Origin of the sequence: Microvirga sp. 3-52 (assembly GCF_018383585.1) — a bacterium.
Taxonomy (GTDB): domain Bacteria; phylum Pseudomonadota; class Alphaproteobacteria; order Rhizobiales; family Beijerinckiaceae; genus Microvirga.
On the sequence record NZ_JAHAMK010000010.1, the window covers coordinates 52,802 to 109,081 of the forward strand.

At 64.4% G+C, this 56,280-nt stretch carries 54 protein-coding genes and 1 other RNA gene (2 of these 55 only partly in view); 26 read left to right on the forward strand and 29 right to left on the reverse strand.

What is annotated here, in order from left to right; all coding sequences use genetic code 11:
• From dapE to ffs, 6 genes are all read right to left on the reverse strand, one after another.
• On the reverse strand, positions 1-1,052 hold the 5' portion of the coding sequence (gene dapE / locus KHP60_RS10205; RefSeq protein ID WP_213563791.1) for a succinyl-diaminopimelate desuccinylase. 106 nt of this gene lie to the left of the window's left edge; 1,052 of the gene's 1,158 nt are visible here — the first part of the coding sequence; it begins with the start codon at positions 1,050-1,052; the stop codon falls past the left edge of the window.
• A 4-nt stretch (positions 1,053-1,056) separates the two neighbouring features.
• Entirely contained in the window at positions 1,057-1,899 is an 843-nt protein-coding gene (dapD, locus tag KHP60_RS10210) for a 2,3,4,5-tetrahydropyridine-2,6-dicarboxylate N-succinyltransferase (protein WP_213563792.1), read from the reverse strand.
• Between the two features lie 313 nt (positions 1,900-2,212).
• Positions 2,213-2,818 (reverse strand): recombination mediator RecR, encoded by a 606-nt coding sequence (gene recR / locus KHP60_RS10215; RefSeq protein ID WP_213563793.1) that lies wholly within the window; start codon positions 2,816-2,818, stop codon positions 2,213-2,215.
• A 69-nt stretch (positions 2,819-2,887) separates the two neighbouring features.
• Positions 2,888-3,208, reverse strand: coding sequence for a YbaB/EbfC family nucleoid-associated protein (locus KHP60_RS10220; protein ID WP_213563794.1), 321 nt, complete (start codon positions 3,206-3,208; stop codon positions 2,888-2,890).
• A gap of 15 nt (positions 3,209-3,223) precedes the next feature.
• The gene (locus tag KHP60_RS10225; RefSeq protein WP_213563795.1) at positions 3,224-5,044 is read right to left on the reverse strand and encodes a DNA polymerase III subunit gamma/tau; all 1,821 of its coding nucleotides are present in this window, start codon (positions 5,042-5,044) and stop codon (positions 3,224-3,226) included.
• 26 nt (positions 5,045-5,070) lie between these two features.
• An RNA gene (gene ffs / locus KHP60_RS10230) (signal recognition particle sRNA small type) lies at positions 5,071-5,169 on the reverse strand.
• Positions 5,170-5,541: 372 nt separating this feature from the next.
• On the opposite strand from ffs, the gene KHP60_RS10235 reads away from it, so the two are divergent.
• Together KHP60_RS10235 and nudC are read left to right on the forward strand one after the other, a co-directional pair.
• A complete protein-coding gene (locus KHP60_RS10235; protein ID WP_213563796.1) occupies positions 5,542-5,952 on the forward strand; it encodes an HIT domain-containing protein in 411 nt (136 codons plus the stop codon).
• A gap of 4 nt (positions 5,953-5,956) precedes the next feature.
• Positions 5,957-6,859, forward strand: a complete 903-nt coding sequence (gene nudC / locus KHP60_RS10240; protein ID WP_213563797.1) for an NAD(+) diphosphatase — start codon at positions 5,957-5,959, stop codon at positions 6,857-6,859.
• A 1,035-nt stretch (positions 6,860-7,894) separates the two neighbouring features.
• On the opposite strand, the gene KHP60_RS10245 is transcribed toward nudC, so the two are convergent.
• The 3 genes from KHP60_RS10245 to KHP60_RS10255 form a co-directional block, all read right to left on the reverse strand.
• A complete protein-coding gene (locus KHP60_RS10245) occupies positions 7,895-8,422 on the reverse strand; it encodes a GNAT family N-acetyltransferase (RefSeq protein ID WP_213563798.1) in 528 nt (175 codons plus the stop codon).
• The gene (locus KHP60_RS10250) at positions 8,419-9,273 is read right to left on the reverse strand and encodes a prephenate dehydratase (RefSeq protein WP_249688674.1); all 855 of its coding nucleotides are present in this window, start codon (positions 9,271-9,273) and stop codon (positions 8,419-8,421) included. Before KHP60_RS10250 ends, KHP60_RS10245 begins: the two co-directional genes overlap by 4 nt.
• Before the next feature lie 64 nt (positions 9,274-9,337).
• Entirely contained in the window at positions 9,338-10,126 is a 789-nt protein-coding gene (locus tag KHP60_RS10255) for a 3-deoxy-manno-octulosonate cytidylyltransferase (RefSeq protein WP_213563799.1), read from the reverse strand.
• A gap of 276 nt (positions 10,127-10,402) precedes the next feature.
• On the opposite strand from KHP60_RS10255, the gene KHP60_RS10260 reads away from it, so the two are divergent.
• The 16 genes from KHP60_RS10260 (at position 10,403) to KHP60_RS10335 (ending at position 29,378) form a co-directional block, all read left to right on the forward strand.
• Positions 10,403-10,945 carry a cytochrome c family protein gene (locus tag KHP60_RS10260; protein WP_311924855.1) on the forward strand — a complete coding sequence of 181 codons (543 nt, stop codon included), beginning with the start codon at positions 10,403-10,405 and terminating at the stop codon, positions 10,943-10,945.
• Between the two features lie 153 nt (positions 10,946-11,098).
• Positions 11,099-12,943, forward strand: coding sequence for an extracellular solute-binding protein (locus KHP60_RS10265; RefSeq protein ID WP_213563800.1), 1,845 nt, complete (start codon positions 11,099-11,101; stop codon positions 12,941-12,943).
• Entirely contained in the window at positions 12,940-14,802 is a 1,863-nt protein-coding gene (locus tag KHP60_RS10270; protein WP_213563801.1) for an extracellular solute-binding protein, read from the forward strand. The genes KHP60_RS10265 and KHP60_RS10270 overlap by 4 nt, the downstream gene beginning before the upstream one ends.
• Positions 14,803-14,841: 39 nt before the next feature.
• Positions 14,842-15,210 carry a DUF4260 domain-containing protein gene (locus KHP60_RS10275; RefSeq protein ID WP_213563802.1) on the forward strand — a complete coding sequence of 123 codons (369 nt, stop codon included), beginning with the start codon at positions 14,842-14,844 and terminating at the stop codon, positions 15,208-15,210.
• On the forward strand, positions 15,210-16,319 hold the full coding sequence (locus KHP60_RS10280; RefSeq protein ID WP_213563803.1) for a microcin C ABC transporter permease YejB: 1,110 nt from the start codon (positions 15,210-15,212) through the stop codon (positions 16,317-16,319). The genes KHP60_RS10275 and KHP60_RS10280 overlap by 1 nt, the downstream gene beginning before the upstream one ends.
• A 1-nt stretch (position 16,320) precedes the next feature.
• Positions 16,321-17,484 (forward strand): ABC transporter permease, encoded by a 1,164-nt coding sequence (locus KHP60_RS10285; protein WP_213563804.1) that lies wholly within the window; start codon positions 16,321-16,323, stop codon positions 17,482-17,484.
• Positions 17,481-19,109, forward strand: a complete 1,629-nt coding sequence (locus tag KHP60_RS10290; protein WP_213563805.1) for an ABC transporter ATP-binding protein — start codon at positions 17,481-17,483, stop codon at positions 19,107-19,109. The genes KHP60_RS10285 and KHP60_RS10290 overlap by 4 nt, the downstream gene beginning before the upstream one ends.
• 17 nt (positions 19,110-19,126) lie before the next feature.
• Entirely contained in the window at positions 19,127-20,164 is a 1,038-nt protein-coding gene (locus KHP60_RS10295) for a cation diffusion facilitator family transporter (protein WP_213563856.1), read from the forward strand.
• Between the two features lie 13 nt (positions 20,165-20,177).
• Positions 20,178-21,398, forward strand: a complete 1,221-nt coding sequence (locus tag KHP60_RS10300; RefSeq protein ID WP_213563806.1) for a phosphopentomutase — start codon at positions 20,178-20,180, stop codon at positions 21,396-21,398.
• A 259-nt stretch (positions 21,399-21,657) separates the two neighbouring features.
• Entirely contained in the window at positions 21,658-22,920 is a 1,263-nt protein-coding gene (locus KHP60_RS10305; protein WP_213563807.1) for a GTP cyclohydrolase II, read from the forward strand.
• A gap of 213 nt (positions 22,921-23,133) precedes the next feature.
• A complete protein-coding gene (locus KHP60_RS10310; protein ID WP_213563808.1) occupies positions 23,134-24,408 on the forward strand; it encodes a URC4/urg3 family protein in 1,275 nt (424 codons plus the stop codon).
• Positions 24,409-24,444: 36 nt separating this feature from the next.
• Positions 24,445-25,074 carry a uracil phosphoribosyltransferase gene (gene upp / locus KHP60_RS10315; protein ID WP_213563809.1) on the forward strand — a complete coding sequence of 210 codons (630 nt, stop codon included), beginning with the start codon at positions 24,445-24,447 and terminating at the stop codon, positions 25,072-25,074.
• 47 nt (positions 25,075-25,121) lie between these two features.
• Positions 25,122-26,024 (forward strand): 2-dehydro-3-deoxygalactonokinase, encoded by a 903-nt coding sequence (locus tag KHP60_RS10320; protein ID WP_213563810.1) that lies wholly within the window; start codon positions 25,122-25,124, stop codon positions 26,022-26,024.
• A 296-nt stretch (positions 26,025-26,320) separates the two neighbouring features.
• Positions 26,321-27,703: a M17 family metallopeptidase gene (locus tag KHP60_RS10325; RefSeq protein ID WP_213563811.1), complete on the forward strand. Its 1,383-nt coding sequence runs from the start codon at positions 26,321-26,323 to the stop codon at positions 27,701-27,703.
• A 62-nt stretch (positions 27,704-27,765) separates the two neighbouring features.
• The gene (locus tag KHP60_RS10330) at positions 27,766-28,614 is read left to right on the forward strand and encodes a C40 family peptidase (protein ID WP_213563812.1); all 849 of its coding nucleotides are present in this window, start codon (positions 27,766-27,768) and stop codon (positions 28,612-28,614) included.
• The gene (locus tag KHP60_RS10335) at positions 28,614-29,378 is read left to right on the forward strand and encodes a sulfite exporter TauE/SafE family protein (RefSeq protein WP_213563813.1); all 765 of its coding nucleotides are present in this window, start codon (positions 28,614-28,616) and stop codon (positions 29,376-29,378) included. The genes KHP60_RS10330 and KHP60_RS10335 overlap by 1 nt, the downstream gene beginning before the upstream one ends.
• Positions 29,379-29,389: 11 nt before the next feature.
• Here the strand turns inward: KHP60_RS10335 and KHP60_RS10340 are convergent, their stop codons facing one another.
• From KHP60_RS10340 to KHP60_RS10385, 10 genes are all read right to left on the reverse strand, one after another.
• Positions 29,390-30,331, reverse strand: a complete 942-nt coding sequence (locus KHP60_RS10340) for a glyoxylate/hydroxypyruvate reductase A (protein ID WP_213563814.1) — start codon at positions 30,329-30,331, stop codon at positions 29,390-29,392.
• Positions 30,328-31,650 carry a thymidine phosphorylase gene (gene deoA, locus KHP60_RS10345; protein ID WP_213563815.1) on the reverse strand — a complete coding sequence of 441 codons (1,323 nt, stop codon included), beginning with the start codon at positions 31,648-31,650 and terminating at the stop codon, positions 30,328-30,330. Before deoA ends, KHP60_RS10340 begins: the two co-directional genes overlap by 4 nt.
• Before the next feature lies 1 nt (position 31,651).
• Positions 31,652-32,413, reverse strand: coding sequence for a deoxyribose-phosphate aldolase (gene deoC, locus KHP60_RS10350; RefSeq protein ID WP_213563816.1), 762 nt, complete (start codon positions 32,411-32,413; stop codon positions 31,652-31,654).
• Positions 32,406-33,227 carry a purine-nucleoside phosphorylase gene (locus KHP60_RS10355; protein ID WP_213563817.1) on the reverse strand — a complete coding sequence of 274 codons (822 nt, stop codon included), beginning with the start codon at positions 33,225-33,227 and terminating at the stop codon, positions 32,406-32,408. The genes deoC and KHP60_RS10355 overlap by 8 nt, the downstream gene beginning before the upstream one ends.
• 56 nt (positions 33,228-33,283) lie before the next feature.
• Positions 33,284-33,688 (reverse strand): cytidine deaminase, encoded by a 405-nt coding sequence (locus KHP60_RS10360; RefSeq protein ID WP_213563818.1) that lies wholly within the window; start codon positions 33,686-33,688, stop codon positions 33,284-33,286.
• A 2-nt stretch (positions 33,689-33,690) separates the two neighbouring features.
• A complete protein-coding gene (locus KHP60_RS10365) occupies positions 33,691-34,596 on the reverse strand; it encodes an ABC transporter permease (RefSeq protein ID WP_213563819.1) in 906 nt (301 codons plus the stop codon).
• Positions 34,597-34,599: 3 nt separating this feature from the next.
• Positions 34,600-35,703, reverse strand: a complete 1,104-nt coding sequence (locus KHP60_RS10370; RefSeq protein ID WP_213563820.1) for an ABC transporter permease — start codon at positions 35,701-35,703, stop codon at positions 34,600-34,602.
• A 3-nt stretch (positions 35,704-35,706) separates the two neighbouring features.
• Positions 35,707-36,135: a VOC family protein gene (locus KHP60_RS10375; protein WP_213563821.1), complete on the reverse strand. Its 429-nt coding sequence runs from the start codon at positions 36,133-36,135 to the stop codon at positions 35,707-35,709.
• Positions 36,135-37,658 (reverse strand): ABC transporter ATP-binding protein, encoded by a 1,524-nt coding sequence (locus tag KHP60_RS10380; RefSeq protein ID WP_213563822.1) that lies wholly within the window; start codon positions 37,656-37,658, stop codon positions 36,135-36,137. Before KHP60_RS10380 ends, KHP60_RS10375 begins: the two co-directional genes overlap by 1 nt.
• 124 nt (positions 37,659-37,782) lie before the next feature.
• A complete protein-coding gene (locus tag KHP60_RS10385; RefSeq protein WP_213563823.1) occupies positions 37,783-38,787 on the reverse strand; it encodes a BMP family protein in 1,005 nt (334 codons plus the stop codon).
• A 152-nt stretch (positions 38,788-38,939) separates the two neighbouring features.
• On the opposite strand from KHP60_RS10385, the gene KHP60_RS10390 reads away from it, so the two are divergent.
• Entirely contained in the window at positions 38,940-39,716 is a 777-nt protein-coding gene (locus KHP60_RS10390) for a molybdopterin-synthase adenylyltransferase MoeB (protein ID WP_213563824.1), read from the forward strand.
• Positions 39,717-39,894: 178 nt separating this feature from the next.
• On the opposite strand, the gene pheT is transcribed toward KHP60_RS10390, so the two are convergent.
• The 6 genes from pheT to KHP60_RS10420 all read right to left on the reverse strand — a co-directional run bounded on the left by pheT (position 39,895) and on the right by KHP60_RS10420 (position 46,265).
• The gene (pheT, locus tag KHP60_RS10395; protein WP_213563825.1) at positions 39,895-42,306 is read right to left on the reverse strand and encodes a phenylalanine--tRNA ligase subunit beta; all 2,412 of its coding nucleotides are present in this window, start codon (positions 42,304-42,306) and stop codon (positions 39,895-39,897) included.
• A 13-nt stretch (positions 42,307-42,319) separates the two neighbouring features.
• A complete protein-coding gene (pheS, locus tag KHP60_RS10400; protein WP_213563826.1) occupies positions 42,320-43,402 on the reverse strand; it encodes a phenylalanine--tRNA ligase subunit alpha in 1,083 nt (360 codons plus the stop codon).
• 178 nt (positions 43,403-43,580) lie between these two features.
• Complete coding sequence (rplT, locus tag KHP60_RS10405; protein WP_213563827.1) at positions 43,581-43,949, reverse strand: 50S ribosomal protein L20; 369 nt, start codon at positions 43,947-43,949, stop codon at positions 43,581-43,583.
• A 42-nt stretch (positions 43,950-43,991) separates the two neighbouring features.
• On the reverse strand, positions 43,992-44,192 hold the full coding sequence (gene rpmI / locus KHP60_RS10410) for a 50S ribosomal protein L35 (RefSeq protein ID WP_109598789.1): 201 nt from the start codon (positions 44,190-44,192) through the stop codon (positions 43,992-43,994).
• A gap of 201 nt (positions 44,193-44,393) precedes the next feature.
• Positions 44,394-44,915 carry a translation initiation factor IF-3 gene (gene infC / locus KHP60_RS10415; RefSeq protein ID WP_213563828.1) on the reverse strand — a complete coding sequence of 174 codons (522 nt, stop codon included), beginning with the start codon at positions 44,913-44,915 and terminating at the stop codon, positions 44,394-44,396.
• Between the two features lie 135 nt (positions 44,916-45,050).
• Positions 45,051-46,265, reverse strand: coding sequence for a glycosyltransferase family 4 protein (locus tag KHP60_RS10420; RefSeq protein WP_213563829.1), 1,215 nt, complete (start codon positions 46,263-46,265; stop codon positions 45,051-45,053).
• 100 nt (positions 46,266-46,365) lie between these two features.
• Between KHP60_RS10420 and KHP60_RS10425 the strand changes: the two genes are divergently transcribed.
• Positions 46,366-47,121, forward strand: coding sequence for a carboxylesterase (locus KHP60_RS10425; RefSeq protein ID WP_213563830.1), 756 nt, complete (start codon positions 46,366-46,368; stop codon positions 47,119-47,121).
• Between the two features lie 23 nt (positions 47,122-47,144).
• On the opposite strand, the gene KHP60_RS10430 is transcribed toward KHP60_RS10425, so the two are convergent.
• The 3 genes from KHP60_RS10430 to argH all read right to left on the reverse strand — a co-directional run bounded on the left by KHP60_RS10430 (position 47,145) and on the right by argH (position 49,409).
• Positions 47,145-47,411: a DUF1150 domain-containing protein gene (locus KHP60_RS10430; protein WP_213563831.1), complete on the reverse strand. Its 267-nt coding sequence runs from the start codon at positions 47,409-47,411 to the stop codon at positions 47,145-47,147.
• A gap of 25 nt (positions 47,412-47,436) precedes the next feature.
• A complete protein-coding gene (locus KHP60_RS10435) occupies positions 47,437-47,871 on the reverse strand; it encodes an Hsp20 family protein (RefSeq protein WP_213563832.1) in 435 nt (144 codons plus the stop codon).
• Positions 47,872-48,044: 173 nt separating this feature from the next.
• Positions 48,045-49,409: an argininosuccinate lyase gene (gene argH, locus KHP60_RS10440; protein ID WP_213563857.1), complete on the reverse strand. Its 1,365-nt coding sequence runs from the start codon at positions 49,407-49,409 to the stop codon at positions 48,045-48,047.
• Positions 49,410-49,644: 235 nt separating this feature from the next.
• Here argH and KHP60_RS10445 point away from each other — a divergent pair, with 235 nt between their 5' ends.
• From KHP60_RS10445 to KHP60_RS10470, 6 genes are all read left to right on the forward strand, one after another.
• Entirely contained in the window at positions 49,645-51,246 is a 1,602-nt protein-coding gene (locus tag KHP60_RS10445) for an ABC transporter substrate-binding protein (RefSeq protein ID WP_213563833.1), read from the forward strand.
• Between the two features lie 97 nt (positions 51,247-51,343).
• Positions 51,344-52,312: an ABC transporter permease gene (locus tag KHP60_RS10450; protein ID WP_409366272.1), complete on the forward strand. Its 969-nt coding sequence runs from the start codon at positions 51,344-51,346 to the stop codon at positions 52,310-52,312.
• Positions 52,312-53,244, forward strand: coding sequence for an ABC transporter permease (locus KHP60_RS10455; RefSeq protein WP_213563834.1), 933 nt, complete (start codon positions 52,312-52,314; stop codon positions 53,242-53,244). Before KHP60_RS10450 ends, KHP60_RS10455 begins: the two co-directional genes overlap by 1 nt.
• Complete coding sequence (locus KHP60_RS10460; protein WP_213563835.1) at positions 53,241-54,077, forward strand: ABC transporter ATP-binding protein; 837 nt, start codon at positions 53,241-53,243, stop codon at positions 54,075-54,077. Before KHP60_RS10455 ends, KHP60_RS10460 begins: the two co-directional genes overlap by 4 nt.
• 4 nt (positions 54,078-54,081) lie before the next feature.
• Positions 54,082-54,861 carry an ABC transporter ATP-binding protein gene (locus KHP60_RS10465; protein WP_213563836.1) on the forward strand — a complete coding sequence of 260 codons (780 nt, stop codon included), beginning with the start codon at positions 54,082-54,084 and terminating at the stop codon, positions 54,859-54,861.
• A gap of 37 nt (positions 54,862-54,898) precedes the next feature.
• The gene (locus KHP60_RS10470; RefSeq protein ID WP_213563837.1) at positions 54,899-55,966 is read left to right on the forward strand and encodes a dipeptidase; all 1,068 of its coding nucleotides are present in this window, start codon (positions 54,899-54,901) and stop codon (positions 55,964-55,966) included.
• A 157-nt stretch (positions 55,967-56,123) separates the two neighbouring features.
• Here the strand turns inward: KHP60_RS10470 and KHP60_RS10475 are convergent, their stop codons facing one another.
• Positions 56,124-56,280 carry the 3' end of an ABC transporter permease gene (locus KHP60_RS10475; protein ID WP_213563838.1) on the reverse strand. It continues 683 nt past the right edge of the window, so only the last 157 of its 840 coding nucleotides appear in the window; the start codon falls outside the window, past its right edge; the stop codon is at positions 56,124-56,126.

A 56,280-nucleotide genomic window follows, 5' to 3' on the forward strand; every position in this document is an offset into this window, starting at 1 on the left:
AACCCGAACTCGACGACCGGGCAGTACTTCACAATGAAGCGAGCATCCGACGTCCCGCCGGTGGTGGAGAGCTTCGGCTGCGAGCCGGTCTCGGCCTTGATGGCATCGGCGATGAAGCCCACGAATTCATTCGGCGTCGTGAGGAAGGCCACCGCGTTGGTCGGCTCCACCGTCAGGGCGAAGCGCACCGTGTTGCCGGCGGCCTCGCGCAGGCGACGTTCGATCTCCGCCTCCAGGCTGTGCGGCGTCCAGAGATCGTTGAAGCGGATATTGAAGGTCGCCTTCGCCGCCGCCGGGATCACATTGGACGCCGGATTGCCCACATCGACGGTGGTCACCTCGAGGTTCGAAGCGTCGAAATGATCCGTTCCCCGGTCGAGCGGCTCCTTCAGGAGGCCCTCGAGCAGGCGCATCATGCCCGGGATGGGATTGTCCGCGAGATGCGGGTAGGCCACGTGCCCCTGCTTGCCCTCGACGACGATCCTGCCCGTGAGCGACCCGCGCCGCCCGATCTTGATCATGTCGCCGAGCTGGTTCGGATTGGTCGGCTCGCCCAGGATGCAATGGTCGAACCGTTCGCCGCGCCCCTTTGCCCATTCGAGGAGCTTCACCGTGCCGTTGATGGCCGGCCCCTCCTCGTCTCCCGTGATCAGGAAGCCGATGGACCCCTTGAAGCCGGGATTGTCGCGGATGAAGTCGAGCGCCGCCGCCATCATGCAGGCGATGCCGCCCTTCATGTCCACCGCACCGCGCCCGTAGAGCTCGCCTCCATGGATCTCGCCGCCGAACGGATCATGCGTCCACCGGCCCGCATCGCCCGGCGGCACCACATCCGTATGTCCGGCGAAGAGCAGGTAGGGCTCGCCCGTGCCATAGCGGGCATAGAGGTTCTCCACATCCGGCGTTCCGGGCTCGGAAAAAACCGGCCGATGGACCTCGAATCCCGCCGCCTTCAGGACACTCTCGACGAAGCCGAGCGCCCCGCCCTCCTCCGGCGTCACGGAGGGACAGCGCAGGAGCGATTGGGCGAGGGAAAGCGGTGAGCGTTCCATCGGATCAGTCCCGCAACAGCTCGTTGATGCCCGTCTTGGCGCGGGTCTGCGCATCGACGCGCTTCACGATGACGGCGCAGTAGAGCGACGGGCCGGGCGTGCCGTCCGGAAGCGGCTTGCCGGGGAGCGAGCCAGGGACGACGACCGAATACGGAGGCACGCGGCCGACGAAGACCTCGCCGGTGTTGCGGTCGATGATCTTGGTCGAGGCCGAGATGAACACGCCCATGGAGAGCACCGAGCCCTCGCCCACGACCACGCCTTCCACCACCTCCGAGCGGGCGCCGATGAAGCAGTTGTCCTCGATGATCGTGGGATTGGCCTGGAGCGGCTCCAGCACGCCGCCGATGCCGACTCCGCCCGACAAATGCACGTTCTTCCCGATCTGGGCGCACGAACCGACAGTCGCCCAGGTGTCGACCATGGTGCCCTCGTCCACATAGGCCCCGAGATTGACGAAGGACGGCATCAGGATAACGCCGGGCGCGATATAGGCGCCACGCCGCACGGTGCAGTTCGGGACCGCGCGGAATCCTGCGGCCTTGAACTCGGTCTCCGACCAGTTGTCGAACTTGGAGGGCACCTTGTCCCACCAGACGGCGTTGCCCGGTCCGCCCTTGATGATGCCCATATCGTTGAGGCGGAAGGACAGCAGCACTGCCTTCTTCAGCCATTGATGCACCTGCCACGCGTCGCCGGTCTTCTCGGCGACGCGGGCCTTGCCGGAATCCAGAAGGTGCATGGCCTCATTGACGGCCTCGCGCACGGCGCCCGTCGTGGAGGGGCTTACATTGGCCCGGTCTTCCCAGGCGGCATCGATGGTACGGGCGAGATCGGTGGCGGACATGGGCAACTCGGGGCAAGGGGTTTCGTTGCCGCCTGATAGCAACGACGGTCGGGCCTGTCACGTGATCATCTGCCTGCTGCTCGACTTGAGTCTCGCATTGTCATTCCCGGCCGAAGCGCAGCGGAGGGGAAGGGAATCCATAGCTCAGAGCTTGATCGTGGATCCCCTTCCCGGCCTTATGGCCGCCGGGGATGACACCATCGCGTCATGGCCGCGCCTGTCCCGGCCATCCCGATTGGGAAAGGCGCCGCGCTTTTCCAATCGGGATCACCGGCACAAGGCCGGTGATGACGAAGGAAGAGGCGCTGTTGAATTAGAACGACGTGCGCTGCCGGATCGCCGCGGAGAGCGTGCCTTCATCGAGATAATCGAGTTCGCCACCGACCGGGACACCATGGGCGAGTTTCGTCACCTTCACGGGCAGATGCCCGAGAAGCTCGGTGATGTAATGGGCCGTGGTCTGCCCGTCGACCGTGGCGTTCAGCGCCAGGATCACCTCGTTCACGCCCGGCACCGAGGCGCGGGCGACGAGGCGCTCCAGGTTCAGGTGCTCGGGACGCACGCCGTCGAGCGGCGAGAGCACGCCGCCGAGCACGTGGTACTTGGCGCTGACCGCGCCCGAGCGCTCCAGGGCCCAGAGATCCGACACGTCCTCCACCACCACGAGGATGGAAGGATCGCGCTTGGGATCACGGCAGATGGTGCAGGGCTCGGACGTATCGACATTGCCGCAGGACGAGCACACGACGATGCGCTCGTTGGCGACGCGCATGGCATCGCTCAACGGGTTGAGCAGCGTGTCCCGCTTCTTGATGAGGTGAAGCGCCGCGCGCCTGGCCGAGCGTGGCCCCAGACCCGGCAGGCGGGCGAGGAGCTGGATCAGGCGCTCGATCTCAGGGCCGGCAACGTGCTGGGCCATTCAGGTTCTCTTTTGCTTTTGTCGCACCGTTCGACGCGAAGAACCGGGAACCACTTCTTCGCACGATGCTCAGAACAGCTTCAGGCCGGGCGGCAGCGGAAGGCCCTTGGTGAGGCTTTCCATGCGCTCCTGCGTGATCCGCTCGGCCTTGCCGCGGGCGTCGTTCATGGCGGCCACGATGAGATCCTCGAGGATCTCCTTCTCGTCCGGATTCATGAGCGAGGGATCGATATTGATGGATTTGAGGCTGCCCTTGCCGGTCACCTTCACGGCCACGACACCGCCGCCGGCGGTGCCGTCGACCTCGAGAGTGTCGAGCTCGGCCTGGGCGTCCTGCAGCTTCTGCTGCATGGCCTGAGCCTGCTTCATCAGTCCCATGATGTCCTTCATGACCGTATCCTTGTCTTAAAACAGATCGTCGTCTTCCTCGGCCTCGTGCGCGGCCAGCGCGTCGGCCTCGCCGAGGATTTCCGTTTCCGCATCCTCGCCCGGCTTCTCCGCTCGCTCGATCACGTTCACGATCTGCGCACCGGGAAACTTCGACAGCACCGCCTGCACCAGGGGATGATTGGCAGCGCCTTCCTTGCGCTCGCGCTCGGCCGCGACCGCCTTCTCGTGGAGGGTCGCGCCCCCCTCTTCCGACGACAGAGCCACCATCCAGCGTTCTCCCGTCCATTGCTGGAGAGCGCGGGTCAGATCGTTGGCGATGGTGCGGCTGCCGGTCTCGGTGAGACTGAGCTCGATGCGGCCCTCCTCGAAGCGGACGAGGCGCACATCCCGTTCGAGCTGCGCCTTCAGCACGATTTCGCGCTTCTCGCCGGCGAGCGCCACCACGTCCTCGAAGCGGCGCAGGCGCATGGTCGGCTCTGGTTGAGCGGATTGGGGGCGCGGCTGCGGATGGGCTTGAGAGGTCGCCAGCGCCATGTTGCCGGAGGTGGCGGGACCGGAGGGCCGGGGTGTGGGCGCCGACGGGCCGCCCGCGGGAACCGGTGCGCCGTCCTTCAGGGCGCGCAGCGCCTCGTCCGGCGTCGGCAGGTCGGCCGCATAGGCGAGGCGCACGATGACCATTTCCGCGGCCGCGATCGGGCGGTTCGAGGCCTGGACCTCGGGAATGCCCTTCAGGAGAATCTGCCAGGCGCGCGACAGGGTCCGTACGGAGAGTTTCTGAGCGTAATCCGTGCCGCGGGTCCGCTCGATCTCGGAGAGAGCGGGATCCCTCGCGGCTTCGGGGATCAGCTTGAGACGGGTGACGATATGCGAGAAGGCCGCGAGATCGGAGAGGATCACGGCCGGGTCCGCGCCGGCATCGTATTGCGAGCGCAACCCGGCGAAAGCGGCCGGCACGTCGCCGCGCATCACCGCCTCGAAGAGATCGATGACCTGGGTGCGGTCGGCGAGCCCCAGCATGTCGCGCACGGTGTCGGGCGTCACCACGCCGGCCCCGTGGGCAATGGCCTGGTCCATCAGCGACAGGGAATCGCGCGCCGAGCCTTCCGCCGCGCGGGCGATGGCGGCGAGCGCCTCAGCATCGGCCTGCACACCCTCGGCATTACAGATGCGGCCGAGATGGGCCACGAGCTTGTCCGCCTCGATGCGGCGCAGGTCGAAGCGCTGGCAGCGGGACAGGATCGTGACGGGCACTTTCCGGATTTCGGTGGTGGCGAAGATGAACTTCGCATGCGGCGGCGGCTCCTCCAGCGTCTTCAGAAAGGCGTTGAACGCCTTCTCCGAGAGCATGTGAACCTCGTCGATGATGTAGACCTTGTACCGGGCCGAGACCGGCGAATAGCGGATGCCGTCGATGATCTGGCGGACGTCGTCGATCCCCGTATGGGACGCGGCGTCCATCTCCAGCACGTCCACATGCCGCGATTCCATGATCGCTTCGCAATGGACGCCGAGTTCGGGCATGTGGATCGTCGGGCTGCCGGAACCGTCCTGCTTCTGATAATTGAGACCGCGGGCCAGGATGCGGGCCGTGGTGGTCTTGCCGACGCCGCGGACACCCGTGAGCATCCAGGCCTGCGGGATGCGACCGGTCTCGAAGGCATTCGAGAGGGTGCGCACCATCGCCTCCTGACCGATCAGGTCGTCGAAGGTTTTGGGGCGGTATTTGCGGGCAAGAACGCGATACGGCGAGGCCGGCGCGGCGGGAGCGGGCGCGGCGGGGAAGCCCGGCAGGGCCGGCTCGTCGTTCAGGGGCGTGCCGGCTGTGGTATCGTCCATCGACTGCAAGGCTTTGGGGAATCTTAAGGTGGGAGGCTGGACGAAGACCCGTTCGGTCTCGTTAGGGCTGCTTCCTTCCGGACCTGACCCGGTTGGCGAGTGAGACGTCCCTCGCCAACCTCCCACCGGCTATATGGGCGTATCGCTGAAGAAACGCAAGTTGGAAAGGAGGCCCTTCCCCGATGATCACAGGCGGACGATTGCTTCTCTCCCCCTCGCGGCAAGGAGTAGAGGGTCGGATCGGAGAGTCGGGATCCGTGCTTCGCAACACTCTCGACGTCATCACCGGCCTTGTGCCGGTGATCCCGATCCGAAAGGCGTAGCGCTCCACACAATCGGGATGGCCGGGACAAGCCCGGCCATGACGCCGGCGGGTATGACTGGGCGGGCTCACCTCGAGGATCACCTTGCCTGAGAGCTGGGGTGCGTCCGCGCTCTGTCTGATATGACGAACGACGACGGCTGACACGAAGCCGCAGGCTCGGTTACATAGCGCCATGACATTCAAGCTCGATTCCCGGCTCGAAGCCGATACGCTCCCCGTCGGCGACCTCGCCCTTTCATCGGTCCTGGTTCTGAACGACGCACGCTTTCCCTGGTTCGTGCTGGTGCCCCGCATCGTGGGGGCGAGCGAATTGACGGATCTCTCGGAGGAGCAATCCGTTCAGCTGATGCAGGAGATCCGCATCGCCACCAAGGTCATGCTGGAGCTCTCGAAACCCGACAAGGTGAATGTGGGTGCGCTGGGCAATATCGTGACGCAGCTTCATGTGCACGTGATCGGACGCTTCCGCTCCGATCCGGCTTGGCCCGGCCCCGTCTGGGGCCATGGCGCCCGCACCCCCTATCCCGACCATGCGGCGACCGCTCTGATCGAGCGCGCCGCCACTCTTTTCGCGGCAGCCTGATCCCATGACCCGACCCATCGCCTACATCACGAACCCGCTCGTCCGCCACAGCACCGAGCGGGACCCGGAGGCGCTCGCCAAGGCGGCGAGCGACCCGCATGCCGCCATGGTGATCCTGGCCGGCGACCTGCCGGTCCTTCGCGCCGGGGAGCCGGGAACGAGCCTCCTGACGACCTCGGTCTTGAGCCGCCTCCCGGCCCATCAGGAGCTGGTCTTTCTCGGCACCCTGCAGGATCGCCCCGTTGTAGCGACCCTGGCGGCACCCGAGGCCGCGGAGCTGTTTCAGGACGATCCGGCCTTCGCAGTCGTGGATTTGCGCTCCATTGCGGTGCGAGGGCTCGTTCCTGCGGAAGAACTCGGCCTGCTCGCCATGGCGAAATCCCTGCTCGACTGGCACCGGCGGCACCGCTTCTGCGCCAATTGCGGCGCGCCGACGCAACCCGCCCAGGCCGGCTTCCGGCGCGACTGCGCGGCGTGCAACGCCCAGCACTTCCCCCGCACCGATCCGGTGGTGATCATGTTGATCACGCGGGGCGACAAGTGCCTCATGGGCCGCCAGCCGCGCTTCGCGGAGAAGATGTATTCCTGCCTCGCGGGCTTCCTCGAACCCGGCGAGACCATCGAGGACGCCGTCCGGCGGGAGACCTTCGAGGAGGCCGGCATCCGGGTGGGCGCGGTGCGCTACATGACCTCCCAGCCCTGGCCGTTTCCGTCCAACGTCATGATCGGCTGCATCGGCGAGGCACTGACCGACGAGATCACGTTCGACGGGGAGGAACTGGAGGATGCCCGCTGGTTCACGAAGGATGACGTGCGGCGCATGCTGGAGGGCACCCACGAGAACTACCTGGCGCCTTCGCCCATCGCGATCGCGAACCACCTCGTCCGGGAATGGGTGAAGGAATGAGCGCAATCGACACGCGTCATCCGGGATCGCGCAAGGAGGGCGGCGCCTGAACCTCGCCGTCATCGCCGCGCCCACACTGTCATCCCCGCGCCGGCGGGGATCCAGAACCGCGACGGCTCAGGAACGGGCGAGCAGCGTTGCGCTTCTGTCTGCACCGTCAGCGGTGATGGTCCCGACCTTCGCCGGGATGACGGTGCCGGGCCGGTTTTCACGATCCCGATCGGCTTGCGCCGTCCGGCTCTCGTACCCTCAGCCCTGGCACTCCCCTCCAACGTCATCACCGGGCTTGTCCCGGTGATCCCGATGCCTGAAGCGCGGCGCTCGTCCGACTGGGATAGCCGGGTTCAGGCCCGGCCATGACGTGGTGGGTGTGATGTCGGGCGCGGGATTGATGTGTTTCACAGAGCCAGCACCCGTAGGCCCAGGGCTTGGGAGCCCTGAGCCGTGAGGTTGATCGAGGGTGGCGCGATGGGCAGCCCGGCTCGATGTGGATGTGTGAGATGGAAGAGCCGGACGGCACCTCGCGCACGGTTCTTTTCAGGCGGACCAGCTGGGACGAGACCCAAGGTCGGCCTCCTGCGCTCCCAGGCTTGCGAGGCCTGCCGCAGGACCGTGCCGGTTCCCTTCGCTGCGAACGCCTCGAGCGCGCCCCTCGTCAGGAACCGATCTAAGGCAACTCTATAGCTCAAGTGCAACACAGTGTCAAGAACAAAGTGAGAACATTGTTCACAGGCCTGACCACTCCCTCGACGTCATCACCTCCTCCACGTCATCACCGGCCTTGTGCCGGGGATCCCGATGCCTGAAGCGCCGCGCCTCTCAGCATCGGGATGGCCGGGTCAAGCCCGGCCATGACGGCAGAGGGTGTGACGAAGGCCGGTGTAGGACGAAAGCGGGTGCGACCCAGGACAGTGTCATGCCCGGCCGGAGAGCGCGAAAGCCCTGGCAGGGGAAGAGGATCCATAGCCCGAGGCTCCGGAGGGATTCCCATCCGGGCCTGCTGACCACCGGGATGACTTGGCGGCGACGGCGTCCCTAAAGGGTCAGCTCGAAACGGTAGGCGACCTCGACAACCATCTGGCCGCGCAGGTCGAAGGATTGCTCGGCTCCCGGTGTCCCGCCAAGGGCCTCGTAGAAGCGACGGGCCGGGAGGTTCTGCTTCAACACCCAGAGGCCTACAGAGCGGAAGCCGTGGGCGGCGAGGTGATCGAGAACACCGCCCATCAGCCTGCGGCCGACGCCCTGGCGCTTGACCTTGTCGAGCAGGTAGATCGCGAAGATCTCGGCCTCGGTGCCGAGAACATCGGCGTTCTCGCGGCCGATCGGCCCGCCGCGCGCGAAGCCGACGATCGCGCCCCCGTCCGTTTCAGCGACAAGTAGCCTGGCCCGCGGATTCGGCTGCCTGAAGGCGCCCTGCCACATCCGCGTCCGCTCCTCGACGGACAGGCCAGCGAGCGCCTCGGGCGACAGGAAATCCTTGTAGGATTCGCGCCAACCCTGGACGTGGACTCCGGCGATGCCTTCGACGTCCGCCTCAACCGCCTCGCGGATGAGGATGCTCACTCGGCCGCTTCCCTGATCTTCTCGCGGAACGGGTCGGCCGGGTAGACGCCGAGAACGCGCAGCTCGCGGGAGAAGAATTCCAGCTCCTCCAGCGCCCGCTTGAGATTCGTGTCCTCCGGATGTCCGTCCACCTCGGCATAGAACTGGGTGGCCAGGAACTCGCCTTCGAGCATGTAGCTCTCGAGCTTCGTCATGTTGATGCCGTTCGTCGCGAAGCCGCCCAGCGCCTTGTAGAGCGCGGCGGGCAGGTTGCGGACACGGAAGACGAACGACGTGACGGTCGGCCCCTGTCCGGCGGGGGCCCAGTACGGTGTCTTGGAGAGAATGACGAAGCGGGTGGTGTTGTGGGCCTCGTCCTCCACGTTCTCCGCCAGGATCCTCAGGCCGTAGATGTCCGCCGCCATGCGGGGCGAGAGTGACGCCCGGCTCGGATCCTTCCACTCCGCCACCTCACGCGCGGAGCCCGCCGTGTCGCCGGCCACATGGGCCTTGAGTCCGAGCTTGCGGATGATCTTGCGGCACTGACCCAGCGCATGGACATGGCTGTAGACGTCCTTGACGGTGCCGAGATCGGCATCAGGGATGGCCATGAGATGAAAGTGGATCGGCAGGAAATACTCACCGACGATATGCAGCCCGGAGGTCGGCAGCAGATGGTGGATGTCGGCTACCCGCCCGGCGATGGAGTTCTCAATGGGGATCATCGCCAGATCCGCCGGCCCTTCGTTCACGGCAGCAAACGCATCCTCGAAAGTCGGACAGGGCAGAGCCTCCCAGTCGGGACGGGCTTCCGAGCAGGCCGTGTGGGAATTGGCCCCCAATTCGCCTTGGAACGAAATGAGCTTGTTCATGATGGCCTCCTAGCGCATTGCGCGGAAAAGTGGTGCCGGTTTACGCCCTGAACGATGCGCCGCGTTAAAGAAGAGGCATCGGATCGCTCCCAAAAGTGGAAGCCACTTTTGGGTCCGAGGCCCTGGCCGCGAGGATCTCGCGCGCCCTGTCGAGATCGTGAGGAATATCGACGCCGAGCGGCACGTCGTCGACCACGACGGCATCGATGCGCATGCCGGCCTCGAGCGCCCGCAATTGCTCCAGCTTCTCGCGCATCTCCAGCGGAGACGGCGTGAGGCCGACGAAACGCTGCAGCGCTTTGCGGCGATATGCATAGAGACCGATGTGATGATAGAGCGGACCATCCCCATAGGGCGCGGTCGCGCGGGTGAAGTAGAGGGCGCGAAACCGGCTGGGGGACACCGGGCTTCCCACCATCTTCACCACGTTGGGGTTGGTCCTCTCCTCCTCCCTGACGATGACGGCGACGAGGGTCGCGATGTCGACCGCCGGATCCGAGAGCGGGATGATGGAAGCCGCGATGGCGGCCGGGTCGATCGTCGGAAGGTCGCCCTGGACGTTCACGACCACATCGTGCCGCCCATTCGGGTCGAGCTTTTCCACAGCCTCGAAGATGCGGTCGGAGCCGGAGGCGTGATCCGTCCGGGTCATGACCGCCTGCCCTCCTGCCCTGGTCACCGCCTCGACGATCTCGGGAGCGTCCGTCGCGACGGCCACAGGCCCGATTCCCGCCTCCACGGCCCGGCGCCACACATGGACGATCATGGGCTCGCCGGCGATCTCGGCCAGGGGCTTGTTCGGCAGCCGGGTTGCGGCAAGGCGGGCGGGAATGAGGACGAGAGGATCGGACATGACGCGGTTTTTTCGAATGAGATCCGGGTCCTTAGAACATCGGACGGAAAAGTGGAAGGCAGGGACCGTTTGTCCTGGGCCGGAAACGGACCTTGAGCCATCCTCGGGCGTTTGAGACCCGTGCTGCGACCACGAGAACGGCGAAAACTCCTGGAAACCCCATTGTCAAAACCCCATGACTACGGCTAAGCAACGGCCCTGTCGCGGGCGCTCGCCCGTGGATCCGTTCTGCTGCGCTGATTTCGCCGGTGTACGAAGGCGAGGAGAGCCTAACTGATGAATATCGAGACCAATAAGATCGCGGGCGCCGTTTTCGGGTCGCTTCTCTTCGTGGTCGGCGTCAACGTTATCGCCGGCGGCCTGTTTGCACCCCATAAGCCCGCTGTCCCTGGTTATGACCTTCCGGCTCCCGAAGAGGCCGCTGCCGGCGGAGCCGCCGCTCCCGCAGAGCCGGAGCAGCCGCTCCCGGTCCTTCTGGCCAGCGCCGATCCGGCCAAGGGCCAGAACTCCGCCAAGAAATGCGCGGCCTGCCACACCTTCGAGAAGGGCGGCGCGAACAAGGTCGGCCCGAACCTTTACGGGGTCGTCGGGCGTCCGGTCGCCTCGCATGAAGGCTTCAACTACTCCGCGGCCATGAAGGGCCATGGCGGAAACTGGACCTACGAGGATCTGTACGCCTTCATTCACAACCCGAAGCAGGACATCCCCGGCACCATCATGGCCTTCGCGGGCGTCGCCCAGGCCAAGGAGCGCGCCGACATCCTGGCCTATCTGCGGACCCTCTCCGACAGCCCGGTTCCGCTGCCGGCCGCCCAGTAGGCGCTTGAACGACATCACATTTCGGAAAGCCGGGCTCCAAGCCCGGCTTTTCTTTTAGGCACTCGCGGGTTTGGGCGTTATCCCTTGCACTCGCCTCGTTCCGCACAAAATCTAACGGGACGACAGACGCCTCGTCCGTTCAGGAGACGCCTTGTGATCCGCACCCTTCTGCCGAGCCTCCTCGCTGCCTGCCTCGCCTTCACTCCCGTCGCAGCCCAGGAAGCGCCATGGCGGCATGGTTCGGCCCTGCTCGACGAGCCCAAATACCCCCAAGGCTTCCCGCACTTCGACTATGTCAACCCGAACGCCCCGAAGGGCGGGCTCGTGCGCTTAGGGGCGCTCGGCACCTTCGACAGCTTCAACATCGTCGTGGCCGGCGTGAAGGGCTCCCCCGAGCAGGGGCTGGGCCTCATCTACGAAACCCTGACCACGTCCGCTCTCGATGAGGCGAATGCCTCCTACGGCCTGCTCGCCGAGTCGTTCTCCTATCCTGGCGATTACTCCTTCGTCAGCTTCCGCCTGCGCCCGGAGGCGCGCTGGCACGACGGACGACCGGTGACGGCGGACGACGTCATCTTCTCGTTCGAGAGCCTGAAGGCGAACAGCCCGACCTATGCTTTCTACTATGCCAATGTCAGCAAGGCGGAGAAGGTCGGCGAGCGTGAGGTCAGGTTCACCTTCGACGAGAAAGGCAACCGCGAGTTGCCGCAGATCATGGGACAGCTGATGGTCCTGCCGAAGCATTGGTGGGAAGGCACGGCCCCCGACGGACGCAAGCGCGACGTGACGCAGACCACCCTCGAACCGCCGCTCGGCTCCGGCCCTTACCGCCTGAAGAGTTTCGATACCGGCCGCAACGCATCCTACGAGCGCATGAAGGAGTACTGGGGCGAGAAGATCAACGTGAATGTCGGGCAGAACAACTTCGACGAGATCCGCTACGAGTATTATCGCGATGCGACGGTGCTGCTCGAAGCCTTCAAGAGCGACCGCCTCGACTTCCGGACGGAGAACAGTGCCCGCAACTGGGCCGTGGGCTACGACTTTCCGGCACGCCAGGAAGGCCGCGTGATCCTCGAAGAATTCCCGTTCCGCGCCACGGGCGTGATGCAGGCTTTCGTGCTCAACATGCGTCGCGACAAATTCAAGGATCAGCGTGTCCGCAGAGCCTTCAACCTCGCGTTCCCCTTCGAGGAACTGAACAAGACGATCTTCTACGGGCTCTACGAGCGGCCCTCGAGCTATTTCTACGGGCTCGATCTCGCGTCGTCGGGCCTGCCCGAGGGAAAGGAACTGGAAATTCTCGAAAGCGTGCGCGACAAGATCCCGGCCTCCGTCTTCACGACGCCGTACAAGAATCCCGTCAACGACTCGCCCGAGACGATCCGCAACAATCTGCGCGAGGCGGATCGGCTGCTCAAGGAAGCGGGCTGGGAGGTGAAGAACGGCCGCCGCGTGAACGCCAAGGGCGAGGTCTTGAGCGCGGAACTGCTCAGCAGCAGCCCCAACGAGGAGCGCGTCTTCCTGCCCTACAAGGCCTCGTTGGACCGCCTCGGCATCGCCACTACGGTGCGCACCGTGGACGACGTGCAGTACACCAACCGTACCCGCGCCTTCGATTTCGACGTCGCCACCGGCCTCTGGCCCCAGAGTCTGTCCCCGGGCAACGAGCAGCGTGAGTTCTGGGGCTCCCAGGCTGCGACGCGCGAGGGGTCGCGCAACCTTCCCGGCATTGCCGATCCCGGCGTCGACGCGCTGATCGACAAGGTCATCTTCGCCAAGGACCGCGACGAGCTGGTGGCGGCGACGAAGGCGCTCGACCGCATTCTGCTCGCTCACGATTACGTGGTTCCGCAATGGACCTCGCTGAAGCAGCGGACCGCGCGCTGGAACCGCTACGGTCATCCCGAGACGATGCCGCGCTACGGCGGAGCCGCCTTCCCGACCATCTGGTGGTATGACGAAGCCAAGGCGGCCAAGACGGGAGCACCGCGATGAGATCCATCAGCCGCCGCACCATCCTCAAGACGGGAGCGGCAGGTGCCGCTCTTTCCGTACTGCCGCGCATCGGCCGCGCACAGGAAGGCGAGACGGAAGCGCACGGCCTGTCGAGCTTCGGCGAGCTGAAGCTGGCACCGGACTTCAAGCATTTCGCTTACGTCAATCCCGAGGCGCCGAAGGGCGGAACGCTGGCGATCCAGATCAAGCAGACCACCGGCAACCAGAATTTCGACACCTTCAACACGCTCAACGTCTTCGTGTTGCGCGGCGACGGCGCCGCCGGCATGACCGGCACCTTCGACACCCTCATGGCGGGCTCGGCGGATGAGCCCGATGCGCTGTATGGCCTTGTTGCGAAAAGCGCGCGCATTTCCGACGACAAGCTCACCTATCGTTTCACCCTACGTCCGGAAGCGCGCTTTCACGACGGCTCACGGCTGACCGCGAAGGATGTGGCGTTCTCGCTGAACATCCTGAAGACCAAGGGTCATCCGGTCTTCTCCCAGCTCCTGACGCAGATGGCTTCGGCCGAGGCGGAGGCCGAGGACATCCTGCGCGTCCAGTTCACCCCGCACCGCAGCCGCGACCTGCATCTCATCGTTGCCGGCATGCCGATCTTCTCGGAGAAGTATTGGCAAGGAAAAGATTTCGAGGCCTCGACGCTGGAAGCGCCGCTGGCGTCAGGTCCCTACAAGGTCGGCCGTTTCGAGGTGGGTCGCTTCATCGAATTCGACCGCGTGCCGGATTACTGGGCCAAGGATCTTCCGGTGAATGTGGGCCAGAACAATTTCGACCGCATCCGCTACGAATATTTCCGCGACCGCACGGTGGCCTTCGAGGCGTTCAAGAACGGCACGCTCAACTATCACGAGGAGTTCACCTCCCGCACCTGGACGACCGGATACGATTTCCCGGCCGTGCGCGAAGGCAAGGTGAAGAAGGAGGAGATTTCGAACGACTCGCCCTCCTCCATCCAGGGCTGGTACTTCAACACGCGCCGCGAGACCTTCAAGGACCCGCGCATTCGCGAAGCCATCGGCCTCGCCTTCGATTTCGAGTGGACGAACACCAACATCATGTTCGGCCTCTACAAGCGCACGGCTTCGTTCTTCGAGAACAGCGACATGAAGGCGGTGAGCAAGCCATCAGTGGAGGAGCTGGCGCTGCTCGAGCCGTTCCGCGACAAGCTTCCCGCCTCGGTGTTCGCAGACCCCGTTCTTCCGCCCGTCTCCGACGGCTCGGGACAGGACAGGCAGCTGCTGCGCCGAGCGGACGAACTCCTGCGACAGGCCGGCTGCAAGCGTGACGGGGGTGTGCTGAAGCTGCCGAACGGGCAGCCGTTCACCATCGAGTTCCTCGATTTCCAGCCTTCGCTCCAGCCTCACACCCAGCCCTTCCAGAACAACCTGAAGCGACTCGGCATCGATGCGCGGTCGCGCATCGTGGATGCGGCCCAGTATCAGCAGCGCCTGAACGAATACGATTTCGACATGACGAGCCGCGCTCTGGTCGGCTCTTCGACGCCGGGCGACAGCCTGCGAACGGTTTACGGCTCGCAGGCCGCGCGGACGCCGGGCGCACAGAACCTGGCCGGCATCGCCCATCCAGCCGTCGATGCCCTGATCGAGCGGATCGGAAACGCCAAGTCGCGCCAGGAGTTGAACATCGCCTGCCGTGCCCTGGACCGGGTTCTCCGTTCAGGCCATTATTGGGTGCCCATGTGGTACCGGGCCAGCGAATGGCTGGCCTATTGGGATCAGTTTTCGCGCCCGGAGACCAAGCCCCGCTTTGCCTCGGGCGCGCCGGGAACCTGGTGGTACGATGCCGAAAAGGCGAAGCGGATCGGGAGAGGATAAGGCTTGGACACCACGCTGACGGCACGCAGGGAGGCGGACATGCCCCGCCTGCTTCTGCGCCTTGAGGGCCTGACCCTCTTCGTCCTGGCCACGGCTGCTTTCGCCCATACGGGCTTCTCCTGGTGGCTCTATGCCATTCTCTTCCTTGCTCCGGACCTGAGCTTTGCAGCCTATGCGGCGGGTCCCAGGCCCGGAGCCGTGATCTACAACGCTCTCCATTCCACGCTTGGTCTTGCCGTCCTGGCCGGTGGGGGGCTGATGCTGAACGCTCCTCTTTGCCTCGGTCTCGCTGCCGTCTGGGCCGCGCATGTCGGGCTCGACCGCATGTTGGGATACGGCTTGAAACACGCATCCGGCTTCAACGACACTCACCTTGGCCGCATCGGCCATAAATCCGCAGGCGCTTGATGCTGGCTTATATCGCACGCCGCATTCTTCTCATGATCCCTACGATCCTTGGGATCATGCTCATCTCCTTCGTTCTGGTGCAGTTCGCTCCCGGCGGTCCTGTCGAGCGCATCATCGCGCAGCTGCAGGGGCAGGATTCCGGTGCCTCCTCGCGGATCTCCGGCGGTGGAGGCGACTTCGGAGCGCAGAGCCCCGGCGGCGCAGGCGCGGCCGATGCCTCCTCGTCCCGCTACCGCGGCGCCCAAGGCCTCGATCCGCAATTCATCAAGCAACTGGAAGCGCAGTTCGGCTTCGACAAGCCGGCGCATGAGCGCTTTCTCAAGATGATCTGGGATTACTCCCGCTTCGATTTCGGCAAGAGCTATTTCCGCGACATCTCGGTGCTGGTGCTTATCAAGGAGAAGCTGCCCGTCTCGATTAGTCTGGGCTTGTGGATGACGCTCCTGTCCTATGCGATTTCGATTCCCCTCGGCATTAAAAAAGCCATGCGCGACGGCTCCTCCTTCGACATCTGGACCTCGGCCATCGTCATCATCGGCTATGCGATCCCCGGCTTCCTGTTCGCGATCCTCCTGATCGTGCTGTTTGCCGGCGGCTCGTTCTGGCAGATTTTCCCTCTGCGCGGTCTCACCTCCGAGAACTGGGCCCTTATGCCCTGGTACATACAGATCGCCGATTACTTCTGGCATCTGGTGCTGCCCATCACCGCCATGGCGCTCGGAGCCTTTGCCACCTCGACCCTGCTGACGAAGAACTCGTTCCTCGACGAGATCCGCAAGCAATACGTGCTCACCGCGCGCATGAAGGGCCTGTCCGAGCGGCAGGTTCTCTACGGCCACGTCTTCCGCAATGCCATGCTGATCGTGATCGCCGGCTTCCCCGGAGCTTTCATCGGCGCCTTCTTTGCCGGCGCGCTCCTCATCGAGACGATCTTCTCCCTCGATGGCCTGGGCCTGCTCTCCTTCGAGTCCATCGTCAACCGCGACTATCCGGTCGTCTTCGCCAATCTCTACATCTTCTCTCTGGTAGGCCTGGCGGTGAACCTGCTCTCGGACCTCACCTATACGTGGATCGATCCGCGCATCGATTTCGAGACCAGGGAGGCGTGAGATGAACGAGACCATTCCTGTCGCCTCCCCGGCCTCCTCGCCCGTCGCGCCTCCACTGCCCAGGCAAGGCTTCATCACGCTCTCACCGCTCAACCGGCGACGGCTCGAAAACTTCAAGGCCAACCGCCGCGGTTACTGGTCGTTCTGGATCTTCATGGTCCTGTTCGTGCTCAGCCTGTTCGCGGAGCTGATCGCCAACGACAAGCCGATCCTCGCCTCCTACAAGGGCGAGCTGCTCTATCCCGCCTTCGTGAATTATCCGGAGGAGAAGTTCGGCGGGTTCCTGGCTCAGACCGATTACCGCGACCCGGTCATCGCCAAGGAGATCCGGGAGAACGGCTGGCTGCTCTGGGCACCGGTTCGCTTCTCCTACACGACGCACAATCTGGACCTTCCCGTCCCGGCGCCTGCGCCGCCCACATGGATGCTCACCGACGAGCAGTGCCGCCCCATTGCGGAGCGCACCGGCGGTACGGGCTGCAAGGACATCGAGTGGAACTGGCTCGGCACGGACGACCAGGGCCGCGACGTCGTCGCGCGCCTCATCTACGGTTTCCGCATCTCGGTTCTGTTCGGCCTCACGCTTGCAGGCATCTCGTCCATCATCGGCGTTCTCGCCGGAGCCGTGCAGGGCTATTACGGCGGCTGGACCGATCTTTTGTTCCAGCGCTTCATCGAGATCTGGACCGCGATTCCGTCGCTCTACCTGCTCATCATCATCTCGGCAGTGATCACGCCGAGCTTCTTCGTGCTGCTCGGCATCCTGCTGCTCTTTTCGTGGGTCTCCCTGGTGGGCGTCGTGCGTGCCGAGTTCCTGCGCGCCAGAAATTTCGAGTATGTGCGCGCGGCACGGGCTTTGGGGCTCTCCAACAGCACCATCATGTTCAAGCACCTCCTTCCGAACGCCATGGTGGCGACGCTGACCTTCATGCCGTTCATCATCAACGGATCGATCACGACGCTCACCTCCCTCGACTTCCTCGGCTTTGGCCTGCCGCCCGGCTCACCGTCGCTCGGCGAGCTGCTCGCGCAGGGCAAGGCCAACCTTCAGGCGCCTTGGCTCGGCCTCGCCGGCTTCTTCGTGATCGCCATCATGCTCAGCCTCCTCATCTTCATCGGCGAAGCGGTCCGCGACGCCTTCGACCCGCGGAAGACGTTTCGATGACCGAGCCCCTCCTCTCCGTCCAGGACCTCTCCGTCGCCTTCCGCCAGGGCGGCGGCGACATGCTGGCGGTCGATCGCGTGTCGTTCGATGTCATGCCGGGCGAGACGGTGGCGCTGGTCGGCGAGTCGGGCTCCGGAAAATCCGTCACGGCCCTGTCGGCACTCAAGCTCCTGCCCTACCCGTCCGCGCATCACCCGTCGGGACGCATCCTGTTCAAAGGCAAGGATCTGATCGCGGCGAACGAGGACGAGATGCGCCGGGTGCGCGGCGACGACATCACCATGGTGTTCCAGGAGCCGATGACCTCGCTCAATCCGCTCCACACCATCGAGCGGCAGGTCGGTGAGATCCTCAAGCTCCACCGTGGTCTTTCCGACCGCCAGGCACGCGCCCGCACGCTCGAGCTCTTTCATCTCGTCGGCATCCGCGACGCCGAAAGCCGGTTGGGCGCCTATCCGCATCAGCTCTCCGGCGGCCAGCGCCAGCGCGTGATGATCGCCATGGCGCTCGCCAACGAGCCTGACCTCTTCATCGCCGACGAGCCCACCACCGCGCTCGACGTGACCGTACAGGCACAGATCCTGAAGCTGCTCGCCGAGCTGAAGAGCAGGCTCAACATGTCGATGCTCTTCATCACGCACGATCTCGGTATCGTGAGAAAGATCGCCGACCGGGTCTGTGTGATGCTCAATGGCAAGATCGTCGAGCAGGGCGCGGTCGCCGAAGTGTTCGGCAGCCCGCAGCATCCCTATACGCAGAGACTTCTGGCCGCCGAGCCGAAAGGCCGTGCCAATCCGGTTGCGAAGGATGCGCCGGTCATCGTCGACGCCGGGCCGATCAAGGTGTGGTTTCCGATCAAGCGCGGCTTCTTCCAGAAAACCGTTGGCCATGTGAAGGCGGTCGATGGCGTCTCCGTGCGCGTGCGCAGGGGCGAGACCGTCGGCGTCGTGGGCGAATCCGGCTCCGGCAAGACGACGCTGGGGCTTGCCATCCTGCGCCTCGTGCAATCGGAAGGCCCCATCGTCTTTCTCGGCAACCGCATCGACGGCATGCGCTCAAATGAGATCCGCCCGATGCGCAAGGATCTGCAAGTGGTTTTTCAGGATCCTTACGGGTCCCTCTCGCCGCGCATGTCGATTGCCGAAATCGTCGAGGAAGGGCTGCTCGTCCAGAACAAGGGGCTCACTTACGCCCAGCGCCGTGAGATCGTCGCCAAGGCTCTTGACGATGTCGGCCTCGACCCCTCCACCATGGACCGCTACCCGCACGAGTTCTCCGGCGGCCAGCGCCAGCGCATCGCCATCGCCCGCGCAATGGCACTCGAGCCTCAGTTCATCATGCTCGACGAGCCCACCTCGGCGCTCGACATGTCGGTGCAGGCGCAGATCGTCGAACTGCTGCGCGATCTCCAGAAGCGGCGCAACCTTGCCTACATGTTCATCAGCCACGATCTCAAGGTGGTGCGGGCGCTCGCGAACCACGTAGTGGTGATGCAGAACGGCAAGATCGTCGAGGAAGGATCCGCCGAGAACATCTTCGCGGCACCTCGCACCGATTACACCAAGGTGCTCTTCGCCGCTGCCTTCAATCTCGAAACGGCGGCGTCGAACGCCGTTCGAGAATAGGCTTGAACGCTCCGATCATGCATTCGCATCACCACTCGGCAGATCATCACCATCACGGGCACTCCCATGCCCCGCAGACCACTCACGGGCGCGCCTTTGCCATCGGCATCGCGCTCAACCTCGCCTTCGTGGGCATCGAGGCCGGATACGGCTTCTGGGCCGATTCCATGGCCCTGCTCTCCGATGCCGGGCATAACTTGAGCGATGTCCTTGGCCTCGCAATCGCCTGGGGCGCGGCCCTGCTCGCGCGGCGTGGTCCGACGGAACGCTTCACCTATGGTCTGCGCTCGAGCTCGATTCTGGCGGCGCTCTTCAATGCCCTCCTCCTGCTGGTGGCTGTGGGCGGCATCGTCTGGGAATCCGTCGAGCGGCTGATCGAACCGCCGCCGGTTGCCGCCATCACCATGATGATCGTGGCGGGCATCGGCATCGTCGTGAACGGGTTCACCGCTTTCCTCTTCATGGGTGGCCAGCACGATCTCAACATCCGCGGCGCCTTCCTGCACATGGTGGCGGATGCCGCCGTGTCCCTCGGCGTGGTTCTCGGCGGCCTCGCCATTCTCTGGACGGGCGCGAACTGGATCGATCCGGTCCTCAGCCTCGTCATCGGGGCCGTCATCGTCTGGGGCACCTGGGGATTGCTGAAGCAATCCCTGACGCTCTCATTGCAGGGCGTGCCGCGCGGCATCGCCGTGCCGGAGGTCAGGAAAGCCCTTGAGGCGATGCCGGGCGTCGCCCGCGTCCATCACCTCCATGTCTGGGCGGTGAGCACCACCGAGACGGCGCTGACGGCGCATCTCGTCCTGCCGGGCGGACATCCGGGCGACCGGTTTCTGGCGCAGGCGCAGCAGGAACTGAAGGCCCGTTTCGGCATCGGGCATTCGACCCTTCAAATCGAGATCCACCGACCCGGCTCTCATGAGCACGGCGCGGAATGCCCGCTCGATCACCAAGAACGTGCCCATGAGACACACGCTCATGGGGACACCCCCATAAGCGCGGGCCATCGCATCTTTCGCCGCGATGACGTATCAGTCATGATTCAAGCGGCTTGAAGGACTTTTGCTGATGCCTCGCGCTCTTCTCATCGTGCTCGATTCCGTCGGTATCGGCGGCGCGGAGGATGCGGCTGCCTATGGCGATGCCGGCGCCGATACGGTGGGGCATATTGCCGAGGCCTGCGCCGCGGGCCGGGGCGATCAGGCCGGTCTACGCCAGGGTCCGATTCACCTGCCCAACATGACGGCGCTCGGCCTCGGTCTTACCGTTGAGGCCTCGACGGGACGCCTCCCTCCCGACCTGGCGCCGCAAGGAGCTTTGAAAGGCGCCTGGGGCTATGGCGTCGAGACCTCCAAGGGCAAGGACACGCCCTCGGGCCATTGGGAAATCGCCGGCGTCCCGGTGACCTTCGACTGGGGCTATTTCCCCAACACCATCCCGACTTTCCCGGAGGAGCTGACGGCGGCGCTCATCGAACGCGGCGATCTTGCCGGCCTGCTCGGCAACAAGCATGCCTCCGGCACTGTCGTCATCGACGAGTTCGGGGCGGAGCATGTGCGCAGCGGCAAGCCCATCGTTTACACCTCCGTGGACAGCGTTCTGCAGATCGCGGCTCACGAGGAGACTTTCGGATTGCAGCGGCTGTACGATCTCTGCCAGATCGGACGCGAGCTCTGCGACGCATACAAGATCGGCCGCGTGATCGCCCGTCCCTTCGTCGGCTCACCGGAGAGTGGCTTCAAGCGCACCGGCAACCGCAAGGATTTCGCCACGCCGCCCCCGGCCGACACCATCCTCGACACGCTCGACATGGCGGGGCGCTCGGTCGTGACCGTCGGCAAGATCGGAGACATCTTCGCCCATCGCAGCACGGGCCGGGAGGTGAAGCCGAACGGCAACGAGGCCTGCCTCTCAGCCGCCATCGAGGCCTTGAAGGATCTGCCGGATGGCGGCTTCGTCTTCGCCAATCTGGTCGATTTCGACAGCGAGTTCGGCCATCGCCGTGACATCCCGGGCTACGCCGCCGCGCTCGAGGCCTTCGACCGGCGCGTTCCAGAGATCGAAGCTGCCCTTAGGGACGGCGACCTCGTCATCATCACCGCCGACCATGGCAATGACCCGTCATGGCAGGGCTCCGACCACACCCGCGAGCACGTGCCGATCCTGAGTTTCGGGCAGGGTGTGACGCAGCGCCCCATCGGCCGGCGCAAGAGCTTTGCCGATATCGGGGCGAGCGTGCTCACTCATCTGAGGGTTCCCAATAAAGGCAAGGGAACGTCTTGGCTCTAAGCCTGCAAGTCATGGCCGGGCTTGTCCCGGCCATCCCGATTAGGTGATGCGCCGAGCTCGTCCAATCGGGATCACCGGCACAAGGCCGGTGATGACGTAAGAACCGTTGCAGAAAGTCCCGGGAAAAGGCCAAGCTGCCGCACCCTTCCCCAGTGCCATTGACGGCACCGAAACTTTGGATCAGTCTTCCAAAGATCGTGTGGAGGCTCTCCGACGATCAGTTGAGGGAGTCTTCCCGTTTTCGCGTGGAAGATTGTTCATGAGCTCGCCTAACCGCTCGACCCATATCCGGCTCACCTCCCATCCCGAGCCGAACGCTGGTACCATCAAGCATCCGATCAAATGGGGGGCCGAGGACCCGCAGGTCCGGGGCCCGATCGTCGGCACCGTGACCCATCCGGCCGACCGTAACGTGATCGGCGCCCATGGCGGCTCCTACTCCCTCTACCGGGCGCTGGCGATCTCCGCCCGGGCGCTCAACCCGCTGACGCGGCCCGATCTTCACAATACGCACCCGACTGCCGAGATCGGCCCGCATCCGCAATGGTTCGAGCCGGGCAAGATCGTGTCCCTCGACCCCTGGGGCCATATGGTGGGCGAGATCTACAAGGACGAGATCGCCGGCGGCCTCGACATCCGCCCTAGCATCGCGGTCACCAAGGCACGCCTCAACATGCCCGAGATCCTTGGCGCCATGGGGGCGAAGCGCCTGAAGGCCGACGGTGGCTTCCTGCATGAATCGGGCGACATATCGGTGACGAAGATCGCGGTCGATCCGGTCTGGCATCTGCCTGGCATCGCCCAGCGCTTCGGCTGCTCCGAGGGTGAACTGCGCCGCACCCTGTTCGAGCAGACCGGCGGCATGTTCCCGGAACTCGTCACCCGCCCCGATATGAGCGTGTTCCTGCCGCCCATCGGCAACATCACGGTCTACGTGGTTGGCGACGTCTCGCGCCTGAGCGATCCCAAGACCCGCATCGCCTGCCGGGTCCATGACGAGTGCAACGGCTCCGACGTGTTCGGCTCCGACATCTGCACCTGCCGGCCCTATCTCGTGCACGGCATCGAGGAATGCGTCCGTGAGGCCCAAGGTGGCGGCGTCGGCGTGATCGCCTACAACCGCAAGGAAGGCCGCGCGCTTGGCGAGGTCACCAAGTTCCTCGTCTATAATGCCCGCAAGCGGCAGGAGGGCGGAGACCAGGCGTCCACCTATTTCGAACGTACGGAATGCGTCGCCGGCGTGCAGGATGCGCGCTTCCAGCAGCTCATGCCCGATGTGCTGCACTGGCTCGGCATCCGCCGCATCGACCGGCTCATGTCCATGTCCAACATGAAATACGATGCCATCACCGGCTCGGGCATCGAGGTGGTCGAGCGCGTGCCGATCCCGGCCGAGCTGGTGCCGCCGGATGCACAGGTGGAGCTGGAAGCCAAGAAGGCCGCAGGCTATTACACACCGGACGGCGCGCCGGACGTGGCCGAGCTGAACCAGGTGAAGGGCCGCGACCTGGAGCGGTTCTGACGCCGAGCGCATCGTGCGGACCCGAAGGGCCACGCCAGTGAAAAGTGGCCAGGTTATCCGTCCTGAGCGATGCGCTGCTCAACGGATCGGGCATCGGACAATTCCCAGAAATGGAAACCACTTTTGGGTCCGATGCTTCGGCCTTAACCTTCTCGTCAAACGGCTGAGCGCCGGAATGCTGCGCTCGGCCGAGACTGTGCTATCGCTCTCGGCATGAGAGCAGCGGAGCCCTGCGTGACGGATCAGCCCAACCTTTCTCCGGAAACCCAAGCCGCCCAAAGCCTGTTATCCGCCGCAGCGGTGCGGGAGCGGTCGCATCAGCTTCTGCAAGCAGGCCTTGAGGGTCGCCTCAAGCATTTCACCGTGGATCTCGAGCGGCTCGAACCCTGTGCCGGCGAGGTCGTGACCACGATCCGCCAGGCTTATCCCTCCCTCGACATTCCCTTCCACGCCCGCTGGCGCCATTTCTCCGCCGGAGGCCACGACCGCTGGGATGCGGTGATGCACGGGGCCCCCTGGGAGGGCGCCGCCGACATGGCCCGTTCCGCCTTCGATCTCGCCATCGTGTCCGTCCTGCTCGATGCCGGCGCGGGCGCGCAGTGGCGCTACGAGGAGGGCCGCACCGGAGAATCCTACATCCGTTCCGAGGGACTAGCGGTCGCAAGCTTCGACATGTTCGTGAGCGGAGCCTTCTCGAGCAGGCCGGAAGATCCTTTCCGCGTCGATGCGGATGTGCTGATGACGCTGACCGCCGACGATCTCGCCTCCGGTTTCCAGGTCTCCGCCGACAACCCGCTCGTCGGGCTCGAAGGCCGCGCCGCTCTCCTCAATCGTCTGGGGCGCGTAGTCCCGACGAACCCTGACATCTTCGGGCAGGTCGACGATCCGAGGCCAGGCGGTCTGTTCGACGTCATCGCTGCGACCGCCGAGAATGACGAGATCAAGGCGACCTCGATCCTGGAGGCGCTACTCACCCATCTCGGTCCCATCTGGCCTGGCCGCATCACACTGGGCGGCGTGGATCTCGGCGATACCTGGCGCCATCCTCTGATCGAGGCGCCGGATGCCACGAGGGGGCTCATCCCCTTCCACAAACTGTCCCAGTGGCTCTCCTACTCGCTGATCGAGCCGCTCGAATTGGCCGGTTTCACCGTCATCGATATCGACGGTCTCACCGGCCTGCCCGAATATCGCAATGGCGGACTTTTTCTCGATATGGGGGTGATCACCCTGAAGGATCCGGCGGATGCCGCGCGTGCCCATGCGGTGGATTCGCAGCTCGTCGTCGAGTGGCGGGCCTTGACGGTCGCCCTTCTCGACCGCATTGCCGAGCCGATCCGCACGAAGCTGGGATTCGCAGCAGGGGACTTTCCCCTGGCCAAGGTGCTGGAAGGTGGCACCTGGGCGACGGGGCGGAGGCTTGCAAAGGAGAAGCGCGGCGACGGCTCGCCCCCTCTCAGCGTGATCAGTGACGGGACGGTGTTTTAGATGAATCAGCATACGACGATTGAAGAGGGAAAAAACATGCAGGGCGTCACGGTGGTCGATCATCCGCTGGTTCAGCACAAGCTGACCCTGATGCGGGACAAGGAACGCTCGACGAAGGGCTTCCGCCAGCTCCTCAACGAGATCGGCATGCTGCTCTGCTACGAGGTCACCCGCGACCTGCCCATAGAGCGCATTCAGATCGAGACTCCGATGACGAAGATGGAAGGCGCGCAGATCGCCGGCAAGAAGCTCGTTTTCGCCCCTATCCTGCGCGCCGGCGTCGGCTTCCTCGACGGCATGCTCACGCTGGTTCCCGCCGCCCGCGTCGCCCATATCGGCCTCTATCGCGATCCGGAATCGCTCCAGGCCGTCGAATATTACTTCAAAGCCCCGTCCGATCTCGCCGATCGCATGGTGCTGGTGCTCGATCCCATGCTGGCGACCGCGAACTCGGCCGTGGCCGCCATCGACCGGCTGAAGGAGCGCGGCGCCAAGGATCTGCGCTTCGTCTGCCTGCTCGCAGCGCCCGAGGGAATCGAGAAGCTGCGCGGCTCGCATCCGGACGTGCATATCTGGACCGCCTCCATCGACGAGCGCCTCAACGATCACGGCTATATCGTACCGGGTCTCGGCGATGCCGGTGACCGGATGTATGGAACGCGCTGACGCTTCAGGCGATTTCCTTTCGCAGTTCCAATGAGGGATCATCCGCCTTGCGCTTCATCGTCGCCGATTGGGGAACGACCCGCTTTCGTGGCTATCTGATCGAGAACGAGACCATTCTCGATCAGGTCTCGTCGAATGAAGGTGTCTCAGCTCTGCAGAAGGGTCAGCACCGCGACGTCTTCCTGCGTCAATGCGGGCACTGGCTTAAAGCCGAGCCAGAAGCACCGGTCCTTCTCGTCGGCATGGTGGGAAGCCGCGAAGGCTGGGTCGAGGCGCCGTACGCCACCTGCCCCGCAGGCCCGGCCGAAATCGCCCAGGCGCTCGCGCCGGTGGATCTGGAGAGCGGCCGCAAGGGCTACATCATCCCCGGCCTGTTCTGCGAGCCCTCTCCCGGCGCAGCCGACGTGATGCGTGGCGAGGAAACGCTGGTCCTGGGTGCAGGCATCGAGAACGGATTGATCTGTTCGGCCGGCACCCATCCGAAATGGATCGAGATGAAGAACGGCCGCATCGAGCGCTTCGCCACCTACATGACCGGTGAGATGTACGGGCTGCTGCGCGAGCACTCCATGATCGGCCGCCCGGCCACCGAGCCGGAAGACCCGAAAGGCTTCGATCTCGGGATGGATGCGGCCGAATGCAACAGCGGGGAGAAAAGGGTCGGCCTGCTGCATCTTCTGTTCAGCGCGCGCGCATCCGTGGTCTCCGGCCGGATGAACAGCAACCTGCTTGCGCCGTATCTGTCAGGCCTGCTTACGGGCGACGAAATCAACGGGGCCCTGGCGCAATTCGGCCGTCCCGCCTCCGTCACCATCCTGGCCGCACCGGAGCGCGCGGAACTCTATGTCCACGCCCTCAAGCGTCACGGCATCAAGGCTGAGACGAAGGATACGTTACAGGCTCTGATCGCCGGCCTCGCGCGGATCATACGGCAGCACGCGTTGGGGTAGCTCTCAGTGTCATCCCAGGTCGGCGCAGCAAAACCCGAGATCGCGTGCGGAACAAGGCACTGTCGTTCCGGGGCCGCGTAAGCGGAATCCGGAATCCATAACCACTGGCGGTTCCACATTCTGCCGAAACGGTGGTTATGGATTCCCGCCACACGGGGGTGACGGTGATGGTTCAAACGCCTCGTCCCGCAATCGATCCCGGATCTTCGCTTACGCCCCGTCCAGGGTGACACACGCTGCTTCACCCCTTAAAACCTCACCTCAAGCGATCACTCTTAACCGTTCAGGTCAAACCCATGCCCCATCCTCTCCTCGCACCGGCAACCGATACCTCAAAGCCCATCTGGCTGGTGACCGAACAGACATGGGCGGATATCGCCGGGCAGCTTCCGCCGATCGCACAGGGCTTTGCGAAGGCTCAAGGATTTGAGGGCAAGGCCGGGAGCCACTGCCTGCTCCCGGATGCCGACGGCGAGCTCCTGGGCGTCGCCTTCGGCCTCAACGGTGCGGATGCCAGGCACAACGATCCGTTTCTCGTCGGCAAGCTCCCGACCCTATTGCCGGATGGCGTCTATCGCTTCGCAACGGAAGCACAGAACCCGACGCTGGCGACTCTTGCTTGGCTGCTGGGCGCCTACAGCTTCGACCGCTACCGCAAGCGCAGTGAGAAGGCCGTTCGCCTCGTGAGCCCGACGGGCGTCGACGCCGAAGAGGTCTCGCACATCGCGAATGCGGTCGTGGCAAGCCGCGATCTCGTCAACACGCCGACCAGCGATCTCGGCCCCGACGGCATCGAAGCTGCCGCACGTCAATTGGCGGAGCGGCATGGCGCCCTCTTCACCAGCATCATCGGCGAAGATCTGCTGAAACAGAATTTTCCCATGATCCACGCGGTCGGCCGCGCCTCCGTGACGCCGCCGCGCCTCATCGATTTCATCTGGGGCCAAGTGGATGCGCCGCGCATCACGCTCGTCGGCAAGGGCGTCGCCTTCGATACCGGCGGCCTCGACATCAAGCCCGCCTCCTCGATGCTGCTCATGCGCAAGGACATGGGCGGCGCGGCGGCGGCCCTCGCGCTTGCATCCATGATCATGGATGCCAAGCTTCCCGTGCGCCTGCGCGTGCTCATTCCGGCTGTTGAAAATTCCATCTCCAGCAACGCCTTCCGCCCCGGCGACATCCTGCCGAGCCGCAAGGGCATATCCGTTGAAATCGGCAACACGGATGCGGAAGGTCGGCTCATCCTGGCGGATGCCCTGGCGCTGGCGGACGAGGAGAGCCCCGATCTCCTCGTCGACTTCGCGACGCTCACGGGAGCTGCCCGCGTGGCGCTCGGCCCCGAGCTGCCGCCCTTCTACACCGATGACGATGCGCTCGCCGCCGACATCGCCCGCCATGGCACCGCAGTGAACGATCCGGTGTGGCGCATGCCGCTCTGGGCACCCTATCAGAGCCAGCTCGATTCCAAGTTCGCCGACATGAACAACACCGGCGGCCCCATGGGTGGCTCGATCACCGCCGCCCTGTTCCTGCGCCGCTTCGTGTCGGCCGCGAAGGCACATGTGCATTTCGATATCTTCGCCTGGAACAGCTCCACCAGGCCTGCGCGACCCGAGGGCGGCGAGGTCCAGGCGGCGCGTGCGATGTATGCTCTCCTGAAGGAACGCTATGGTGACTGAACCGATGGCGGAAATCCCTCCGACAGGGTAGAAGACAACATGTTCGTTCAGGAAATGCCCCGATGAGTTTCGACCGCCGCATCACGCCCGTTCGTGCCGATCTGGCCGATGAGCGCCTGCGCGGACTGGTCGAGGCCGAACGCTTCACGACAGGCACTGTCAAGCGGGTGGTCTCGACCTTCTCGCCCCTGCATCGCCATCCCTCCCGCGAGGCGCCCGTCGACACGCAGGCGATCTTCGGGGAAAGCGTGACCGTCTATGACGAACACGAGGGCTGGGCCTGGGTTCAGCTCCACGAAGATCGCTACGTGGGTTACCTGCCGAGTGTTGCCCTGGGCGAGCCCGGACCGCAGCCGACCCACAAGGTCCGCGCAATCCGCACCTTCATCTATCCGGGGCCGAACCTGAAGCTGCCGTTTCAGGATTACCTGACCCTGAATTCCAAGGTCGCCGTCACGGAGACACAGGGCGATTACGCTCGACTTGCCACTGGCGGGTGGGTCTATGCCGCGCACCTGAGCGGGCTCGATGTCTTCGAGGCGGATTACGTGAGCGTGGCCGAGCGCCTCCTGCACACGCCCTATCTCTGGGGCGGCAAGACGAGCCTCGGCATCGATTGCTCCGGGCTGGCCCAGACCGTGCTGACGGCTGCCGGTATCGGGGCCCCGCGCGACAGCGACATGCAGGAGCGTGAGCTCGGCACGCCCATCGAGGTGAAGGCGGATCTGAGCAGCCTTGAGCGCGGCGATCTCGTCTTCTGGAAAGGCCATGTGGGCCTGATGATGGACGCGACGAACTTCATCCACGCTACCGGCCACAGCATGACCGTGATGATCGAACCCTTGGCGGTCGCCGAGGAACGAATCCGCCGGACGAGCTACGGGCCGATCAGTTCGATCAAGCGGCTTTGATGATCCTTCCTGATCCATTCATCTTTCTGATTGCTGCTTTTGGCGTCTTCGTTATTGCCTTCATGAAAGGGGCATTCGGCGGCGGCTTGGCCATTATAGGCATCCCAGTTTTGTCGCTCGTGATGGATCCTATCATCGCAGGCGCATTGCTGGCTCCTCTCTTCGTGCTGATGGATGTGGTTGCGCTCTACTACTGGCGTCCCAAGACTTGGTCGAGAATTGACCTTTTGTTGCTTCTGCCGAGCCTCGCCTGCGGTACGGCTCTGGGCTTCCTCGTGATGAAAGTAGCGGACCGAAGCGCCGTTGCCATTCTCATTGCGTTGATCACTCTGGCTTTCACAATCCTGTGGTTTCGCCGCGGCGGCCAAGTCGTCGAACAGTCTCGCTCCAAAGTGAAAGCCGTACTCGCCGGAACAACCTCAGGCATCACCTCGATGATGGCCCATTCAGGTGGTCCGCCAGTCGCCATGTATCTTCTCCCGCTTGGACTTCCAAAAGCTGTTTATGCCGGCACAACCAGCAGCTTCTTCGCGGCCGGAAACCTGATGAAGGCCCTGCCATGGTTGGTGCTTGCTCGCCCAGGCGCTGAGCTCTGGAGCCTGATGCTGCTATGTCTGCCGTTCATTCCAGTTGGTGTATGGGCCGGATTTCAGCTGCATGAGCACATCAATCAGAAGCAGCTTTATCGTCTCTGCTACGGCCTTCTTACCCTGACAGCGCTCAAGCTTTTATGGGACGGATTGAAAGGCTATGGGTTAATTTAACACTCCACCCCTCAATACCCTCGCGCCCGATCCACCGTATTCTCGAACGCCTCCCCCGCCTCATGACGACTGATCTGCTGCGCGATGTAGCGCGCCGTCGCTTCCGGCTCGCTCGTCGCCGAGTTATGCGGCGTGATCGTCACGCGTGGGTGAGTCCAGAGCGGCGAGCCCTCCGGCAGCGGTTCGGTCTCGAACACGTCGAGTGTCGCGGCCTTCAGGGTCCCGTCGTCGAGGCAGGAGAGAATGTCGGCCTCGACCTGCAGCTTGCCGCGCCCAGCATTGATCAGGATCGGCCCACCGAGCTTGCCATCACGCGCCAGCTTCTCGAACAGGGAGCGGCTGAGGATGCCTTGCGTGTCCGGCGTCAATGGCATGAGGGCGATGAGAATGTCGGTGCGGTTCAGGAACGGCGTGAGCCTCTCTTCGCCCGCATACACCTGGAAACCTTCGACGGATTTCGGCGTACGGCTCCAGCCGGCCACATCGAAGCCCATCGTCTTCAGCTTGCGCGCCGCATCCTGCCCCAGCACGCCGAAGCCCATGATGCCGATGCGCACGTCGCCAGCAATCGGTGGAGCCCCATCGGGCTTCCAGCGCTTCGCCTTCTGATCCTCGTCGAAGCGGCGCTGGTCACGCAGATACATGAGGCAATGCAGCACCATGTATTCGCTCATGCGATGGGTGAGATCGTCCTGCGCCACGCGCACGATCGGCACATCGGGCAGGTCGGGGTAGCTCATCAGGTGATCGACGCCTGCGCCGAGCGAGAAAATCGCTTCGAGGTTGGGCAGGTTGGACAAGCTTCCCGGCTTCGGTCCCCAGGTCGCTACATAGCGTATAGCACTCCTGTCGAAATCCTCGTCCAGCACCACGATGTCCCAGTCCGGCAGGTGGCGCGTGAAGCGCTCGACCCAGGGCTGCGTCTCCCAGGTGACGGCAACGAGAAGGCTCATGCGGTTGCTCCGATCCGTTCGAGAATGCTTGGCCCCGGAGCAGCCTTGCCGTCACCGATCGTGTAGGCGGCGCGTACCGCGCGAGCGGCCTCCTCCGCCGCTTCTTCGCTGCGCGCATGCACGACGGCGAGGGGACGTGAGGCGTCGACGGCCTCGCCGATGGCGGCAAGCTCGGTAAGTCCCACCGCATGATCGATCGGATCCTGCGGCCGCGTGCGGCCGCCGCCGAGCGCAACAACGGCCACGCCTATATCGCGCGCGGCAACCGCCTGCACGGTGCCGGGACGCTCGGCGTGGACAGCCTTGATGATCGGTGCTGCCTGCAGGTGGCTTTTGTGATTCTCCAGAAAATCGCTCGGGCCACCCAAGGCCGCGACCATGCGCTGGAAGACCTCGGCGGCCTTGCCGGACGAAATCGCGTGCTCGATCTTGGCACGGGCCTCCTCGATGGTGGCAGCGAGCTTGCCGAGCAGCAGCATCTCGGCGGAGAGCTCCACCGTCACCTCGTGGAAGCGCGTCTCACGGCGGCGTCCCGTCAGGTAATCGACCGCATAAGCCATCTCGACCGCATTGCCGGCGCTCGAAGCCAGCGACTCGTTCATATCGGTGAGAAGCGCGCTCGTGGGCAGGCCCGCGCCATTGGCGACGAGGACGAGGCTCTCGGCGAGCTTTCGCGCATCCTCGGCATTGTCCATGAAGGCGCCGGAGCCGAACTTCACATCCATCACGAGGCCGTGCAGCCCGGCCGCCAATTTCTTCGATAAAATCGATGCGGTGATGAGATCAATGGATTCAACCGTCGCGGTCACGTCGCGGATCGCATAGAGGCGCTTGTCGGCAGGCGCGAGATCGGCGGTCTGGCCGATGATGGCGCAGCCGACCTCACGCGTGACACGGCGGAACGTGTCGATATCGGGTTGCGTGACATAGCCCGGAATGGAATCGAACTTGTCGAGGGTGCCGCCCGTGTGGCCGAGCCCGCGCCCGGAAATCATCGGCACATAGCCGCCGCAGGCCGCAACCGCAGGACCGAGCGCGAGGCTCACCGTATCGCCGACGCCCCCGGTCGAATGCTTGTCGAGCACGGGACCCGGCAGATCCCAGGTTAGCACCGTGCCGGAATTCATCATCGCGCGCGTCAACGCCACGCGCTCCGGCACGGAGAGGCCCTGGAAGAATATCGCCATGGCGAAGGATGCCGCCTGGCCTTCGGTGACGCGACCTGCGGTGAGTCCCTCGATGAAGTGCTCGATATGCGCCGGATCGAGCGTGCCGCCGTCGCGCTTTTGGCGGATGATTTCCTGCGGAAGAAGCGTCATGTCAGTACGTTCCGGTGGCCGTCGTGCCGGCCCGTTCTTCGATGGCAGCGATGAGCGCCTCGTAGACGCTGCTCGCGCCGATGCGGAATGTTCGCGGCGTCGCCCAGCCCGAACCCATGATGCGGTCGGCGAGATCGAGATAGATCTTCGCGTCCGCAACGGTGCGGATCCCGCCGGAGGGCTTGATGCCGACGGGCCGGCCCGAAGCCTTGATGGCGTTAAGCATGATCTCGGCGGCCTCGGGTGTTGCCGAAACCGGTGTCTTGCCGGTCGAGGTCTTGATGAAATCCGCTCCCGCATCGATGGCGATGCGGCTCGCCGTTTCGATCAGCTGCGGATCCGTCAGTTCGCCGGTTTCCAGGATCACCTTCAGCAGGCGCCCCTGATCGACGAGATCGCGCACGGCTTCCACCATCTCGGTTGCCACCGCGAGATCGCCTCGGCGCAGGGCTTCGTATGGCAGCACGAGATCGATCTCGTTGGCGCCATCCGAGAGCGCTTCCTGCGTATCGTCCGTCACGCGGCTCACATCCTCGCCGCCGGCAGGGAAGTTCACCACCGTGGCGATGCGAACGGGTGAGCCCCTGAGGTTCTCCTGCGAACGCTTCACGAATTGCGGCCACACGCAGACCGCAGCCACAGGCCCATGTGGGTCGAGCGCCTTCTTGCACAAGGCGTCGATGGCCTGATCGTTGCAGGTCTCGTTAAGTTCGGTGAGATCGAGACTGCGCAGGGCGCGAGTCGCTATATGCGAATCAGACATGGGGCAGCTCCGCAACGAAGGAACGGATGAGACGCTTGAACTTCTCTGACGCTTCCGCCGCCGTATCCTTGGTTTCCTGGTGCGAAGGCGAAGCGCCTTCGATCCCGGCAGCAAGGTTCGTGACGACGGAGATGGCGACCACCTTCAGGCCGTAGTAGCGCGCGAGGATGACCTCCGGCACTGTGGACATGCCGACCAGATCGCCGCCGAGGATCTGCACCATCCTGATTTCGGCCGGCGTCTCGAAGCTCGGGCCGGATAACCAGGCATAAACGCCTTCCGGCAGATCGATGCCGCTCTTCTCTGCGGCCCGTTGAAGAACCTGGCGAAGATCCGTGTCGTAGGCGTTGGTGAGCGAGACGAAGCGCCCCTCGGTGTGATCGCGCAGCAGCGGATTACCGCCCGAGAGATTGAGGTGATCGTTGATGGCGACCAGGCTTCCCGGACGGATATCGGCGCGCACCGAACCGGCGGCGTTGGTGGCGACCAGCACCGGAACGCCGAGTTCCTTCACGAAAGCTATCGGAAGACGCATGGCGCCAGCATCGCCCGTCTCGTAATAATGCGCACGACCCTGGAACAGTAGCACCCGCTTGCCTTCGAGCGTGCCGGCCACAAGCTTGCCGGCGTGGCCGGAGACACCGCTTTTCGGGAAATGCGGAATATCGGCATAAGGCAGGCTCACGGCATCGCCGACCTCGTCGACGAGGGTGCCGAGCCCCGTGCCGAGCACGAAGGCTGCATCGAAATGGCCGTCGAAGCCGCGGGCGCGTACGAACTCGGCCGCTTCTTGAATCAACTGGTGCATCGTCATCGTTTCAGGCCTGAAACGCAGGCCTTCCTTTCATTGTCGCAATGGTTCGGATCGATCTATCGATCCGTCAGATTGTCCGGCCCGAAGGAGAAGGGCAACAGTTCGGCGAGCGTAAAGCGTTTTCGAATTCCCTCAGGGCCCGCAATGTGAATGGGCGTGTCGGGACCCGCAAACTCGCGGATGCGCTGGCGGCAGCCGCCGCAGGGGGTGACGAGATGCTCACCGTCACCCATCACGACGATCTCAGCGATGCGGCTTTCGCCGCCCACGATCATGGCCGAGATGGCGCCGGCTTCCGCACAGGAGCCGACCGGGTAAGCCGCATTCTCCACGTTGCATCCAGTAAAAATCCGACCGTCCGGCGTGGCGATCGCCGCGCCCACCTTGAAGCGCGAGTATGGTGCATAGGCCTTGGCCTGGATGGCCTTGGCGGCCTCGAACAGGGTGTCCAACGATGCCATGCTCAGCGCTCCTTCACATAGGGCACGCCCGCAGCCCGGGGAGGGATCGCCTTTCCGATGACGCCTGCGAGCAGGATGACGGTCATGAGGTAGGGCAGTGCCTGGATCGCCTGTACCGGCACCTCGCCGATGCCCGGCAGGGAAATACCCTGCAGGCGGATGGCGATGGCATCGAGCAAGCCGAAGAGAAAGCAGGCACCGAGCGCCGGCCAAGCGCGCCACTTGGCGAAAATGAGCGCAGCGAGCGCGATGAAGCCCTTGCCGGCCGTCATGTTCGGGAGAAAGCCCGCCGATTGCCCAACCGAGAGATAGGTCCCACCGATGCCGCACAGAACTCCACCGATGATGACCGCGGTGTAGCGCAGGCCTGTCACCGAAATGCCTGCCGTATCGACGGCGGCTGGATTTTCACCGACGGCGCGCAGGCGAAGGCCGAAGCGGGTCCGTCCCAGAACGAACCAGGTGAGCGGCACCGCCAGAAGAACGATGTAGACGAGGGCTGAATGGCCGAAGAGCGCGTCGCCGAAACGCTGCACGCCCTCCAGCGGCGGCGTCCGCCCGCCTTGGGCATACCAGGCATTGCCGACGATGGCGGTCAACCCCGCTGCCAGCATGTTGATGGCGACGCCTGAGACGATCTGATTGCCGCGCTGGCTGATCGAGGCGAAACCGTGGATCAGACCGAAGACCACCGATGCGCCGATCCCGGCGATCAGACCGATCCAGGCCGAACCGAAAGCGTAAGCCGCAGCCGCAGCCGCGAAGGCTGCCACCAGCATCTTGCCCTCGAGGCCGATATCCACGACACCGGAACGCTCTGACCAGAGACCAGCCAGACAGGCGGCGAGAAGCGGGATCGAGAGCCGCAGAGCCGAGTCGAAAACCGTGACGAGAGAGCTGAGATCCATGGCTCAGGCCCTCGCCAGCTTCTGGCGCGTCAGCACATGCGCCACGGCACGCCGGAACAGCCCGTCGAGGGCGCCGGCGAACAGGATGATAATGCCGCCGATCACCACCACCATGTCGCGGGTGATGGCCGGCTGCTCGAAGGCGAGCTCCGCGCCGCCCTGGTAGAGAATGCCGAACAGGAGCGAGGCCAGGATGATGCCGACGGGGTGCGCGCGCCCCATGAGCGCCACCGCGATGCCGACGAAGCCGTAGCCGGAGGTGAATTCGAGCAGAAGGCGGTGCTGATAGCCCATGAGTTCGTTGACCGCGAGACCACCCGCCAATGCACCGGACAGCACCATCGCGATGATGGTGATGCGCGCCGGAGAGATGCCGGCATAGACCGCCGCCGCGGGATTGGATCCGACGACGCGGATCGCATAGCCGAGGCGCGAGCGGTAGATGAGGAGCCAGACGAAATAGGATGCCGCCAGCGCCAGCACCAGCGTGAGGTTGAGCTGCGACGCTGGAATCTCGATGCCGAAGACTGCGAAGACTTCGTGCATGAACGGGATATACGACTGCTCCGGGAAGGCGTGCGTTTCCGGGTTCATGGATTGCGGCTCGCGCAGCACGTTCACCAGCAGGTAGACGATCAGCACGCTGGCAAGCCAGTTGAACATGATCGTCGTGATGACGATGTGGCTACCGCGCTTCGCTTGAAGATAGCCCGGAACGGCCGCCCAGGCCGCGCCGAAGGCGGCGGCTCCCAAGATGCCGAGCGGAATGAGCAGGAAGCCCGGCAGAAAGGTCAGGTTGTTGAGCACGAGCGCGATGCCGAGGCCCGCGAGCGTCGCCTGGCCCTCACCGCCGATGTTGAACAGGCCGGCATGATAGGCGACGGCAACCGCCAATCCGACGAAGATGAAGTCGGTCATGTAGAACAGGGTGAAGCCGAGCCCCTCCCCGGTGCCGAGGCTGCCTTGAATGAGGTAGCGCGTGGCCGAGAACGGATTCTCGCCGATCCCGAGTACGACGAGGCCGGCGACGAGAAAGGCCGCCACCACGGAGATGGCGGGCACGAGGATCGTATCGGCCCATTTGGGCAGGTCGAGAGGAGCGCTCACGTCTTAAACATCCGGCAGGAACATGTGGCCCTGCTCATCGAGGGGAAAGAACGGGTTCCAGGCGACTTCCCAGAGATGCCCGTCCGGATCGGCGAAATAACCCGAGTACCCGCCCCAGAAGACATCCTGAAGCGGCTTGAGAGGACGCGCGCCAGCCTTCATGGCAAGAGCATAAACCTCGTCTGCCTCCTCTTTCGAATGGGCATTGTAGGCGAGCGAAATGGCGGCAAAGCCGGTGGGCGTATCCTCGACGCCGGCATCCTTGGCGAGATCGGCCCGGCCGAACAGGGCAAGCGCCAAGCCGTTCGCCTGGAAAAAGGCGACGCTGGGCTGGCTGGCGGAAGAGGCCTTCCAGCCCCAGGCCTCATAGAACGCGCGGGATTTCGAGAGATCGGCAACACCCAGGGTGACAAGTGTCAATCGTGGTTGCATCAGGCGGCCTCGTCCGTCACGCCGGCCATGAGCAGGCCGAGATCCTGTTCGTTCGTCTCGGAGGCCTTGCGCTCGCCGGTGATCCTGCCGCCGCACATGGTGAGAATGCGGTCGGACAGGTTCATGATCTCGTCGAGTTCCACCGAAACGAGGAGGATGGCGACGCCCGCATCGCGCAAGCTGATCAGCCGGCGATGGATGAATTCGATCGCGCCGATATCGACGCCGCGCGTCGGCTGGCCGACGAGCAGCACCTTCGGGTTGCGCTCGATCTCGCGCGCCAGCACGATCTTCTGCTGGTTGCCACCGGAGAACTTCGAGGATTTCAGCCGCGGCGCAGGCGGGCGCACATCGTACTGCTCCATCTTCTTCGCCAGATCCGCAATCAGGCGGTCATGGTCTAGGATCGGCCCACGGCCGAGATGCGGCTCGTCGCTGAAACCGAGGATGGCGCTCTCGAAAGCCGGGAAGGCCGGAACAAGTCCCATGCGCAGCCGGTCTTCCGGCACGTGAAGCAAGCCGAGCTGGCGCATGCGATGCGGGTTGCGCTCGGACAGGGGAATAGCCCGCCCCTCGAGACGGATCGAGCCGAGCGCGGGATGGCGCATGCCGGCGATCGCCTCCAGCAGCTCGCTCTGGCCGTTCCCGGCCACGCCCGCGATGCCGACGATCTCGCCGGCATGCACGGTGAAGGAAGCGTTCGCCACGCGCACCACGCCGCGAGAATCAACGACGGACATGGTGTCGATCTCGAGCAGCGGCGCACCGGGCGCCTTCTCGGCCTTCTCGACGCGCAGGAGCACGCGGCGTCCCACCATCAGCTCCGCCAGTTCGGGCGGCGAGGTGTTGGCCGTCTCGACGGTCGCCACCATCTCGCCGCGGCGCATGACCGAGACGCGATCCGTGATCGCCATGATCTCGCGCAGCTTGTGCGTGATGAGGATGACGGTCTTGCCCTGCTCCTTGAGCGAGCGGAGCAGACCGAACAGCGCATCGGCTTCCGCCGGCGTGAGCACGGCGGTGGGCTCGTCGAGGATAAGGATATCCGCGCCGCGATAGAGGGCTTTCAAAATCTCGACGCGCTGCTGCAGGCCGACGGAGAGATCGCCCACGGTGGCGTCCACGTCGATCTCGAGGCCGTAATCCCTGGCGAGCCGCGCGAGCTCGGCGCGCGCCTTCGCCTCGCCTGCGCGCAGCATGGCGCCGCCCTCGGCGCCGAGCATCACGTTGTCGACCACGCTCAAAGGCTCGACCAGCATGAAGTGCTGGTGAACCATGCCGATGCCGGCATGAATGGCATCGTTGGGAGAGCGGATGGAGATCGTCTTGCCGTTAACGTGGACCTCGCCGGAATCGGCCTCGTAGAAGCCATACAGGATCGACATCAGGGTCGACTTGCCCGCGCCGTTCTCGCCGACGATGCCGTGGATCGTGCCGCGCTCGACGCGCAGGTTCACGTCCTTGTTGGCGTGGACGGTGCCGAAGCTCTTGTTGATGGCAATGAGTTCAATGGCTGGGGACATCGGCCTCGAATAATCTGCCGGCAATGATGAAAACGAGAGCCGGATCTTATCGGAAAAACAAAACTCGGTTGGAAAGGATCTGGCCGCAGGCCTATGCATGCCTGCGGCCGAACCATGTCTTATCTTACATCGGGCACTTCGAATCCGACATGTAGTCGTGAACCTTGATGGTGCCGGACTTGATGTCGGCGGCGGCCTTGTCGGCGGCAGTCTTCATGTCGGCGGTGATGAGCGACTTGTTGTTGTCGTCGAGCGCCCAGGCCACGCCGTCCTCGGCCAGGCCGAGGTTCGAGACGCCGGCCTTGAAGGTGCCCTTCTTGGCCTGATCGAAGGCGTTGTAGGTGGCCACGTCCACGCGCTTGACCATGGAGGTCAGGATCTTGCCGGGATGCATGCCGTTCTGGTTCGAGTCGACGCCGATGCCGAGCTTGCCCGCATCCGCAGCGGCGCGCATGACGCCCACGCCCGTGCCGCCGGCCGCATGGTAGATCACGTCGGCGCCGCGATCGATCTGACTTTTGGCGAGCTCGCCGCCCTTCACCGGATCGTTCCAGGCCGCACCCGTCGTGCCGGTCATGTTCTGGAACACCTCGGCATCCTTCTTGGCGTATTTCACGCCCTGGACGTAGCCGCAGGCGAACTTGCGGATGAGCGGGATGTCCATGCCGCCCACGAAGCCGACCTTGCCCGATTTGGAAGCCTGGGCTGCCAGAAGACCGACCAGGAACGAGCCCTCATGCTCCTTGAACACGATGGACTGCACGTTCGGCTTCTCGACGACGGCGTCGATGATCGCGAACTGCGTCTTCGGGAACTCCTCGGCGACCTTCTTCAGCGCAGTCTCCTGACTGAAGCCGACGGCCACGATGGGCGAGAAGCCGTCGCGGGCGAAGCGGCGCAGGGCCTGCTCGCGCTGGGCATCGTTCTGAGGCTCGAAATCGCGGTAATCGGTGCCCGTATCCTTCTTGAACTTCTCGGCGCCCGTGTGCACGCCCTCATTGAAGGATTTGTCGAACTTGCCGCCCAGATCGTACACGACGGCGGGCTTGAAGGCGGCCTGCTGCGCAAAGGCAGCCGAGGCGGAAAATGCGAGGCCCGCGAGTGCGAGACCGAACTTGGTAACTGTCATCGGCTTAGTTCCCTGTTAGACGCCGGCTTGCTGCCGGTTGCCCCCTGACGATGGCACGGCAAGGGTCACGACGCCAAGGCCCCTGTCAAGACGGCATGTTATTTCCTTCAAGGAATGGTTGATAGCAGGAACCATTCCCGTAAGGTCATGACATGCCTCTCACATCCGACGAAATCGACCGCTATGCCCGCCACCTCGTTCTCCGGGATGTCGGCGGGCCGGGACAACTGAAACTGAAGGCCGCTCGCGTGCTCGTGATCGGCGCCGGCGGCCTGGGCGCGCCGCTGATTCAGTACCTTGCCGCGGCAGGTATCGGCACCATCGGCATCGTGGACGACGATGCCGTCAGCCTCTCCAACCTGCAGCGGCAGGTGATCCACAGCACGCCGGATCTCGGCCGTTCAAAGGTCGAGAGCGCGGTGGATGCCGTCGGACGGCTCAATCCGCACGTGACGGTTGAGCCTTTCCCCGTTCGGCTGACGCCGGCGAACGCGCGGGACCTGATGGGCCGCTACGACCTCGTTGCCGACGGCTCGGATAACTTCGAAACCCGGTATGCCGTGTCCGACGCCTGTTTCTACGAGAGGAAGCCTCTGGTGACGGCAGCCCTGGGTCAGTTCGACGGCTCGCTCACCACGATCCGGGCTCATGAGATAGGCCAGGACGGCAAGCCCAACCCCACCTACCGCTGCCTCTTCCCCTCCCCGCCTCCACCCGGCGCGATCCCGACCTGCGCGGAAGCCGGCGTGCTCGGTGCTCTCGTCGGCGTCATGGGCAGTCTGATGGCCATGGAGGTGATCCGGGAGATTGTCGGCTTCGGCGAAAGCCTCGTGGGCCGCCTGCTGATGGTCGACGCACGCGCGATGCGGTTCGATACGATCCGCTATGGGTGGGATGAAGCAAATCCGCTGAATGGATCCGGTGCCTGATTGTCAGGCGATAGGCCATCAAGGCGTCCTTCCTGTCATCACCGGCCTTGCGCCGGTGATCCCGATCGGTAAGGCACGGCGCTTTCCCTGCTCGGGATGGCCGGCACAAGGCCGGCCATGACGTAGATACTTGGTGTCCGATCCCGGGTTCCGCTGTGTGGCCCGGGATGATCATCCTTTACGACCGCAACACCGCGCCTGTCTTCTTCGACACCTCGCCGACGATCTTGGCCGACACGGCCTCGATCTCCACATCGGTCAGGGTCTTCTCGGTCGGCTGCAGGGTGACGGCGATGGCGACGGATTTCTTGTCCGGATCGATGCCGGTGCCCTCGTAGATGTCGAACACGTCGACGCCCACGATCAGCTGGCGCTCGGCACCCTGCGCCGCCTTCACGATGTCGCCCGCCGCCACGTCGCGGCCGACCACGAAGGCGAAGTCGCGGGTGAGCGGCTGGAAGTCGGGCAGGTTGAGCTTCGGCTTCATCTTGGTCGGCTTCGCCTTGGGAGGCACAAGCGCACCGAGATTGAGTTCGAAGGCCACCAGCGGTCCCTTCAGGTCGAGGGCCTTCAAAACCTTGGGGTGAACCTCGCCGAAGGCGCCGACCACGTTCTTTGGTCCGAACTGCAGGGTGCCGGAGCGACCGGGATGGAACCAGGCCGGGCCGCCGGCCACAATCTGGAGGCCGCCGGAAGGGATGCCGAGCGCCGCCAGCAGCGCCAGCACGTCGGCCTTGGCATCAAAAGCGTCCACGCTCTGCGCGCCGCCGTCCCAGTGACGGCCGACGCCTTCAGCCCGCGCCGAGCCTCGACGCACAGCGGCAGCCTTGATCGATTGCCCCTCCGGCTCGTCGGAGGCGAAGGTCTGACCGACCTCGAAAAGCGCCACATCACTGAGCCCGCGATCCGCATTGCGCTGCGCCGCCTTCAGGAGCCCTGGCAGCAGGCTCGGACGCATGTCGGAGAGTTCGGCCGCAATCGGGTTGGCGAGCGCCAGCCGGCCATCGCCGCCGCCGAACAGCTCCGCCTCGCTCCTGGCGATGAAGGACCAGGTGACCGCCTCCACCAGCCCGCGCACGGCGAGCGCACGGCGCGCAAGGCGCGTGCGCTTCTGGATCAGGGTCAGAATGGGCTTTGCGACTGTGTCTTCCAGGCGCGGCAGGGGCTTAGGCTCGATGCGGTCCACGCCGGCGATGCGGATGACTTCCTCGACCAGATCCGCCTTGCCTTCGATGTCGGGACGCCAGGACGGAGCCGTGACGCTGACGCGCTCGCCCGAGCCCTGAATGGCGAAGCCGAGCCGCTTCAGGATCTGCTCCGACTCCGCGGGCTGAACGTCAAGACCCGACAGGCGCGGGACCTCGGACCAGGGGAACTCGATGACGCGCTTGTCCTCAGGCACCTTTCCGGCCACCACAGGCTCGCTCGCCTCACCGCCGCACAGGTCGATAACCAATGTGGTGGCGAGGTCGAGACCGGGCACGGTGAAAGCCGGATCGACGCCGCGCTCGAACCGGTAGCGCGCATCGGTGATGATCCCGAGCTTGCGGCCGGTCTGCGCGATGTTGAGAGGATCCCAGAGCGCCGATTCGATCAGCACGTCGGTCGTGTTCTCGTTGCAGCCCGAATGCTCGCCGCCCATGATGCCGCCGATGGACTCGACGCCGTTGTCGTCGGCGATCACCACGACGCCGGGATTGAGCTTGTAAGTGCGGGTGTCGAGCGCAAGCACCTCCTCACCCTCCTTCGCGCGACGAACGGTAAGGTTGCCCTGCACCTTCCTGGCGTCGAAGACGTGGAGCGGCCGCCCCCGGTCGAAGGTCATGTAGTTGGTGATGTCGACGAGCGCATTGATCGGGCGAAGACCGATGGAGAGCAGGCGGCGCTGCATCCATTCCGGCGACGGACCGTTCTTCACGCCGCGCACGAGGCGGAGTGCAAAGGCCGGGCAAAGCTTCTCGTCCTCGATCGTCACTGAGACCGGGCATGAGCCCTTAGCCGCAACCGTCGGCACCGCGTCCCCCTTGAGCGTGCCCAACCCTGCAGCCGCGAGATCGCGGGCGATGCCGTGGATCGAGGTGCAGTCGGGGCGGTTCGGCGTGAGGTTGATCTCGATCACCGGATCGTCGAGTCCGGCATAGGCCGCGTAAGGAACGCCGACCGGCGCATCGGCGGCAAGGTCGATGATGCCGTCGTGATCGTCGGAAATTTCGAGTTCCGCCGCCGAGCACAGCATGCCCGCACTCTCGACGCCGCGGATGGTGCCGACGCCGAGCGTGATGTTCTTGCCCGGGATGTAAGTGCCGGGCGGCGCGAACACGCTCTTCATGCCGGTGCGGGCATTCGGGGCGCCGCAGACCACCTGGATCGGAGCGCCCTCGCCCGTATCGACCATGCACACGCGCAGGCGATCCGCGTTGGGGTGCTGCTCGGCGGAAACCACATAGGCCACCTTGTAGGGTGCCAGCGTCTTCGCCTTGTCCTCAACCCCTTCGACCTCCAGGCCGATGCGGGTGAGCGTCTCGACGATGTCGTCGAGGGAGGCCGATGTCTCGAGATGATCCTTCAGCCAGGAGAGGGTGAATTTCATTGTTGCTCTCCGCTTAGGAAGTGAGGCCGCTGACGAGGCTCGGAATGTCGAGCGGGCGGAAGCCGTAATGGTTCAGCCAGCGCACATCGGCCTCGAAGAAGGGTCGCAGGTCCGGCATGCCGTATTTCAGCATGGCGATGCGGTCGATCCCCATGCCCCAGGCAAAGCCCTGATACTCGTCCGGATCGAGCCCGCAATTGCGCAGGACGTTCGGATGGACCATGCCGCAACCCAAAATCTCGAGCCAGTCGGTGCCCTCGCCGAAGCGGATCTCGCCGCCTTTTCGCGAGCACTGGATGTCGACCTCGGCGGAGGGCTCCGTGAACGGGAAGAAGGACGGGCGGAAGCGCATCTTCACCTGCTCGACCTCGAAGAAGGCCTTGCAGAACTCCTCCAGGATCCACTTCAGGTGCGCGATGTTGGCCTGCTTGTCGATGACGAGGCCTTCCACCTGGTGGAACATGGGCGTGTGGGTCTGGTCCGAGTCGTGGCGATAGGTCCGGCCGGGGATGATCACGCGGATCGGCGGCGCCTTGGACATCATCGTGCGGATCTGGACCGGCGACGTATGGGTGCGCAGCACCTTGCGCTCGCCCTTTTCGTCGGGAGCGAGGAAGAAGGTGTCGTGCATCTCGCGGGCCGGATGGCCCTCGGGGAAGTTCAGCGCCGTGAAGTTGAGATAATCCGTCTCGATATCCGGCCCCTCGGCCACGGAGAAGCCCATATCGGCGAAGATCGCCGTCAGCTCCTCGATCACCTGGCTGATCGGGTGGACACGGCCGCGGCTCTCGGGCGCCTCCGGAACGGGAAGCGTCACGTCGATGCGCTCAGCAGAGAGCCGGGCCTCGAGAGCAGCTTCTGCGAGCGTATCCTTCTTGGCCGTAATAGCGCCCTGCACCTTGTCGCGCAGGCCGTTGATGAGTGGTCCGCGCGCCTTCCGCTCCTCAGGGGTCATGGCGCCGAGGGTCTTCAGGAGTTCGGAGACGGAGCCCTTCTTGCCGAGCGCAGAGACGCGCACGGTTTCCAGGGCCGCTTCGTCGCCGGCGGCTTCGACCTGGGTCAGCAGGTCACGTTCGAGTTGATTGAGATCGGTCATCGGTCCCTTGCCAGATGCAAGCGCTTTGAGTGAAGCGCGGCGCGGGAGCCGTCAAGTCTTCCGAGCCGCGTAATGGCGACCGACAGCCTTCGGGCCGTCAGCGCGGATGGTCTCGGAGAAGGGGGAGTAAGGCGGTGCGGCTGACGATTCAGCCGCACCGAAGCTTGTCTATCCGACCTTAGGCAGCCTGCTGCGGCAGGGCGGCCTTGGCGCTCTCCACGTAAGCGGCGAAGGCCGCCGGCTCGTGGATGGCCAGTTCGGACAGGACCTTGCGATCGACCTCGATCCCAGCCTTGCCGAGACCGTCGATAAATCGGGAATAGGTCAAGCCATGCATACGGACGGCAGCGTTGAGGCGCTGGATCCAGAGAGCGCGGAAGGTGCGCTTCTTGTTGCGACGGTCACGAGTGGCATACTGCATGCTCTTCTCGACCGCCTGCTTGGCGATACGGATGGTGTTCTTGCGGCGGCCGTAGAAACCCTTGGCTGCCTTGAAAACCTTCTTGTGCTTGGCGTGGGCGGTAACGCCCCGTTTGACGCGGGCCATTTAAAAACTCCTTCAAAATCCGGGATGTGGGGAAGAGCCGCCTTAGCCGTTCGGCAGGAAGTACTTCTTCACGTTGTACGCGTCGCCCTCGAACATGGTCGTGGTGCCGCGCAGGTTGCGGATCTGCTTCTTGGTCCGCTTGATCATCCCGTGGCGCTTGCCGGCCTGGGCGTAAACGACCTTGCCGGTGCCAGTGATCTTGAAGCGCTTTTTCGCGCCAGACTTCGTCTTCAGCTTGGGCATTTGGCTCTCCTTTGGACAGGCTTCCGGAGCGGCGTGAACCGCACCTTGGCCTTTTCATTGCTGCATTGAGCAAAACGAACCGCCACGGCAGCCCTAACAGCCGGGCGGTTCAATGAAGGGCGGCTTATGGCAGAAGCCGGCCCAAAAAGCAATGGCCGCCGGTTCCCCGACGGCCATGAATTTCACTGTACCGAGAGCCCCTTAGCGCGGCGCCAGGACCATGACGACCTGACGGCCTTCGAAGTTCGGCTCCATCTCGACCTTGGCGAGATCGCCCACGTCGGCCTTGACCCGGTCCAGAACCTTCAGACCCAGGGATTGATGCGCCATCTCGCGGCCGCGGAAGCGCAGGGTGATCTTCACCTTGTTGCCTTCCTCGAAGAAGCTCTTCATGGCCTTCATCTTGACCTCGTAATCGTGGTCATCGATGCCGGGACGCAGCTTGATTTCCTTGACCTCGACCGTCTTCTGCTTCTTGCGGGCCTCGGCGGCCTTCTTCTGCTCGAGAAAGCGGAATTTGCCGTAATCGAGGATCTTGCAGACGGGAGGAGTAGCGTTCGGCGAGATCTCCACGAGATCAAGGCCCGCCTCTTCGGCAACCTTGAGGGCATCGAAGAAGGGCACAACGCCCCGGTTCTGCCCTGCATCGTCGATCAGCTGCACTTCGCGAACACCGCGAATGTCTCGGTTGGCGCGCGGTCCGTCCTTTTGCGGCACCGGCATGGCTCTCATTGGTCTGCGAATGGCTCGTATCTCCTGTTAAGGGCTAGGCCGAGGACCGGGGACCCCAAGGGATCCCTGCTGGACTGCTCAGCCTTGCCACGAATGAATCGACATTTCGCGCAAATGCGCGGGAAGTCAACTTGTTCTATGGGTAAAACGGCCCTCCAAGAGGGACGAATACACATCGAGGGTGCTCGACACCATGCGTTCGAGCGAGAAATGACGCTCGACGTGGGACCTCGCCCTGGCACCCAGGGCAATCCTGGCACTGGCACCCAGATTCAGCGCCGCCCCGATCGCTTCGGCCAATGCATCGGCGTCTCCGGCCGGGATCCGCCAGCCCGTCCGCTCGTGCGGCGGAACTGCCGGAGGGGACAGGACCGTCTCGGGCACGGCCCCGAGATCGGACACGACGACCGGCGTTCCCATGGCCTGCGCCTCCACGGCCGAGCGGCCGAAGGCCTCCGGCTCGGTCGAGGGCACGGTGACGACGGAAGCCGCCAAGAACGCCGCCGGCATGTCGGTGCAATGGCCGACCCGGCGCACGATGCCCTTCAGCTTGCGCGCCGCGATCAGGGCGTCGAGGTCCTTCACGTAGGAATCCCGCCCCTGGGGATCACCGGCGAGAATATAGGCCACATCGGTGAGGCCCGCATCGCGCAGCTTGGCCGCCGCCTCGATCAGCACCCTCTGGCCTTTCCAGCCGGTCAGCCGAGCCGCAAGCAGCACGACCCGCTCGTGGGGAGCCACCTCCCAGGCCTTCCTCAGAGCCTCGATCCGCTCCGGCGCGATGGCCTGGGGCGAGAAGACCGAAAAATCCGTTCCCCGGTGAATGACGCGGATCCGGTCCCCGGACTGGGGATAGACCGAGCGGATCAGTTCACCCGTGTAATGGGAATTGGCGATGACCGCATCGCCCCGTGCCATCACGGAATTGTAGAGGACCTTCACCGAGGAACGGCCGGAATAGCTGCCGTGATAGGTGGTCACGAAGGGGATATTGAGGGAGCGCGCGGCCCCGAGGCCCACCCAGGCTGGCGCCCGCGAGCGGGCATGCACCAGGGAGACCCGCTCGTTGTGGCAGATCCGGGCGAGCTTTCGCACGTTGACGAGCATGGAGAACGGGTTCTTCGTCGCCGCCGGGAACGGGATCCAGACGCCGCCCTTGGTCTGGAGCTCACCGACGAGCCGCCCGCCCTCCGTCGCCACGAGGGCACGAGCGCCGGCATGAACCAGACCTTCGGCGATATCGACCGTGGTGCGCTCGGCTCCGCCGGCTTCGAGTTCCGGCACGATCTGCAGGACGGTCCGGGCCTCCAGCGGATGCACATGCGAGGACGGAAAAGCCATCCCTCCGCCGGGTCGTGTTGAAAAACTCACGGATGTAAGAGCCTTCTCAAAAGAATCGTCTAGAAACGGTTGCTTGAAAGCAGTTGAGGATGAGTTAACCATGCCGCAAAGCGTCACGGCTGGCCAGGATGCCCGCCCCATCGCCGTGTTGTCCCGCGAGGGCAAGGGCCCGCCCGTCGTGTGGCTCGGCGGCTTCAAGTCCGACATGCGCGCGACCAAGGCGACCGCCCTCGATGACTGGGCTGCAGCGAACCGCCGCGCTTTCCTGCGCTTCGATTATAGCGGCCATGGCGAATCGGGGGGAGCCTTCGAGGACGGGACCATTTCCCGCTGGCTCGAGGATGGGCTGACCGTGATCGAGCGGTTCGTGACGGAACGCCCCATCTTCGTCGGCTCGTCCATGGGGGGCTGGATCAGCCTGCTGGCGGCCCGGTATCTCATGGAAAAGCAGCCTCGGATCGCTCCCGCAGGGATCGTCCTCATCGCCCCGGCGGTCGACATGACCGAGCGGCTGATGTGGGACCGCTTTCCCGAAGATCTCAGGAAGAGCGTGCAGGAGACCGGCGTCTATCACCGGCCCTCCGCCTATTCGGAGGATCCCTATCCGATCACCTGGAAGCTGATCGAGGACGGGCGAAGGCACCTCCTCCTCGACCAGCCGATCCAGACCGGCTGCCCGGTTCATATCCTGCAGGGCATGGAGGATCCCGACGTGCCCTGGAGCCACACGCTGCAGCTCGTCGAGCACCTGCCGGGAGACAGCGTATCGCTGACCCTGATCAAGGACGGCGACCACCGGCTCTCCCGGCCCGAGGATATCGACCGCCTGATCGCGGCCGTCGAAGCGATTGCTTGAGGAGTTTCAGAGAGGAACGGGCCCTAGTGCAGGCTCACCATCGTCAGATCATGCGCCCAGGCATTGGCGATGGCCGCATCGTGATTGTCGGTCAGCAGGATGGGCTCGCCACTGGCGGACAGAAGCGCGAACAGCCTCATGCCGGGCTGGAGCTTGGGTGCCTGCGGAAACAGCCGGGCAACCTCATCGGCTTCCACGGGCTTCACGTAGGCCATCTGCCCCAGACCGAGATTCGCCAGCTCGGCAACGTCCAGGGCCGGCTCGGCATAATGTTTGATATCGAAGTTCATGGACATCTCCTTTTTGCGGATGCCGTCACACCTTGTCCGACCCAATGATGTCGATCTTGCGGACGATCCGCTCCGGCTCCGGCCGGACGAGATCGATCGACAAAAGGCCGTTGGACAGGTCCGCGCCCATGACCTCCATGCCGTCGACAAGGAGGAAGGTGCGCTGGAACTGACGGGCGGCGATGCCGCGATGAAGGAAGTGCCTTGTCTTGTCGTCGGACTGACGCCCCCGGATAACGAGCTGGTTCTCCTCTAGGGTCACCTCCAGCTGGTCCCGAGTAAATCCGGCGACCGCCAAGGTGATGCGGAGACGCTCGGGGGCGTGCTCGGTGCGAGCCAGACGCTCGATATTGTAGGGCGGATAACCGTCTCCTGCCGCCTTAGCGACGCGGTCGAGCGCCTGCTCGATCTCATCGAAGCCTAACAGGAACGGATGCCCAAAGGGCGACTGACGCGACATGTTCGAAGCCCAAGGTTTAGAGGCACTTCGGTGGTTTTGAGCCCGCTCATGCGGCACTCAAGTGGCTCCGGAAGGAACCGCTGTCAGCAATATGGCGATGGCACCCTGCCCTATCAAGGCCCTGCCCCATCGCTCCGGCAGAGGCTCAGGATCCAGGGTTAACGGAGAGAGGATCAGACCCGCTCGCGCCACCAGACGACCTGCTCGGCCACACGGACGGGCGCCGTTCCGCCGAAGCTCGTGCGGGAGCGGACGGAGTTCTCGACGCTGAGCACGTCGTAGATGCCCATGTGGATCTTCGGCTCGACCGCCTGCATGACCTCCAGGGGCAGTTCTTCCAGGGCGCAGCCGCGCTTCTCGGCCTCCGAGACGATGCGTCCCGTGACGTGATGGGCGTCCCGAAAGGGGATGTTGAGGCTGCGCACGAGCCAGTCCGCGAGATCGGTCGCCGTGGAGAACCCGGCTCCGGCTACCGCTGCCATGCGCTCGGGCACCGGCTCCAGATCCTGGATCATGCCGGTCATGGCGGCGAGCACGATTTCGATGGTGTCGGCCGCGTCGAAGAGCGGTTCCTTGTCCTCCTGGGTATCCTTGGCATAGGCGAGCGGCAGGCCCTTCATGACCGTGAGCAGGGACACCAGCGAGCCGACGACACGACCGCTCTTGCCGCGCACCAGCTCGGCGGCATCCGGGTTGCGCTTCTGCGGCATCATGCTGGAGCCGGTGGTCCAGCGGTCCGGCAGGCGGATGAAGCCGAAGGGAGCCGACATCCAGATGATAACTTCTTCCGCCAGACGTGACAGATGCATGGCGCAAATGGAAGCCGCTGCCATGAACTCCAGCAGGCTGTCTCGGTCCGAGACGGTGTCGAGCGAGTTACGGGTCGGCCCATCGAAGCCGAGCGCCTTGGCGGTCATGTGCCGGTCGATGGGGAAGGACGTTCCGGCGAGCGCACCGGCGCCGAGCGGGCACTCGTTCAGGCGTCTGCGGGAATCCCGGAAGCGGCTACGGTCGCGGCCGAACATCTCCACATAGGCCATGAGATGATGCCCGAAGGTCACTGGCTGGGCGCTCTGGAGATGGGTGAAGCCCGGCATTACGGTGGCCGCATGGGCCTCGGCCTTGTCCAGGAGCGCCTTGATCAGGATGGTCAGCTGATCGTCGGTCCGGTCATGGGCCTCGCGCACCCAGAGGCGGGTATCGGTGGCGACCTGATCGTTGCGGCTGCGGGCCGTATGGAGGCGGGCCGCCGGATCGCCGACGATCTCGCGCAGCCGGCTTTCCACGTTCATGTGGATGTCTTCGAGCGCCGTGGAGAAGGTGAACGAGCCGGACTCGATCTCGCCCAGGACCCGCTGGAGCCCCTGGTGGATGGCGTCCCGGTCGCTCTCGGCGATGATCCCCTGCTTGGCCAGCATGGTGCTGTGGGCGATGGAGCCCTGGATGTCCTGGGAGGCCAGTCGCCTGTCGAAGCCGATGGAGGCGTTGATGGCTTCCATGAGCGCGCTGGGAGAGGACGAGAACCGCCCGCCCCACATGGTGTTGGCACCCGGTTTTTTGGCTTCTTCAGACACTGTCGTTCATCCGGAAAGAGGGTCGGAGAGCCTTTGCCACAGATTACCCCTCGAGGCCAACCCGGATCGGTAGCCTGCCTGCCCTTTAAGCATGGTGGTCAATGTTTGCCAGTTTAAAACCAGTTGCTAGACTCGACAGCGCTTGTGTGATTTGCATTCATACTGGCGTAACAACAGGCGCTCCGAGCGCTGTAAGGGAATGGCCATGAAGCGACTACCGAAATTCCTCCTATCCGCAGCTTTGGTTGCCACCATGGCGACCTCCTTCTCCGCCGTGATGGCGGCGACCCCGCCGGACACCCTGGTCCAGGCTTGGCAGAGCGACGACATCATCTCGCTCGATCCGGCGGAGGTATTCGAGTTCAGCGCGTCCGAAATCATCGGCAACACCTATGAGCGCCTGATCTCATACGACATCAAGGACGTGTCCAAGATCTCCGGACAGGTTGCCGAATCCTGGACGATTTCCCCGGACGGCAAGACCTACACGTTCAAGATCAAGCCGAACAAGAAGTTCGCCTCGGGCAACCCGATCACGGCCGAGGACGTGGTCTATTCGCTCCACCGTGCCGTGGCGCTCGACAAGTCCCCGGCCTTCATCCTGGGCCAGTTCGGCCTGACGAAGGACAACGTGAAGGACAAGGTCAAGCAGACCGGTCCGCTCGAGATGACCTTCGAGGTCGACAAGGCCTACGCGCCCACCCTGGTTCTCTACTGCCTTGGCAACTCGGTCGCCTCGATCGTCGACAAGAAGCTGCTCGTCCAGAACGAGAAGGACGGCGACTACGGCTATAACTGGCTCAAGACCAAGTATGCCGGCTCCGGCCCGTACATCATGCGCGACTGGAAGGCTAACGAGGTTCTCGTCCTTGAGCGCAACCCGCACTACGAGAAGAAGACCCCTCTCGCCCGCGTGATCTTCCGTCATATCAAGGAGACCGCGAGCCAGCGTCTCCTGCTCGAGAAGGGCGACATCGACGTGGCCCGCAACCTGAATCCGGAAGAAATCGCCGCGGTTTCCAAGAATGCGGACGTCAAGATCCAGAGCGGCCCCAAGGGAACAGTCTACTATCTCGGCCTGAACCAGAAGAACCCGAACCTGGCCAAGCCCGAGGTTCGTCAGGCCCTGAAGTACCTCGTGGACTACTCGGCCATCGCCGACACGATCATGAAGAGCAAGGGCGACGTTCACCAGAACTTCCTGCCCAAGGGCTTCCTCGGCGCCGAGACCAGCAACCCGTACAAGCTCGATGTCGCCAAGGCGAAGGAACTCCTCGCCAAGGCCGGCCTGAAGGACGGCTTCTCGGTCACGATGGACACCCGCTCCACCGCCGAGATCACCGGCATCGCCCAGGCCATGCAGTCGACATTCGCTCAGGCCGGCATCAAGCTCGAAATCCTGCCGATGGATTCGAAGCAGGCCCTGACCAAGTACCGCGCCCGTCAGCACGACATCTACATCGGAAACTGGGGCTCGGACTATCAGGACCCGAACTCCAACGCCGATACCTTCGCGGCCAACGACGACAATTCGGACAATGCGAAGGCCAAGCCCCTGGCATGGCGCAATGCCTGGGATCCGGGCCCGCTGACCGCCAAGACCCGCGCTGCGGTCATGGAGCGCGATGCAGAGAAGCGCGCGCAGATGTACAAGGAGCTCCAGAAGGCGGTTCTCGACGACGGTCCGTTCGTGATCTTCCTGCAGCAGACGGAAGTCGCTGCCGTGCGCAAGAACGTGAGCGACTTCGTCCTCGGTCCGTCGTTCAGCGACAACGACGTGTCACAGGCGAAGAAGAACTGACGCTTCGATGGTTTCAGCAGTCATGAACGGGGGCGGAGGGCACGGTGGTGCCCTCCGCTCCTTCCTTAAGAAAGTCGCTCAGTTCGTCGTCGTCCTGATGACGACCCTTTTCGGCTTGGTCGCGGTCACATTCTTCATCGGCCGCGTCGTGCCGATCGATCCGGTTCTGGCGATCGTCGGCGACCGTGCCTCGCCGCAGGTCTATGAGCGCGTCCGCCAGGAGCTCGGCCTCGACCTGCCGCTCGTCCAGCAGTTCTGGATCTACCTGAAGAAAGCCGCCACCGGCGACTTCGGGAATTCGGTTCTCACCACCAATCCGGTGATGACGGACATCGCCAATACGTTTCCCGCAACGTTGGAACTCGCGACGCTCGGCACCCTCATCGGGGTGATCATCGGCGTGCCGCTCGGTGTTCTCGCGGCGGTCAAGCGCGGCAGCCTCATCGACCAGTTCGTGCGGGTGCTCGGCCTTGCAGGCTATTCCATCCCGATCTTCTGGCTCGGCCTCATGGGCCTCCTGCTGTTTTATGCCAAGCTCGGCTGGGTCGCGGGGCCGGGGCGCATCGACGTGACCTATTCCTACCTCTACACGCCGGTCACCAACATCGTCCTTCTCGACACTGCCATGCAGGGTCAGTGGGATGCGTTCTGGGATGCGGTCTCGCACATCATCCTGCCCGCCTGCCTGCTCGGCTATTTCTCATTGGCCTATATCAGCCGCATGACCCGCTCCTTTATGCTCAACGAACTGGCACAGGAATATGTGATCGCCGCGCGCGTGAAGGGCCTGTCCGAGATGCGCGTGATCTGGCGCCACGCACTGCGTAATGCCGCCGTCCCCCTGATCACGGTCATCGCCCTGTCCTATGCCAACCTCCTCGAAGGCTCCGTGCTCACGGAGACCGTCTTCGCCTGGCCCGGGCTTGGCCAGTACATCACCAATTCCCTGCAGAACGCGGACATGAACGCGGTGCTCGGCGGAACCCTCGTGATCGGGGCCGCCTTCGTGCTGCTCAATCTCGTGTCTGACCTGCTCTACCGCCTGCTCGATCCGAGGACACGCTGATGGCCGGCGCCCCTCTTGCTGAACAACCCGCAGGCCTTCGGGCCTGGCTGCTCTCCGCAGAGCCCCATTCCCGCTGGCAGGCGCGCCTCGGCCGCTTCTATCTCGGCTGGCGGGCCTTTTCCCGAAACCCGCTTGCGGTGGTCGGCCTCGGCATCGTCATCCTGCTGATCGTTGTGGCGGTCTTCGCCGATTTCATCGCGCCCTATTCCCCGGTCGCCGGCGGAGACCTGCGCACGCAGCGCCTGCTGCCGCCGAGCGCAACCTACTGGTTCGGCACGGACGATCAGGCGCGGGACATCTTCTCCCGGGTGGTCTACGGCTCGCGCATCACGCTCTTCGTCGTGGTTCTGGTCGCCCTGATCGCAACGCCCATCGGCCTTCTCGTCGGCACGATCTCCGGCTATCTCGGCGGATGGGTCGACACCGTCCTGATGCGGGTTACCGACATCTTCCTCGCCTTCCCGCGCCTGATCCTGGCGCTGGCCTTCGTGGCGGCCTTGGGTCCGGGCATCGAGAACGCCATCATCGCCATCGCGATCACCTCGTGGCCGCCTTATGCCCGCATCGCGCGCGCCGAGACGCTGATGATCCGCAACAGCGATTTCATCGCGGCCGTGAAGCTGCAGGGCGCATCGACGCCGCGCATCATCTTAGGGCATGTGGTGCCGTTGTGCCTGTCCTCGCTCATCGTGCGCGTGACGCTCGACATGGCGGGCATCATCCTGACCGCGGCGGGCCTCGGCTTCCTCGGGCTCGGCGCGCAGCCGCCGATGCCGGAATGGGGCGCCATGGTCGCCACGGGCCGCAACTACCTCATCGATCAATGGTGGGTTGCCGCCATGCCGGGACTGGCCATCTTCGTGGTGAGCCTGGGCTTCAACCTGCTCGGCGACGGCCTGCGCGACGTTCTCGATCCGAAGGCCGCCAAATGACGAAGCCGCTTCTCGACGTCGAGGATCTGCGCGTCCGCTTTCATTTGCGCACCGGCACCGTAGAGGCGGTGCGCGGCGTGTCCTTCCAGCTCGGCCGCGAGCGCCTCGGCATCGTGGGCGAGTCGGGCTCGGGCAAGTCGCAGACGGGCCGCGCGATCCTGGGGCTCACGCCTCCGCCCGGCGAGGTCACGGCCAAGCGCCTCGCCTTCGACGGGATCGATCTGCTCACCGCCTCGAAGCGCACCCTGCGCACCCTGCGCGGCGGACGCATCAGCATGGTGATGCAGGATCCCAAATACTCGCTGAACCCGGTCATGACCATCGGCGAGCAGATCATCGAGGCCTATCAGGCTCATGCCAGGGCCAGTTGGTCCGAAGCGCGCGACAAGGCGCTTTCGATGCTGGAAGCGGTGAAGATGCGCGATCCCTCCCGCGTCTTCGCGCTCTACCCGCATGAAGTGTCGGGCGGCATGGGGCAGCGTGCCATGATCGCCATGATGCTCGTGACCGATCCCGACCTGCTCATTGCCGACGAGCCAACCTCGGCGCTCGACGTGACCGTGTCGATGGAGGTGCTGCGCATTCTCGACGAACTCGTCACCGAGCGCGGCATGGGCCTCATCTTCATCTCGCACGACCTCAAGCTCGTCTCCTCCTTCTGCGACCGGGTGCTGGTGATGTATGCCGGCCGCGTGGTCGAGGAGTTGGAGGCGAAGAACCTGCGCGAGGCGAAGCATCCCTATACGCAGGGTCTCATGCGCTGCCTGCCGACGCTGGCCGACGACGTTCGCCCGCTTCCCACCCTGAACCGCGATCCCGCCTGGGCGCTGTAGAACGATGCTCGATATCCAGAATCTTCAAGTCGTCTTCGGTACGGGCCGCCTCAGGGTCGATGCGGTCAAGGACGTGAGCTTCCACGTAGAGCCCGGCGCGGCCTATGGGCTCGTCGGCGAATCCGGCTCCGGCAAGTCGACCGTGCTGCGCGCCATCTGCGGCCTGGCGCCGATCACCAGCGGGCGTGTCGTTGTCGACGGCAAGGAAGTCACCACGCCGCGCAGCAAGGCTTTCTACCGCACGGTGCAGATGGTCTTCCAGGATCCCTACGCCTCGCTCCATCCGCGCCATACGGTCGATCGCACGCTCTCCGAGCCGCTCGCCATTCATGGCGAGAAGGACGCCGAGGCGCGCATCCTTCAAGCCCTGCGCGAGGTGGGCCTCGGACCCTCCTTCCGCTTCCGCTATCCACACCAGCTCTCGGGAGGCCAGCGCCAGCGCATCGCCATCGCCCGCGCGCTGATCCTGCGCCCGAAGGTCCTGCTCCTCGACGAGCCGACCTCGGCCCTCGATGCCTCCGTGCAGGCGGAGATCCTGAACCTGCTCGACGATCTGCGCCGCAAGCTGGGGCTGACTTATATCCTGGTGAGCCACGATCTCGCGGTGGTCGCCCATCTGTGCGAGCGTCTTCTGGTCATGCGCCATGGCGAGGCCGTCGAGGAGACCACCTCGAAAGCCCTGCGCTCGGGCGTGGCCTCGAACGAATACACTCAGTCCCTGATCCAGGCGAGCCAGGGCTTTACGAGAGATGCGAAACAGCCGACACAAGCTCTGGCCGGTTGAAGTTCAATTTACATCCTAACTGTTTGGCACGAGATCCATGTCCCGCTCCTCCCTGATGCCCGTCTTCGATGGCCACAACGACGTCCTTCTCCGCCTCATGCGCGGCAAGATCCAGCCGGAACAGGCTTTTCTGGAAGGCGACAACATCGGACACCTCGATTGGCCGCGCATGAAGGAAGGCGGCTTCGTGGGCGGGTTCTTCGCCGTCTACGTGCCGTCGGACAGTGTCGGCGTCGACGTGGACGCGCTGATGACGCAGTCGCGCTATGACGTACCCCTGCCCGCGCCGCTGGCCCTGGCGCCGAGCCAGCAGGTCACCCTACACATGGCCTCGCTGCTCATCCGCATCGAGCGCGCTTCGAAGGGCGAGGTGAAGATCTGCCGCACGGCCGGCGACATCCGTCAGTGCATCGACAACGGCAGGCTCGCGGCCATCCTCCATATCGAAGGCGCTGAAGGCATCGACCCCGATCTGCACATGCTGGACGTGCTCTATGAGAGCGGGCTGCGCTCCATCGGGCCGGTCTGGAGCCGCCCCAACATCTTCGGCCACGGCGTGCCGTTCAGCTATCCCTCGACGCCCGACACAGGTCCCGGCCTCACGGATCGCGGCCTTGCGCTCGTGCGCGCCTGCAATCGCCTCAGGATCATGATCGATCTCTCGCACCTGAACGAGAAGGGCTTCTGGGACGTGGCCCGCCTGTCGGATGCGCCGCTCGTCGCCACCCATTCCAATGCGTGGGAGATCTGCCAGCACTCGCGCAATCTGACCGACAGGCAGCTTGCCGCCATCCGCGAGAGCGGCGGTATGGTGGGCGTGAACTTCGCCACGTCCTTCATCCGCCCCGACGGTCAGCGCAACGACGACACGCCCCTGGAGGAGATGATCCGCCACATGGATCATCTGATCGAACATGTGGGCGTCGATGGCGTCGGCCTCGGATCCGATTTTGATGGCGCGACCATCCCGGCCGAGATCGGCGACGTGCGCGGCCTGCCCCGCCTCGTCGACGCCATGCGCCGCCACGGCTACGACGAAGCGACCCTGCGCAAGCTCTGCTACGAGAACTGGGTGAACGTCCTGGAGCGCACCTGGGGACGGTGAGCGGTTCGGGATCCCGGCGTCCCTCGCGTTGCTTGGCCTGAGGACGCACCCTCCCCGTCATGGCCGGCCTTGTGCCGGCCATCTCGATAGGAAAATCCGCAGCGTTTCAGATGATCGGGATCACCGGCACAGGGCCGGTGATGACGGCGGAGATAACTTACCGCTCCGCCTTCGCCGTCAGCGCAAACACGCTTGCGATCCCGCCGACACCGAGCATGAGCAGCAGACTCACCGCATTGATGGCCGGTGTCGCGCCCTCGCGCATCTGCCCGTACATGGTGATCGGCAGCGGAGCATCGGATCCGACGAGCATC

Excerpts from the sequence above, each read along its gene's own strand:
- upp (WP_213563809.1), top strand. The coding sequence starts at position 24,445 with ATGCAGGGCGTCACGGTGGTCGATCATCCGCTGGTTCAGCACAAGCTG.
- KHP60_RS10365 (WP_213563819.1), bottom strand. The coding sequence starts at position 34,596 with ATGGATCTCAGCTCTCTCGTCACGGTTTTCGACTCGGCTCTGCGGCTC.
- KHP60_RS10445 (WP_213563833.1), top strand. The coding sequence starts at position 49,645 with ATGGCCATGAAGCGACTACCGAAATTCCTCCTATCCGCAGCTTTGGTT.
- KHP60_RS10285 (WP_213563804.1), top strand. The coding sequence starts at position 16,321 with ATGAACGAGACCATTCCTGTCGCCTCCCCGGCCTCCTCGCCCGTCGCG.
- dapD (WP_213563792.1), bottom strand. The coding sequence starts at position 1,899 with ATGTCCGCCACCGATCTCGCCCGTACCATCGATGCCGCCTGGGAAGAC.
- KHP60_RS10390 (WP_213563824.1), top strand. The coding sequence starts at position 38,940 with ATGCCTCTCACATCCGACGAAATCGACCGCTATGCCCGCCACCTCGTT.
- KHP60_RS10260 (WP_311924855.1), top strand. The coding sequence starts at position 10,403 with ATGAATATCGAGACCAATAAGATCGCGGGCGCCGTTTTCGGGTCGCTT.
- KHP60_RS10455 (WP_213563834.1), top strand. The coding sequence starts at position 52,312 with ATGGCCGGCGCCCCTCTTGCTGAACAACCCGCAGGCCTTCGGGCCTGG.
- deoA (WP_213563815.1), bottom strand. The coding sequence starts at position 31,650 with ATGACGCTTCTTCCGCAGGAAATCATCCGCCAAAAGCGCGACGGCGGC.
- KHP60_RS10305 (WP_213563807.1), top strand. The coding sequence starts at position 21,658 with ATGAGCTCGCCTAACCGCTCGACCCATATCCGGCTCACCTCCCATCCC.
- rpmI (WP_109598789.1), bottom strand. The coding sequence starts at position 44,192 with ATGCCCAAGCTGAAGACGAAGTCTGGCGCGAAAAAGCGCTTCAAGATC.
- pheT (WP_213563825.1), bottom strand. The coding sequence starts at position 42,306 with ATGAAATTCACCCTCTCCTGGCTGAAGGATCATCTCGAGACATCGGCC.
- KHP60_RS10280 (WP_213563803.1), top strand. The coding sequence starts at position 15,210 with ATGCTGGCTTATATCGCACGCCGCATTCTTCTCATGATCCCTACGATC.
- KHP60_RS10295 (WP_213563856.1), top strand. The coding sequence starts at position 19,127 with ATGCATTCGCATCACCACTCGGCAGATCATCACCATCACGGGCACTCC.
- deoC (WP_213563816.1), bottom strand. The coding sequence starts at position 32,413 with ATGTCTGATTCGCATATAGCGACTCGCGCCCTGCGCAGTCTCGATCTC.
- KHP60_RS10335 (WP_213563813.1), top strand. The coding sequence starts at position 28,614 with ATGATCCTTCCTGATCCATTCATCTTTCTGATTGCTGCTTTTGGCGTC.
- recR (WP_213563793.1), bottom strand. The coding sequence starts at position 2,818 with ATGGCCCAGCACGTTGCCGGCCCTGAGATCGAGCGCCTGATCCAGCTC.
- KHP60_RS10270 (WP_213563801.1), top strand. The coding sequence starts at position 12,940 with ATGAGATCCATCAGCCGCCGCACCATCCTCAAGACGGGAGCGGCAGGT.
- KHP60_RS10420 (WP_213563829.1), bottom strand. The coding sequence starts at position 46,265 with ATGGCTTTTCCGTCCTCGCATGTGCATCCGCTGGAGGCCCGGACCGTC.
- KHP60_RS10355 (WP_213563817.1), bottom strand. The coding sequence starts at position 33,227 with ATGACGATGCACCAGTTGATTCAAGAAGCGGCCGAGTTCGTACGCGCC.
- KHP60_RS10435 (WP_213563832.1), bottom strand. The coding sequence starts at position 47,871 with ATGTCGCGTCAGTCGCCCTTTGGGCATCCGTTCCTGTTAGGCTTCGAT.
- KHP60_RS10425 (WP_213563830.1), top strand. The coding sequence starts at position 46,366 with ATGCCGCAAAGCGTCACGGCTGGCCAGGATGCCCGCCCCATCGCCGTG.
- KHP60_RS10250 (WP_249688674.1), bottom strand. The coding sequence starts at position 9,273 with ATGAACAAGCTCATTTCGTTCCAAGGCGAATTGGGGGCCAATTCCCAC.
- KHP60_RS10380 (WP_213563822.1), bottom strand. The coding sequence starts at position 37,658 with ATGTCCCCAGCCATTGAACTCATTGCCATCAACAAGAGCTTCGGCACC.
- KHP60_RS10275 (WP_213563802.1), top strand. The coding sequence starts at position 14,842 with ATGCCCCGCCTGCTTCTGCGCCTTGAGGGCCTGACCCTCTTCGTCCTG.
- argH (WP_213563857.1), bottom strand. The coding sequence starts at position 49,409 with ATGTGGGGCGGGCGGTTCTCGTCCTCTCCCAGCGCGCTCATGGAAGCC.
- rplT (WP_213563827.1), bottom strand. The coding sequence starts at position 43,949 with ATGGCCCGCGTCAAACGGGGCGTTACCGCCCACGCCAAGCACAAGAAG.
- KHP60_RS10465 (WP_213563836.1), top strand. The coding sequence starts at position 54,082 with ATGCTCGATATCCAGAATCTTCAAGTCGTCTTCGGTACGGGCCGCCTC.
- KHP60_RS10225 (WP_213563795.1), bottom strand. The coding sequence starts at position 5,044 with ATGGACGATACCACAGCCGGCACGCCCCTGAACGACGAGCCGGCCCTG.
- KHP60_RS10310 (WP_213563808.1), top strand. The coding sequence starts at position 23,134 with ATGAGAGCAGCGGAGCCCTGCGTGACGGATCAGCCCAACCTTTCTCCG.
- KHP60_RS10430 (WP_213563831.1), bottom strand. The coding sequence starts at position 47,411 with ATGAACTTCGATATCAAACATTATGCCGAGCCGGCCCTGGACGTTGCC.
- KHP60_RS10385 (WP_213563823.1), bottom strand. The coding sequence starts at position 38,787 with ATGACAGTTACCAAGTTCGGTCTCGCACTCGCGGGCCTCGCATTTTCC.
- KHP60_RS10360 (WP_213563818.1), bottom strand. The coding sequence starts at position 33,688 with ATGGCATCGTTGGACACCCTGTTCGAGGCCGCCAAGGCCATCCAGGCC.
- nudC (WP_213563797.1), top strand. The coding sequence starts at position 5,957 with ATGACCCGACCCATCGCCTACATCACGAACCCGCTCGTCCGCCACAGC.
- KHP60_RS10300 (WP_213563806.1), top strand. The coding sequence starts at position 20,178 with ATGCCTCGCGCTCTTCTCATCGTGCTCGATTCCGTCGGTATCGGCGGC.
- KHP60_RS10340 (WP_213563814.1), bottom strand. The coding sequence starts at position 30,331 with ATGAGCCTTCTCGTTGCCGTCACCTGGGAGACGCAGCCCTGGGTCGAG.
- KHP60_RS10450 (WP_409366272.1), top strand. The coding sequence starts at position 51,344 with ATGACGACCCTTTTCGGCTTGGTCGCGGTCACATTCTTCATCGGCCGC.
- KHP60_RS10375 (WP_213563821.1), bottom strand. The coding sequence starts at position 36,135 with ATGCAACCACGATTGACACTTGTCACCCTGGGTGTTGCCGATCTCTCG.
- KHP60_RS10325 (WP_213563811.1), top strand. The coding sequence starts at position 26,321 with ATGCCCCATCCTCTCCTCGCACCGGCAACCGATACCTCAAAGCCCATC.
- KHP60_RS10220 (WP_213563794.1), bottom strand. The coding sequence starts at position 3,208 with ATGAAGGACATCATGGGACTGATGAAGCAGGCTCAGGCCATGCAGCAG.
- KHP60_RS10255 (WP_213563799.1), bottom strand. The coding sequence starts at position 10,126 with ATGTCCGATCCTCTCGTCCTCATTCCCGCCCGCCTTGCCGCAACCCGG.
- KHP60_RS10460 (WP_213563835.1), top strand. The coding sequence starts at position 53,241 with ATGACGAAGCCGCTTCTCGACGTCGAGGATCTGCGCGTCCGCTTTCAT.
- pheS (WP_213563826.1), bottom strand. The coding sequence starts at position 43,402 with ATGACCGATCTCAATCAACTCGAACGTGACCTGCTGACCCAGGTCGAA.
- KHP60_RS10235 (WP_213563796.1), top strand. The coding sequence starts at position 5,542 with ATGACATTCAAGCTCGATTCCCGGCTCGAAGCCGATACGCTCCCCGTC.
- KHP60_RS10470 (WP_213563837.1), top strand. The coding sequence starts at position 54,899 with ATGTCCCGCTCCTCCCTGATGCCCGTCTTCGATGGCCACAACGACGTC.
- KHP60_RS10330 (WP_213563812.1), top strand. The coding sequence starts at position 27,766 with ATGAGTTTCGACCGCCGCATCACGCCCGTTCGTGCCGATCTGGCCGAT.
- KHP60_RS10290 (WP_213563805.1), top strand. The coding sequence starts at position 17,481 with ATGACCGAGCCCCTCCTCTCCGTCCAGGACCTCTCCGTCGCCTTCCGC.
- infC (WP_213563828.1), bottom strand. The coding sequence starts at position 44,915 with ATGCCGGTGCCGCAAAAGGACGGACCGCGCGCCAACCGAGACATTCGC.